This window comes from Aequorivita sinensis (genome assembly GCF_006346335.1).
Taxonomy (GTDB): domain Bacteria; phylum Bacteroidota; class Bacteroidia; order Flavobacteriales; family Flavobacteriaceae; genus Aequorivita; species Aequorivita sinensis.
The window spans coordinates 1-57,671 of sequence record NZ_VDMC01000012.1 but is presented as its reverse complement, the minus strand read 5'-3'; the positions used below and the strand labels follow the sequence as shown (position 1 = coordinate 57,671).

At 34.7% G+C, this 57,671-nt stretch carries 45 protein-coding genes and 1 pseudogene (1 of these 46 running past the window's edge); 17 read left to right on the top strand and 29 right to left on the bottom strand.

The annotated features are described in order from the left end of the window. From FHP04_RS11625 to FHP04_RS11550, 15 genes are all read left to right on the top strand, one after another. A protein-coding gene (locus FHP04_RS11625; RefSeq protein ID WP_139856304.1) for a DUF262 and DUF1524 domain-containing protein crosses the window boundary here: on the top strand, positions 1-914 show its 3' end. Its footprint begins 1,171 nt before the window's first position; 914 of the gene's 2,085 nt are visible here — the last part of the coding sequence; its start codon lies beyond the left edge, outside the window; it ends in the stop codon at positions 912-914. A gap of 88 nt (positions 915-1,002) precedes the next feature. Beyond that, complete coding sequence (locus FHP04_RS11620; protein WP_073217637.1) at positions 1,003-1,713, top strand: hypothetical protein; 711 nt, start codon at positions 1,003-1,005, stop codon at positions 1,711-1,713. Between the two features lie 319 nt (positions 1,714-2,032). Further along, a complete protein-coding gene (locus FHP04_RS11615) occupies positions 2,033-2,404 on the top strand; it encodes a hypothetical protein (protein WP_072765459.1) in 372 nt (123 codons plus the stop codon). Positions 2,405-2,521: 117 nt separating this feature from the next. After that, entirely contained in the window at positions 2,522-6,937 is a 4,416-nt protein-coding gene (locus tag FHP04_RS11610; RefSeq protein WP_139856303.1) for a CusA/CzcA family heavy metal efflux RND transporter, read from the top strand. Positions 6,938-6,953: 16 nt separating this feature from the next. Beyond that, positions 6,954-8,213 (top strand): efflux RND transporter periplasmic adaptor subunit, encoded by a 1,260-nt coding sequence (locus FHP04_RS11605; protein ID WP_073217711.1) that lies wholly within the window; start codon positions 6,954-6,956, stop codon positions 8,211-8,213. 115 nt (positions 8,214-8,328) lie between these two features. Next, positions 8,329-8,667, top strand: coding sequence for a P-II family nitrogen regulator (locus FHP04_RS11600; protein ID WP_045079539.1), 339 nt, complete (start codon positions 8,329-8,331; stop codon positions 8,665-8,667). A gap of 15 nt (positions 8,668-8,682) precedes the next feature. After that, a complete protein-coding gene (locus tag FHP04_RS11595; RefSeq protein WP_073217630.1) occupies positions 8,683-9,105 on the top strand; it encodes a Fur family transcriptional regulator in 423 nt (140 codons plus the stop codon). Positions 9,106-9,149: 44 nt separating this feature from the next. Next, a complete protein-coding gene (locus tag FHP04_RS11590) occupies positions 9,150-9,512 on the top strand; it encodes a SpoIIAA family protein (protein ID WP_073217628.1) in 363 nt (120 codons plus the stop codon). Continuing rightward, a complete protein-coding gene (locus tag FHP04_RS11585) occupies positions 9,509-12,037 on the top strand; it encodes a heavy metal translocating P-type ATPase (RefSeq protein ID WP_139856302.1) in 2,529 nt (842 codons plus the stop codon). Before FHP04_RS11590 ends, FHP04_RS11585 begins: the two co-directional genes overlap by 4 nt. A gap of 50 nt (positions 12,038-12,087) precedes the next feature. Further along, the gene (locus FHP04_RS11580) at positions 12,088-12,525 is read left to right on the top strand and encodes a Fur family transcriptional regulator (protein ID WP_045079535.1); all 438 of its coding nucleotides are present in this window, start codon (positions 12,088-12,090) and stop codon (positions 12,523-12,525) included. A gap of 81 nt (positions 12,526-12,606) precedes the next feature. Continuing rightward, complete coding sequence (locus FHP04_RS11575) at positions 12,607-13,923, top strand: APC family permease (protein WP_073217622.1); 1,317 nt, start codon at positions 12,607-12,609, stop codon at positions 13,921-13,923. A gap of 174 nt (positions 13,924-14,097) precedes the next feature. Beyond that, positions 14,098-14,307 (top strand): GDCCVxC domain-containing (seleno)protein, encoded by a 210-nt coding sequence (locus FHP04_RS14745; protein ID WP_073217619.1) that lies wholly within the window; start codon positions 14,098-14,100, stop codon positions 14,305-14,307. Between the two features lie 59 nt (positions 14,308-14,366). Further along, positions 14,367-16,271, top strand: a complete 1,905-nt coding sequence (locus FHP04_RS11565; RefSeq protein ID WP_139856301.1) for a heavy metal translocating P-type ATPase — start codon at positions 14,367-14,369, stop codon at positions 16,269-16,271. A 2,470-nt stretch (positions 16,272-18,741) separates the two neighbouring features. Next, positions 18,742-19,383 carry a DUF6266 family protein gene (locus tag FHP04_RS11555; protein WP_139856300.1) on the top strand — a complete coding sequence of 214 codons (642 nt, stop codon included), beginning with the start codon at positions 18,742-18,744 and terminating at the stop codon, positions 19,381-19,383. A 254-nt stretch (positions 19,384-19,637) separates the two neighbouring features. After that, positions 19,638-20,855 (top strand): serine hydrolase domain-containing protein, encoded by a 1,218-nt coding sequence (locus FHP04_RS11550; protein ID WP_139856299.1) that lies wholly within the window; start codon positions 19,638-19,640, stop codon positions 20,853-20,855. A 25-nt stretch (positions 20,856-20,880) separates the two neighbouring features. Here the strand turns inward: FHP04_RS11550 and nagB are convergent, their stop codons facing one another. The 3 genes from nagB to FHP04_RS11535 form a co-directional block, all read right to left on the bottom strand. Continuing rightward, positions 20,881-21,663, bottom strand: coding sequence for a glucosamine-6-phosphate deaminase (gene nagB / locus FHP04_RS11545; RefSeq protein WP_139856298.1), 783 nt, complete (start codon positions 21,661-21,663; stop codon positions 20,881-20,883). Positions 21,664-21,822: 159 nt separating this feature from the next. Next, a complete protein-coding gene (locus FHP04_RS11540) occupies positions 21,823-23,031 on the bottom strand; it encodes a M24 family metallopeptidase (protein ID WP_139856297.1) in 1,209 nt (402 codons plus the stop codon). 219 nt (positions 23,032-23,250) lie between these two features. Next, complete coding sequence (locus tag FHP04_RS11535; protein WP_139856296.1) at positions 23,251-23,748, bottom strand: DUF4494 domain-containing protein; 498 nt, start codon at positions 23,746-23,748, stop codon at positions 23,251-23,253. 500 nt (positions 23,749-24,248) lie between these two features. Between FHP04_RS11535 and FHP04_RS11530 the strand changes: the two genes are divergently transcribed. Next, a complete protein-coding gene (locus FHP04_RS11530; RefSeq protein WP_139856295.1) occupies positions 24,249-24,677 on the top strand; it encodes an FKBP-type peptidyl-prolyl cis-trans isomerase in 429 nt (142 codons plus the stop codon). A gap of 290 nt (positions 24,678-24,967) precedes the next feature. Here the strand turns inward: FHP04_RS11530 and FHP04_RS11525 are convergent, their stop codons facing one another. The 26 genes and pseudogenes from FHP04_RS11525 to FHP04_RS11400 form a co-directional block, all read right to left on the bottom strand. Then, a complete protein-coding gene (locus FHP04_RS11525) occupies positions 24,968-26,152 on the bottom strand; it encodes a glycosyltransferase family 4 protein (RefSeq protein WP_246051425.1) in 1,185 nt (394 codons plus the stop codon). After that, positions 26,135-27,085 (bottom strand): annotated as a pseudogene (locus FHP04_RS14740) (aminotransferase class I/II-fold pyridoxal phosphate-dependent enzyme); the annotation flags it as partial. The pseudogene FHP04_RS14740 and the gene FHP04_RS11525, both read right to left, overlap by 18 nt. A gap of 376 nt (positions 27,086-27,461) precedes the next feature. After that, on the bottom strand, positions 27,462-28,088 hold the full coding sequence (locus FHP04_RS11515; protein WP_218937259.1) for a NeuD/PglB/VioB family sugar acetyltransferase: 627 nt from the start codon (positions 28,086-28,088) through the stop codon (positions 27,462-27,464). After that, the gene (locus FHP04_RS11510; RefSeq protein ID WP_262710116.1) at positions 28,085-29,185 is read right to left on the bottom strand and encodes a glycosyltransferase family 4 protein; all 1,101 of its coding nucleotides are present in this window, start codon (positions 29,183-29,185) and stop codon (positions 28,085-28,087) included. The genes FHP04_RS11515 and FHP04_RS11510 overlap by 4 nt, the downstream gene beginning before the upstream one ends. A 119-nt stretch (positions 29,186-29,304) precedes the next feature. Continuing rightward, entirely contained in the window at positions 29,305-30,174 is an 870-nt protein-coding gene (locus FHP04_RS11505; RefSeq protein WP_139856291.1) for a glycosyltransferase family 2 protein, read from the bottom strand. Further along, on the bottom strand, positions 30,171-30,656 hold the full coding sequence (locus tag FHP04_RS11500; RefSeq protein ID WP_139856290.1) for a serine O-acetyltransferase: 486 nt from the start codon (positions 30,654-30,656) through the stop codon (positions 30,171-30,173). The genes FHP04_RS11505 and FHP04_RS11500 overlap by 4 nt, the downstream gene beginning before the upstream one ends. A gap of 12 nt (positions 30,657-30,668) precedes the next feature. Further along, positions 30,669-31,700 (bottom strand): EpsG family protein, encoded by a 1,032-nt coding sequence (locus FHP04_RS11495; RefSeq protein ID WP_139856289.1) that lies wholly within the window; start codon positions 31,698-31,700, stop codon positions 30,669-30,671. Positions 31,701-31,759: 59 nt separating this feature from the next. Further along, a complete protein-coding gene (locus tag FHP04_RS11490; protein WP_139856288.1) occupies positions 31,760-32,863 on the bottom strand; it encodes a glycosyltransferase in 1,104 nt (367 codons plus the stop codon). A gap of 1 nt (position 32,864) precedes the next feature. After that, the gene (locus FHP04_RS11485; RefSeq protein ID WP_139856287.1) at positions 32,865-33,923 is read right to left on the bottom strand and encodes a polysaccharide pyruvyl transferase family protein; all 1,059 of its coding nucleotides are present in this window, start codon (positions 33,921-33,923) and stop codon (positions 32,865-32,867) included. Continuing rightward, positions 33,920-35,623, bottom strand: coding sequence for a hypothetical protein (locus tag FHP04_RS11480; RefSeq protein WP_139856286.1), 1,704 nt, complete (start codon positions 35,621-35,623; stop codon positions 33,920-33,922). The genes FHP04_RS11485 and FHP04_RS11480 overlap by 4 nt, the downstream gene beginning before the upstream one ends. Before the next feature lie 85 nt (positions 35,624-35,708). Continuing rightward, entirely contained in the window at positions 35,709-36,701 is a 993-nt protein-coding gene (locus FHP04_RS11475; protein ID WP_139856285.1) for a glycosyltransferase family 2 protein, read from the bottom strand. Further along, positions 36,701-37,990, bottom strand: coding sequence for a hypothetical protein (locus FHP04_RS11470; RefSeq protein WP_139856284.1), 1,290 nt, complete (start codon positions 37,988-37,990; stop codon positions 36,701-36,703). Before FHP04_RS11470 ends, FHP04_RS11475 begins: the two co-directional genes overlap by 1 nt. After that, positions 37,983-38,705: a hypothetical protein gene (locus FHP04_RS11465; RefSeq protein ID WP_139856283.1), complete on the bottom strand. Its 723-nt coding sequence runs from the start codon at positions 38,703-38,705 to the stop codon at positions 37,983-37,985. Before FHP04_RS11465 ends, FHP04_RS11470 begins: the two co-directional genes overlap by 8 nt. An 11-nt stretch (positions 38,706-38,716) precedes the next feature. After that, positions 38,717-39,667, bottom strand: a complete 951-nt coding sequence (locus tag FHP04_RS11460; protein WP_139856282.1) for a glycosyltransferase family 2 protein — start codon at positions 39,665-39,667, stop codon at positions 38,717-38,719. Between the two features lie 8 nt (positions 39,668-39,675). Continuing rightward, on the bottom strand, positions 39,676-40,806 hold the full coding sequence (locus FHP04_RS11455) for a polysaccharide pyruvyl transferase family protein (RefSeq protein ID WP_139856281.1): 1,131 nt from the start codon (positions 40,804-40,806) through the stop codon (positions 39,676-39,678). Between the two features lie 12 nt (positions 40,807-40,818). Further along, positions 40,819-41,958 (bottom strand): glycoside hydrolase family 88 protein, encoded by a 1,140-nt coding sequence (locus FHP04_RS11450; RefSeq protein WP_139856280.1) that lies wholly within the window; start codon positions 41,956-41,958, stop codon positions 40,819-40,821. A gap of 5 nt (positions 41,959-41,963) precedes the next feature. Beyond that, the gene (locus FHP04_RS11445) at positions 41,964-43,484 is read right to left on the bottom strand and encodes a lipopolysaccharide biosynthesis protein (protein ID WP_139856279.1); all 1,521 of its coding nucleotides are present in this window, start codon (positions 43,482-43,484) and stop codon (positions 41,964-41,966) included. Between the two features lie 336 nt (positions 43,485-43,820). Next, positions 43,821-44,900: a DegT/DnrJ/EryC1/StrS family aminotransferase gene (locus tag FHP04_RS11440; RefSeq protein WP_139856278.1), complete on the bottom strand. Its 1,080-nt coding sequence runs from the start codon at positions 44,898-44,900 to the stop codon at positions 43,821-43,823. Positions 44,901-45,136: 236 nt separating this feature from the next. Further along, a complete protein-coding gene (locus tag FHP04_RS11435; protein ID WP_139856277.1) occupies positions 45,137-46,933 on the bottom strand; it encodes an ABC transporter ATP-binding protein in 1,797 nt (598 codons plus the stop codon). 135 nt (positions 46,934-47,068) lie between these two features. Next, on the bottom strand, positions 47,069-48,445 hold the full coding sequence (gene ispD / locus FHP04_RS11430) for a 2-C-methyl-D-erythritol 4-phosphate cytidylyltransferase (RefSeq protein WP_139856276.1): 1,377 nt from the start codon (positions 48,443-48,445) through the stop codon (positions 47,069-47,071). A gap of 85 nt (positions 48,446-48,530) precedes the next feature. Continuing rightward, positions 48,531-49,595, bottom strand: a complete 1,065-nt coding sequence (locus FHP04_RS11425; protein WP_139856275.1) for a glycosyltransferase family 2 protein — start codon at positions 49,593-49,595, stop codon at positions 48,531-48,533. A 43-nt stretch (positions 49,596-49,638) separates the two neighbouring features. Then, positions 49,639-50,757 carry a CDP-glycerol glycerophosphotransferase family protein gene (locus FHP04_RS11420; RefSeq protein ID WP_139856274.1) on the bottom strand — a complete coding sequence of 373 codons (1,119 nt, stop codon included), beginning with the start codon at positions 50,755-50,757 and terminating at the stop codon, positions 49,639-49,641. Positions 50,758-50,929: 172 nt separating this feature from the next. Beyond that, positions 50,930-51,775 (bottom strand): glycosyltransferase family 2 protein, encoded by an 846-nt coding sequence (locus FHP04_RS11415; protein ID WP_139856273.1) that lies wholly within the window; start codon positions 51,773-51,775, stop codon positions 50,930-50,932. 45 nt (positions 51,776-51,820) lie between these two features. Continuing rightward, on the bottom strand, positions 51,821-53,617 hold the full coding sequence (locus FHP04_RS11410) for an ABC transporter ATP-binding protein (protein ID WP_139856272.1): 1,797 nt from the start codon (positions 53,615-53,617) through the stop codon (positions 51,821-51,823). 214 nt (positions 53,618-53,831) lie between these two features. Beyond that, positions 53,832-54,836 carry a glycosyltransferase gene (locus FHP04_RS11405; protein WP_139856271.1) on the bottom strand — a complete coding sequence of 335 codons (1,005 nt, stop codon included), beginning with the start codon at positions 54,834-54,836 and terminating at the stop codon, positions 53,832-53,834. Positions 54,837-55,308: 472 nt separating this feature from the next. Further along, the gene (locus FHP04_RS11400) at positions 55,309-55,965 is read right to left on the bottom strand and encodes a DapH/DapD/GlmU-related protein (RefSeq protein ID WP_139856270.1); all 657 of its coding nucleotides are present in this window, start codon (positions 55,963-55,965) and stop codon (positions 55,309-55,311) included. 325 nt (positions 55,966-56,290) lie between these two features. Between FHP04_RS11400 and FHP04_RS11395 the strand changes: the two genes are divergently transcribed. Further along, complete coding sequence (locus FHP04_RS11395) at positions 56,291-57,292, top strand: lipoate--protein ligase (RefSeq protein ID WP_139856269.1); 1,002 nt, start codon at positions 56,291-56,293, stop codon at positions 57,290-57,292. The last annotated feature ends 379 nt before the right edge of the window (positions 57,293-57,671 follow it).

The window sequence follows — 57,671 nt, the reverse complement described above, 5'->3', positions numbered from 1 at the left end:
GAGAAACCTATTTAGAATCCGTTCAGGCAGCATTCTTATTAATGGATGGCTATAGACGTTTTCCCACTGATGCGGAATTTACAAAGGATTTACAGGTAAAAGATGTTTATAATTTCAGGTCCAGAAACTATTTATTGGAATCTCTCGAAAACTGGAAACGCAAGGAACTGGTGAACGCCGAAAATTATACCATCGAACATATCTTACCACAGAATCAAAATTTATCCCTACAATGGCAACAAGAGCTCGGAGAAGATTGGGAGAAGGTTAAAAACCAATATCTTCATACCTTAGGTAATCTTACTTTAACAGGATATAATTCTGAATTATCTGATAGGCCTTTTTCAAATAAAAAAACTATCGAAGGAGGCTTTAACACGAGTCCTTTATTTTTAAACGAATCAGTAAGAATAGCGGATATTTGGAATAAACAGGCAATATTGAAACGTGCTTCAACCTTAGCTCAACGTGCTTGTATTGTTTGGAAAGAACCTCATTTGTCACAAGAAAGATTAGACATTTATAAAGAGCCTGGTCTCTCAAAGGAGCAAACCGTTTATAACATTGAAAACTATGAACATTTACAGGGCGATATGTTGGTGTTATTTCAAAACCTCGAAAAACGAGTTCTTAATTTGGATGCTTCTGTAAGAGTTGAATTTAAAAAACTTTACATTGCTTTTAAATCTCAAACAAACTTCGTAGACGTAGTGCCTCAGAAGAAAAGATTAAGACTTTCATTAAATACAGAATTTGACCGGATAAAAGACTCGAAAGGCATTTGTAAAGATGTATCCGGTTTGGGAAGGTGGGGTAATGGTGATGTTGAGGTTGGTTTAGAAAACCTTTCCGAATTAGATTATATAATGGAATTGATTGAACAGGCTTTTGAAATACAGGTCGAATCGGTCTAATTGTTTTTCTATCGAATCCGAGGTTGTAATAATAAGCTTAATTTTAAGCCAATAATGAAAAGGCTTGGTAGCTTTTTTAAAAAATACAATGAGAAATAAAGACACTTGCAAATTATGCGGAAACTTTGAAACATTAACTTTCGAACATATTCCTCCCCAAGGTGCTTTTAATTCCTCACCTGTTCTTTTTCAAGATAAAGAAAACTTATTAGACAAGTCCAGTTATCGTTATGGAGGTCGTAAGCGAAGTAACCGTGGTGCTGGTGGTTATCATTTATGTGGTTCTTGCAACAAGAATACTGGTAGCTGGTATGCAAATGATTATATTGATTTCGCCAAACAAGGTGCATATGTATTGACACATCGCGTCTATGCCAATAATTTCATTTGCGCAGAATATGAAATAAAACCTTTAAATGTCCTGAAGCAGATACTGACGATGTTTGTTGCCCTTGATAACAGCGGCTTCTTCCTAAAAAAACCAAGTATAAGGGAATTTATATTAGACAGGAAAAGTAAATCATTGCCACCAGACATTCGGCTTTTAATGTATATGTCCAGTGCCATAAGTTTAAGAAATCCATTATCTTGGTCAAATATGGATGGATACGCTCGAACATTCGGGGAAATCACTTTTATACCGTTCGGCTTTCATATTAGTATAGAAACGCCTACAATAAACCGCCCCTTTTGCGACATTAGTAATTTTTCTGATTTTGAATTCGGTGAAGAGAGTTTAATTACATTACCATTGCGGCATCTAATTCCTCAAAGCATATTACCTGGTCTGTATTTATAAAAATCCTTCAATCCATATTTATCAAAACACAAACATTAACTGTATTCGTCCGTCTTGAAGTTCACCTGTACAAAGTCCTACCCGCACACCCATTTGCTTCCGGTCGGTTCTTTTCGTTCGTTCGTGCCTCACTCTCTACAATCACCCACTTCCAGCAACGCGCAGCAAGAGTAGCCCACCATTCATTTCCGTTGCACTACAATTCATTCAGGGCCACACTTGCTATTTCAACTCCTGAGTATCATTATAATTGCACAACCTGTGCATCGATTAATTTGTATCTTTGTCAAACTTTATGAAAATATTCTTTTCCATATCAATGTCAATTTTATTCTTTTTTCAGGGAATTAGCATTGATATGGACTTTTGTGGACCAATTAAAGAAATTTCAAGCATTATTACCCATTATCAAGACCATAAAGTTTATGGAGACTCTTTCCTTGAATATGTAGTTGAAGATTACATTGACAATGATGCAAAAAATGAAGGGCATCATAATAACCCAGATAAGGAGAATACACCAGTCCATTCCCATCATCAATGTTGTCACCCTTTAGTATTAATTATTGCGAACAACAATTCGGCTTTAACCAATCGACTAAAGTTTGAAGAGAAAAAACAGTTTAACTTACATAAAGTAAACTTCACTTCCAGATATCTGGAATCGCTTTTCCAACCCCCTAAAGTATAATTCAGTTTTTTTAGGATAGCTATATCCTACCGTGATGCTTTTAAAAGTAAGTATCGCATCATAAACGCATTGCATCTCTTTGCATTGCGATGTTTAAACTGAATTAATACTTTTTCTATGATTAACAAAATCATTTCATTTTCCATTAATAACAAGTTTATTATTGGGCTCTTTATAGTGGCACTTGTAGGTACGGGCATTTGGTCTATGGCCACTATAAACTTGGGTTCTGTACCCGATATTACCAACAACCAAGTACAGGTTATTACCGTTGCACCAAATTTAGGTACTGAGGACATTGAGCAATTTGTAACCTATCCGGTAGAATTGGCAATGGCAAACCTTCCTGATGTTATCGAGCTGCGTTCGATCTCTCGGTTTGGTCTGTCCGTAGTAACCATTGTCTTTAAAGATCAAGCGGGGACCTACCTTCCCCGGCAATTGGTACAAGAAAAATTAGCCGAAGTGAAGGGAGAAATTCCTGAAGGTTTTGGTACGCCATTTATGGCACCCATAACCACAGGTCTGGGCGAAATCTACCAATACACCCTAAAAGTAAAAGAAGGCTATGAAGATAAATACGATGCAACAGAGCTTCGTACCATCCAGGATTGGATCGTTAAACGTCAAATGGCATTAGTCCCAGGAGTTGTGGAAGTAAACGCTTTTGGTGGATATGTAAAACAATATGAGGTTGCTCTAAACCCCGATAAACTTAAAAGCTTTGGCCTTACTATGAGCCAGGTCTTTGAAGCATTAAGCGAAAATAACGCAAACACGGGAGGGGCGTATATTGAAAAAAACCATCAGGCCAATTTTATACGTGGCGAAGGCTTGGCGCGTAGCATTTCAGATTTGGAAAATACAGTGGTCACTACACAAAATGGTAACCCTATTCTAATCCGTGATGTGGCCGAAAAGGTTGGCTATGGGAGCCAGGTGCGTTATGGTGCTTTTACACAGGATGGCCACGAAACTGTAGGGGGACAAATATTGATGTTAAAAGGACAAAGCCCGAGCACCGTTATAGACAATGTTGAAAAGCGTATAACCGAAATTCAAAAATCCTTGCCGGAAGGGGTTTATATAGATACATTTTTAAGCCAAAGCGAGCTTATTGAAAGAACCACAAGTACCGTAAAAACAAATCTAATTGAAGGGGCGCTTATAGTCATTTTTGTTTTGGTACTTCTTTTGGGAAGTTTTCGTGGCGGTTTGATAGCTGCTTCGATCATTCCCTTATGCTTATTATTTGCATTTATTTTAATGAAACAATTTGGCATTTGGGCAAACCTAATGTCTTTGGGGGCAATTGATTTTGGGATTATTGTTGACGGTGCGGTAATTATAGTGGAGGGTACGGTTTTCCACATACATCGACGGATGAAAAAATCCACAACCGCCATTAACCAAGCTGAAATGGATGAAATCGCCTATGACTCTTCAAGTAAAATGATGAATTCTGCCTTCTTCGGTCAACTAATTGTTCTTATAGTTTTTACACCTATTCTGTTTTTGACAGGTATAGAAGGAAAAATGTTCCGACCAATGGCATTTACTTTTGGATTTGCCGTTTTAGGAGCAATTATTCTTTGCCTTACATACGTGCCAATGATGTCGTCCTTATTTTTAAAACCTGCTAAAAATCAAAATAGTTGGTTTGCCAAATTTGAAAACCAGATGGATAGGATCAGTGATAAAATTATGGGTGCTTTGAATCGTGCCTATCTTCCCCTGTTGAATTTTTCACTTCGTTTTAAAGCAGGAGTCATTATTGGAGCGGTTGCGCTATTCTTGATTGCCGGATTTGTTTTCAGTAATATGGGAGCAGAATTTGTCCCTAAATTTGATGAAGGCGATATTGCCTTTCAGGCCTTGATAAAACCAGGGAGCAGTCTAACAGAATCTATTGAGGCTTCAGAAAAACTTCAGAATCTGATTAATGAATTTCCAGAAGTAAAAACGGTAGTTTCAAGGATTGGCGTGGCCGAAATACCAACAGACCCAATGCCTATGGATATTGCGGATAGTTACATTATTCTTGAAAAAGACAAGAGTAAATGGACTTCCGCAGATAGTAAGGAGGAGCTCATAGAAAAAATACAAGAAAAAATTTCAGTAGTGCCTGGTGTAAACTTTGTGTTTACACAACCTGTTGAACTTCGATTTAATGAATTGCTGACTGGCGTTCGTGAGGACGTAGCCATCAAATTATATGGAGAAGATTTAAACGTGTTGGCAGATAAGGTTCAGGAAATTGCTGCGGTCATACGGAAAGTTCCGGGTGCTGCAGACCTTAACGTAGAGGCTACAAGTGGTTTGCCCCAAATGACCGTGGTGTATAACCGCGCAAAAATGGCTCAATACGGAGTAACCGTTGACAAGCTGAATGATTATGTGAGTGCATCGTTTTCAGGAGAAGCCGCAGGTGTGATTTTTGAGGGCGAAAAACGCTTTGATGTAGTCATTCGTTTGGCGGAAGACTTTAGGCAAGACATCAACAGCCTTAAGAATTTGTATATCGATTTGCCAAACGGAGCGCAAGTGCCTTTAAAGGAAGTCGCGGACATCAGTTACAAACCAGGACCAATGCAGATTTCAAGGGACAATACCTCGCGGCGTATTTCAGTTGGTGTCAATGTTCGTGGGCGAGATGTAAAATCGATGGTTGAGGAGATTCAGCAAAAACTGGAAACGGAAGTGAAACTGCCACCGGGATATTATGTTACTTACGGAGGGTCATTTGAAAACCTGCAACGTGCGTCAGACCGATTGATGATCGTAGTCCCAATCGTTTTAATAACAATATTTGTTCTGCTTTACTTTGCTTTGAATTCATTTTCACAAGCCTTGATGATCTATATGGCGGTACCTTTGGCAGCCATAGGTGGCGTTTTCGTTTTGTGGATTCGTGGAATGCCTTTCAGTATTTCGGCGGGAGTCGGGTTTATCGTACTCTTCGGAGTTGCCGTATTAAACGGCTTGATTCTTATAAACAAATTCAATGAACTAAAAGACAGTGGAATGACAGATATAAAAAAACGTATATACGAAGCTACGCACGAACGTTTACGTCCAATTTTATTGACAGCCATTACAACAATTATGGGCTTTATCCCAATGGCGGTTTCCACCTCTGGTGGTGCCGAAGTACAACGACCATTGGCAACAGTAGTGATTGGAGGAATGCTTACGGCAACCTTTCTGACCTTGGTGGTTATTCCTATTCTTTATTACTGGCTCGAATCGAGAAAAGAACGAAACAATAACGATGGAGCTATAAGCTATGTCAACAAATCAACGAACATTGTAACCGTATTATTGATGGTTGGCGGTTTGATGGCTTCTGGAACTGCTTTTGCCCAAGACACCAATCAAAATGGAACAATGCCAAAAACCTTGACTGTAGATGAGGCCATTGCTATGGCAAAACAGAATTATCCATCGCTTAAGGAAAGTCAGGCATTTATTGAACGGGAAAAGGCACTAAAGGGAACGAGTTTTGACCTTGGTAGCACACAAGTTTTCACGGGCAAAGAAGAATATGGCAATAATCTTCCTGGAGTGCAAACAACCGTTGGCGTGCAACAAGGCAACATTGATTTGCTTTCAGGATTTTCAAAATCGAAGTTTTATAAAGAGCGCATTGCCTTGGGAGAAAAGTTTTATGTGGCCAGTGAACAACAGTTGGTGCGCAATGTGATGCAAGCCTATGACCAAATTAATTATTACAAGGCACAGTTGCGTTTTGCAGACCAATTGGACAGTATTTATGCCAATTTTCAGTCCGCTGCCCAACTTCGGTATGACACTGGAGAAACAGGCAAGTTGGAATTTATTTCAGCCTCTTCCGAATTTCAACAGATTCAAGTGTTGAGGCAACAAGCTTTTGATGATATTGAAATTGCCAAACGTGCCTTAAAACAATATTTGGGAACGGATGAAACCATCGAGACGGTAGATGGTTTTTACGAGCCATTGGATTTTATGGCGACATTGGATTCAACTTCGGTTGCCAATAACCCAATGTTGCAATATGCCTTGCAAAATGCCGAAGTAAGTAAAGCAAATGTGGGCGTTGAAAAATCGCAATTCCTACCGAAATTCAGTTTATCATATGGCAGGCAGGTTGTGGATGATGTTTCAGGGTTTAATACCTATCAGGCAGGTATTAGTATTCCGTTATGGTTTTTTCCGCAGAAGTCAAGGGTTAAGGCAGCCAAGGCAGACGCAATGGTAGCAGAGAATCAATATTTGGAGCAAAAAGCGGTTACAGAAAGTCGTGTTTCACAATTGACCAAATCACTCGAAAAAACAAAGAAGATTTTGCAATATTACGAAGAAGGCGCACTATTGTTGGCAGAAGAACAAATTACCACAGCGCAGTTGGCTTCTAAAGAAGGCGAAATAGATTACGTCAATTACATCACGATTCTCAACAGTGCCATCCGCATTAAACAGACCCATTTACAATACATCAATCAGTATAACCAGCAAACCATTGATATGCAACATCAATTGGGCAATTTATAACCTTAAAAAAAGAGAAATGAAAAATATACTATTAGTAAGTACCGTATTATTTACACTTATGTTTATGAGTTGTAACGATGGCCAAAAATCTGAACTTGGGCATAACGAAGCTGAAGGCGTATCAAAAACCGAGGCTGGGGGCGAAGATACACACGGAGAAGAAGGCCACGATGAAGGAGAGGAAGAAGGTGGTCACAGCGAGGAAGAAGGCGTCGTCGAACTTACAAAGCAACAGGCTGAAACCATCGGTTTGGAAACGAAGCCTCTGGAGGAACGGAATTTAGGGAACAACATTAAGGTAACAGGTATGCTGGAACTTTTCCCACAGGATAAGGCGAACATCAGTCCGTTTGTTGGTGGAAATGTGAGTTCCATAAAAGTAATACCTGGAGATAACGTAAGCAAAGGACAGGTGTTGGCATATATAGAACACCCAGATATCATTGCAATGCAACAGGAATATCAGGAAAAAAATGATGAACTGGTCTTTTTGAAACAGGATTTTGAGCGCAAGCAGACCCTTTATGATAAAGGTGTTTCTTCTGGTAAGGAATTTCAGATGGCACAGTCAAAATTTCGTTCCACAACATCCAGCGTCAATGGTCTGCGTTCCCAATTGAGACTGTTGGGCATAAACCCGGACAAGGTGGCTGAAGGCCAAATATATTCCGCAGTTCCCATTACCACGCCCATAAGTGGCTATGTGGATGAAGTAATGATTAGCCTTGGCGATTACGTGGCGCAGCAATCCAAGATGTTCTCAATTAGCGATAACTCGAAGATTTATGTAAACTTTAAAGTATATGAGAAGGACATAAAGCAAATCAAGAAAGGGCAACAGATATATTTTTCAACGGCTTCTCGTCCAGACGAACTGCTTAAAGCAACCGTTAGGTCTGTTGGCAAAACCTTCAATACCGACCCAAAGGCTTTGGAAGTCCTTGCAGACATTGAGAACAAGGATAAAAACCTGTTGCCGGGTATGTACGTGGAAGGACGCATAGTGCAGGGCGAAAAAAAGGGTTTTGCCGTACCGGAAGCTGCCATTATAAAAGAAGGCGAGCAATCCTTTATTTTTATTTTGGATGAAGATGAAGCAATGGAAGCGAACAAAATGAAATTTAAAATGATACCCGTAACGGTTGGTATTACTGATTTGGGCTTTGTTGAAGTCAATTTACCTGCCGAAGTTTCAACGGTTGCCAAAGTGGTCATAAAAGGAGCTTATAACCTGTCTTCGGAAATGGTTAAAGGCGAACTGGAACACGGACATTAATTCAATAATAATCAAAGATTTTGATTCCGAGTTTGTTTATCGTCTTAATTGGTTAGTTAAAAATTAGAAAACAGGCTCGGTTCAAAATCGATTAAAAATTTAAAAAATTCATAATATGAAGGAAATAAAAGCATTTATAAAACCGAACCGAATCCAAAGAGTCATTGAAGCACTATCAGATAATGGATTTGAAAGTATGACCCTTTCACAAGCAGAAGGCACTGGCGCATTCAAATCAAAAGGTGCAAGACCGTCGTTGGATTTTCACGTAACAGATAGTCCAGTGGTTAAGTTGGAACTGGTCTGCCAAAATGAGGAAGCCCAAGCGGCCATTGAAACAATTATAGCCAACGCCAAAACCGACGGGCCTGGAGATGGTATTATATATATAGCAAATATTGAAGATGCCTTTCAGATTAAAACTGGAGATTCCTTAAAACGGTACGACCTATAAAACACTTTATCACAAATGGAAAAAATAGTCCAACTACTTGAAAGCAAAGGGATACGACCTACGGCTATGCGCCTTATGACTTATAAGCGTTTAGCAGAATTAGAGGTGGCCATCAGTCTTGGCGATTTGGAAAAGGATTTTAAGGTCAGTGAAAGAAGCACCCTATTTAGGACTATGAAAGCGTTTGAGGAAAAAGGTATTGTACATCAAATTGAGGATGGGACAGGTGTTATAAAATACGCCCTTTGCGAAGAAAATTGTGAGTGCGAGGTTGGCAACGACCTTCATTTACACTTTCATTGCAACAATTGTAATGAAACTGTCTGTTTAACAGAGCATAAAATCCCTCATATCAACTTACCTGATGGCTACATTACCGAGGACATTAACTTGGTGGTAAAGGGTATTTGCGAAAAATGCAGCGACAATCTGGATTAAACGTTTGGTTTTTAAATTCAATTATCATTTATAAATAGTGAGCAATGATAACAATCTATAAAAAAGAGGCTACTGTATATATGGTGGCAGAGAATAAGCTGGATGCCAAGGATTATGAAAACTTGATACCGGTCTTAATAGAACATATAACTGCATATCAGGAAGTTTCTTGGTACATCGAAATGCATAATTTTGAAGGCTGGACGGCAAACGCATATTGGAAGGGCATTGAATTAAATCTTCCGAATGAAACGCATTTAAAGCGTGTTGCTTTAGTGGGTAGCGTTATATGGCAGGAGCAATTTACCGAGGCATTGCTTCCTTTTTCAGAAGCTCATATAAAATTTTATAAGCCAGAAGAAAAAGACGATGCCAAAGAATGGATAAAAAAAAATAGTAAAAAATGAAAAAAATACAACTAAAAATTCCAGTTATCCTTCCGCAAGTTCCAAACGAAAAAGATACTTGTGTTGAGCGGCTTATAAAAGAATTACAGGCTAAAGAGGGCATCGAAAAAGTACACGTTGCCGATACAAAGGAAGATGACACACCACAGCTCTGTTTTCATTATGACCCCGATATCATTTCTATAGACCGCATTCAATCTCTCGCAGAACAGACGGGTGCCGAGATTACCGAAAAATACGGGCATTTGCTCATAGAGGTTAAAGGAATCAGACATACAAGACAGGCACGTTCCATAGAGAAAAGTCTTTTGGCAATCAATGGGGTTTTGGAGGCTTCCGTTTCGGTCTCTGGAATGGTGCGCCTTGAGTTTGATAAAAAGCAAACAAATTTTGATGAAATAAGTAAACAGATTGAAAAGGAAGACCTTCAGGTTAAGCGGAGTTCTTCAAACGAAAATAATTACACCGAAGCATCCAAAAAAAAACAGGAACGTTCAAAGAAGGAAGATACTAAAGAGCAAACTTCCACAGAGGGCCACGAGCACAAGGAGGGCGAGACCCACGAGGAAGGAGAAGAGCACGCCCACGGTGGGGTTTTCGGTAAAAATACGGAGCTTATTTTTTCCATTATCTGTGGGGCACTTCTCGGGATAGGTTTCGGGCTTTCTTATGTGGAATCCATCCCGGATTGGGTCAGTCTTACTTTGTACATTGGCGCGTACATTTTCGGTGGTTTCTTTACGGCCAAGGAAGCGGTTCAAACTGTGGCCAAGGGTGGTTTTGAAATTGATTTTTTAATGCTGGTCGCTGCCATTGGTGCCGCCATTCTGGGAGAATGGGCAGAAGGTGCACTGTTGTTGTTTTTATTTAGCCTTGGGCACGCCTTGGAACATTACGCAATGAACAAAGCAAGAAAAAGCATTGCTGCGCTTGCAGACCTTGCACCAAAAACAGCATTGCTTAAAAAAGATGGCAAGACCGAAGAAGTTGGAATTGAGCAATTGAGTATTGGCGATATTATAGTGGTCAAGCCCAATAGTAAAATATCCGCAGATGGCGTCGTGGTCAACGGAAAAAGCAGTGTAAACCAGGCCCCTATTACTGGGGAAAGTGTACCCGTGGATAAACTTCCCGTGGAAGATACAGGCAGGGACTATTCGGCAGACGATGATATCAAGGATGAAAATCGGGTATTTGCCGGAACTATCAACGGTAATAACACGCTGGAAATAAAGGTAATGAAAGAAGCCAAAGACTCTACCCTGTCCCGACTGGTCAAATTGGTCAACGAGGCACAGACCCAGAAGTCCCCCACGCAACTGCTGACCGATAAGTTCGAAAAATACTTTGTGCCATCCGTACTGATACTGGTTGGTATCCTACTCTTTGCCTTTCTGGTCATTGACGAACCGTTTAGTGCCAGCTTTTATCGTGCAATGGCGGTATTGGTAGCTGCAAGTCCCTGTGCACTGGCCATTTCAACACCAAGTGCCGTATTGAGCGGTGTGGCAAGGGCAGCACGTGGCGGCGTGCTCATCAAAGGTGGGCGACCACTTGAGGATTTGGGGGTCATAACCGCTTTGGCTTTTGATAAAACAGGCACGCTTACCGAAGGCAAGCCCAAACTTACCGAAGTAGTACCATTGGGGGATATTGAAGAAAATGAACTGTTAAAGATAGCCGTTGCCGTTGAAAACTTGAGCGACCACCCTTTGGCCAAAGCCGTCGTAAGGGATGGGAAAGAGCGTCTGAAAGGTACTGATATTATCGATGCGTCAGATTTGGAAGCAGTTCTCGGAAAAGGTATCAAAGCTTCTTTGGGCAAGGATAAAATCTATATTGGAAACCTTGACTTGTACGAAGACCTCGATGAAGCAAAACCATCCGAAGATATATCGAATAAAGTAAAAGAACTTGAAGGTGGTGGAAATACTACGATGCTCATAAGAAGGAACAAAGAATATATAGGTATCATCGCCCTGATGGACACCCCACGGGAAGCGGCCAAGGAAACACTGAAAAAATTAAAGGAAATCGGTATCAAGCGGATGATAATGCTAACCGGGGATAATCAAAAGGTTGCCGATGCCGTTGCTAAAGAAATTGGGTTGACCGATGCCTGGGGAAGCCTGTTGCCAGAGGAAAAGGTAGATGCCATTAAAAAATTAAAAGAACAGGAATCCAAAGTCGCAATGGTAGGCGACGGTGTGAACGATGCCCCTGCAATGGCAAACAGCACAGTAGGTATCGCAATGGGTGCAGCGGGCAGTGATGTGGCCTTGGAAACTGCAGACATTGCCCTAATGGCCGATAAATTGGAAACCCTGCCCTTTGCCATAGGCTTGAGCAGGAAGGCAAAGGCAATTATCAAGCAAAACCTTTGGGTAAGCCTCGGTATTGTGGCATTGCTTATCCCATCGACCATTATGGGTTGGGCCAATATCGGTATTGCAGTGGTCATCCACGAAGGCTCAACATTACTTGTGGTTTTTAATGCGTTAAGGCTTTTGGCTTATAAGAAATAGCATCAAATATATGTTTTGAAAAAAGGGTTTGCTTTTGAATTAATATTGCAATGACTAAAACGGAAAAGATACTATTAAATCACGGTATTCGACCTACTCAAATGAGGTTGAAGATATACAAGTTCCTGAAAAGGAAGCAAAGTGCCGTGTCCTTTTCCGATTTGAAAAAGGCTTTTGTTCAAAAGAGCGAAACCAATAAAACAGCAAACAGAACGACATTTTATCGAAATCTCAAGATTTTCGAGGATAAAGGGCTGATTCATCAGATTAATGATGGGGTCGGAGTGGCAAAATATGCTATTTCTGATGAAAACGCCAAAGATAAATACGGTATAGATTTACATCTGCATTTTCATTGTACCGATTGCAGAAGAACAATCTGTTTACCGAATAAGATATCGAAAGAAAGCTTGCCAGACGATTATGAAGTGAGAAATGTGAACCTGATATTAAAGGGAATATGTGAAAAATGCAGGCAAAAATATTAGATGGAAGTTTCAGAATTCTGAACCCTTGGGTCCAATGGTCAGGTTCAGGTTTCTTCCACCTTCTCTAACTTAAAAAATATTATGGCAGAATTAAAAAAATCATTGGGAACAATTCGCCTTACCTTTTATGGAGTAGGCACTATCGTGGGTGCAGGAATATATACTGTCATAGGCGCAGCAGCTGGACAAGCAGGTACCGACCTTTGGTTGAGTTTTGTTTTCGCTGCAATTGCTGCCAGCGTTTCGGCATTGTCTTATGCAGAGTTATCCTCTACCTATCCCAATGCAGGTGCCGAATTCATTTTTGTACGCAAAGCGTTTCCGAAAATTGACATTCCTTCCTTTCTCACTGGCTGGACAATTGCCTTTCACAGTTCTGCCACGATAGCCGCTGTATTGCTGGCCTTTTCAGGTTATTTCAACACTTTTTTTAGTGTGCCTTCCCTATTGATAAGTTATGGCGTATTGATAATTCTTTCATTGATAAGCATTACGGGAATCAAGAAATCATCTACTGCCAATATTATAATGGTTAGCATACAACTTTTGGGATTGTTCATTCTTATTGTGGTCGGGCTTGCAGAAACTGGCCCGCCAAAGGCTGAATTTTTTAAAGTTGAATCCTTTTCCGGTACTTTGGCGGCTACCGCAACCTTGTTTTTTGTCTATACAGGTTTTGAGCATATGGCTGCATTGGGTTCTGAAGTAAAAAACCCTGGCAAGACCATTCCTCGTGCCTTTCTACTGACAATGGTTTTTACAACCGTTATCTATCTTCTCATAGCTTTTACGGTACTTAACATTGCCGACCCGTCAGAACTGGCAAAAGTAGATTCGCCACTTTCACTTGCGGCATCAAATCTCAACAGTTGGTTGCCCGTGACATTGGCGGTCGCAGCACTTTTTGCTACTGCCAATGCGGCCTTTAGCGGTATTATCTCTATCAGCAGGCTGCTGTTTGGAATGGCAAGCGTGGGCGAACTTCCGAAATTTATGACCAAAACCAATGCACATAAAGTGCCGTGGGTTACTACCATTGTGGTTATGGCGGCAGTTGCGGGTTTTATGCTATTGGGCGATATTAAAATCGTAGCGGGAATGTCGTCATTGGGTGCGTTGCTCGTCTTTGTCGCCGTGAACATTGCCCTTATCGTATTGCGTTTCAGAGCACCAGATAAAGACAGGCCCTTTAAAGTTCCTTTATCTGTTGGGAAAGTTCCGATACTGCCAATTTTGGCGATAATCATAAGCCTCTCTTTGGTCATACAATTTGATTGGAAAGTTTATGCCGCGTTTGTGGGAGCTATTGCAGTAGGCATTATCTTGGATTATTTTTTGGACAAAAAGTCAAAAGATGAAATAGACCCTGAAAAAGAAAAGGAGCTTTTTAACCATTAATCTAATGTTATGGACTGGATGTTTGAAGATTTTAAAACCGAACTGGATAACCTAAATCCTTACGAAAATGGTAACGCGATCATTGAGTTTGACGATACTAAAACGAATGAAGGTGAAAATTGAGGAAGCAATTAATGCAACAAATTACAAGGTAACAAGAAAAAATAAAAATCAATGGAAGCTATATTAAAATCAGAAATTACCTGTCCAAACTGCGGACACAAAAAAGTAGAAGATATGCCAACAAATTCCTGTCAATTCTTTTATGAATGTGAGAAGTGTAAAACTGTTCTAAAACCAAAAGAAGGTGACTGTTGCGTTTACTGTTCTTATGGTTCTTTGCCCTGTCCTCCTATCCAGTTAACAAGAAAAGATGAATGCTGATGCAAATGCAATTCCTGTGCATAACCTTTTAAAGTATCTTTAAAGAAAATTTTAATAAAATGAAAGCAGCTACATCCCGGCCCTTAAGCCCAAAAGTTAATAAAGAAAAAACAGGCTGGAAAACCCACTGGGACCTTCTGCTTGCCTTGCTGATTTTGGTTATACTGTTAACATTGGAATATGGGTTTAACCTCGACATACCCACTATACCTTTATTGGCAATTAACCTCATTGCTTATCTTCTCGCCGGAAGAAAAGTTTTAGATCTCGCTTGGCGAAAGTCAAAAAGAGGCGATTTCTTCAATGAATTTGTATTGATGAGTGTGGCAACAATCGGCGCATTCATCATTGGAGAATATGAAGAAGGTGTTGCCGTAATGGTATTTTACCAAATAGGCGAATGGTTTCAGGACTCGGCAGTTAAGCGCGCCAAAAGAAGCATTAAAGCCTTGCTTGATATAAGGCCTGATGAAGTTATCGTTCTAAGAAACGGAAAATCACAGGTTATACATCCTTCAGAAGTAGAAATAGGAGAAAAGATACAAGTGAAACCTGGTGAAAAGGTTGCCTTGGATGGTGATCTCATTTCTGAAAAAGCCTCTTTCAACACTGCGGCATTAACAGGGGAGAGCAAACCAGATACCAAATATAAAGGTGAACAGGTACTGGCCGGGATGATCAATCAAAATACACTTGCAGAAGTAAAGGTAACCGCCCTGTTTAGGGATAGTAAACTCAGCAAAATCTTGGAAATGGTACAGGATGCCACCGCACGTAAATCACAGACCCAACTCTTCATATCCCGTTTTGCCAAAGTATATACCCCAATCGTATTTTTCCTTGCACTGGCACTTTGTGTAACCCCAATATTTTTTGTGGATGATTATGTGTTTCGGGAATGGTTTTATCGTGCCTTGGTATTCTTGGTGATCAGTTGTCCCTGTGCATTGGTTGTTTCCATACCTCTGGGCTACTTTGGAGGTATCGGCCTTGCTTCCCGAAATGGAATCCTGTTCAAAGGCGGAAACTATTTGGATGTTATGACCCAAGTAAAAACAGTGGTGATGGACAAAACAGGCACCTTGACCAAAGGGGTCTTTAAAGTTCAGCAAGTAGTATCCGAAGGAATTGAAAAAGAAGAACTGATCAAAGTAGCAGCAGCTTTGGAAAAGAACTCGACCCATCCCATAGCCATAGCTGTAACGGATTATGCCGATAATAAACACCAAGGCCTACAAACTTCAAACATTGAAGAAATAGCAGGACACGGCTTGAAAGGCATCGTTGGTAATAAGGAAGTATTGGCTGGAAACCTTAAACTTTTAAAGAAATATGACATAGCTTATCCTGCCGAAGTCGAACAGATTGTAGATACCATAGTGGTATTGTCCATTGATAATAAGTACGCCGGTTATATCACTATTGCCGATGAAATAAAGGAAGATGCATATCAGGCCATCAAGGAAATGCACCGTCTAAACATAAAAACCGTAATGTTATCTGGTGATAAACAAACAGTGGTAGATCAGGTGGCAAAAGTTTTGGGAATTGATGAAGCTTATGGTGGACTGCTTCCGGACGAAAAAGTGGAGAAAGTGGAGGCTCTTAAAAAAGAAGGAGTAAAATTGGCCTTTGTAGGCGATGGTGTTAACGATGCTCCGGTTATTGCCCTCGCCGATGTTGGTATTGCAATGGGCGGTCTCGGTAGTGATGCCACCATCGAAACAGCAGATGTAGTTATTCAAAACGACCAGCCGTCAAAGATCGTTGCAGCAATAAAGGCGGGTAAAATCACCAAAAACATTGTCTGGCAAAATATCATTCTCGCTATGACAGTCAAAATTATAGTACTTGCATTAGGTGCAGGCGGTGTTGCTACTTTATGGGAAGCCGTTATCGCAGATGTGGGTGTAGCTCTTTTGGCTATATTGAATGCTGTGAGAATACAACGGAAGGATTTATAACATCCGCATACTTATCTTGGCTTCAAAAAGATTGTTTTTCTCGAACGAAAAAAATGTTCCTTGCTCTAGCGGTTGTTGCTATGTTCGCATCAAAAACTTAATAGACAACCCAGATGTCATTTATAAATTGCTCATTCCTCTACTGATATTTTTCATTGTGATATTTATTATTGGTCAAATCCTCAGGCAAATCCCTAAAGTTTAGCTATTCAGACAGGGTAAGCCTGACATTAACTACTACGGCAAGAAATTCACCTATTTCATTAGCCATTGCCGTTTCTGCTTTTTCTTATGAACCATTAATTGCATTATCATTAATTATTGAACCATTGGTTGAACTTCCAGTTTGGTTTTAACATCACTAATCATATTGTATTATTGTGCTTAATATACTGACCCTAATTTCCTCACCACTAAAGCTAACCTTATTCCTTCTATAGCGGAATTAGATGATTCCAATTTAAGGAAAAAAACCCACCGCACAGCCATTTGCTTCCAGTCGGTTCTTTACGTTCGTTCGTGCCTCACTCTCTACAATCACCCACTTCCAGCAACGCGCAGCAAGAGTACTCCTTCAATCGGTTCCGTTACTCTCCACCTCAATCAGTCGCACCCTTGCTTTTCCCCACGCACATCCCAACGCAGGTAAAGCGGTGTTCGTCAGTCGTTCCGCTTTGTTCCGCAAAAACATATCTGCAAGGGTAAAATGAACTCCCTGCGGTCGCCCTTGCATATACCGTTCACTTACCAGGTGCCTTGCGCTCCAGTGGGTGCTCGCCACCTGCCGTTCACTTGTTTTGCTTCACACGCTACTCTCCTTCCTCACCCGTGGCTACTCCATCCCCCCAAACCCCGATAAGGTGTTCGCTCCGCTCACCACTTTTTTAATTGGGGGTCTGCCGCCACTTGTTAATTGTGCGAGCCTGCGGGTCGCTGCGGGCTGATCGGGCTGTCACGTTTTTTGCAATCCGCCATTTGCTTTCAGTAGGTTCTTTTCGTTCGTTCGTGCCTCTCTCTCTACAATCACCCACTTTCAGCAACGCACACAAGAGTGGCTATTTCACTACACTGCGCGAGCCTTCGTACCTCCATTTCGCAATGCCCCAATGTCTACTTCAATTAACTTTTAACTTAATAAACGAAACAAAACACTCATCAAAATTGTAACTCTTTAGGCATTGCTCCATTACGGCTCCGGCACCGCTTCGTTTCGTTCAAACGCCACACTTGCCTTTTCCGCCGCTGAAGCAAAAAATCGCGCCAGCCCTGCCGTAAACGGTAGGCGTCTGCCGCCCTCATTCTTCGGGCTTCTGCAGCCACCACCCTTGCTCCGCTCGCAGGCGGCTCGCATTATAGTTCCAGCAATCCATTCCGTTACTCTCCATTCCTTGCTTCCACTATAGCTACGCTTGTTTACCTGCGTTTTCGCGCGAATACGTATTACAATTTTTAGTGCTTTAGATTATTATGAAAGAGCTATTTGAGGATTTTTACTACCTACCTTTTCCTAAAGACGAAAAAAGTATTTGGAAAACAGACACCGATAGTCCTTTATGGGTGAAAATTTTAATTATATCACTCATTGGCTTTATGTGTTTTATGCTTGCGATTGCATCTTGAATACATCTGATTTACATACTCCACTTCACCATCCCGTTTTAATTTCAGAACAATAAATAACTCAAACATAGAGCAAAGGTACAGGCTTGCGGATGCGAAAGCTGCAAGGGTTCGCTTCGCCTGTTTGGTAAAAAAATCTCCACCCTGCGGGTAGTATTTTTTTTCCACAGCCCTTGCATCAATCACACCGATCCTGTGAAGTGGCACTATGTTTAATTTAATTATTTCATCTATGTATAAGTCACTTTTTTCAGTCCGTTGTGGCAGCCGGTGGTTGTTGGCGGGCGTTCGGTTGTCAGGTCGTCCATTCTTTGTGGGCGTTGTTCGTTGTGGTGTTGTAGATTATACCATCCGCCTCTTTTGGTTAGAGGTTACGTTGTCAGAGCTCCCTTTTTAGGGGGCTCTTTTTTTTAATCCTTTTGAATTAAAATTGAAATATTAAATAAAAGAGAAAAGCGAATATAGGCGGGTACGCACCAGCCCTCCGCATCAACGGATTGTAAAGGTCAAGCCCTTCGGGTTTTGATGAAAATCTCCACCCTCCGGGTAGTATTTTCACCAAAAACCTTGACAACCCTTCCCAACCCGCCTAAATAAAAGCTTTCTCTTTTATTTTTTTCTCTTTTTTCTTTTCTCTTTTAAAAATAATTAAAGGGAATAGGAAGTAATTAAAAAGCCGAATCCGAAATATGAGAAGAATTATAAAAGCAAATAAGAGCAAAGTAAAGCAACGCTTTCCGAAGTTAAAAAAGAGCCTAATTGTTGAATTAACTTTGAATGAACGGGACAAAGCCGAATCAAGTCCGTGCCAAGTCCGAATGATTGTTTAACTAAATAAAATTTAAAAAAGATGGCTATTATTAATCAAGGTATTCTCGGCGGTGTATCCGGTCAAATCGGGAATGTAATCGGTGGAACCTGGAAGGGTATCGATTACCTACGAATCAAACCTTCCAGCGTAGCGAACCCCAAAACTGAAGGGCAATTAGACCAAAGGTCCAAATTTGCAACCGTGCTTCGTTTTCTTCAACCAATGTCTGATTTCCTGCGAATAGGTTTTAAACTGTACGCTATAAAAATGACAGAATTCAACGCTGCAATGTCGTACAATTTATTTAATGGAGTGGTTGGTGCTTATCCCAACTACAACATTGACTACCCGAACGCATTGGTAAGCCGCGGTAATTTAAAAGGAGTGGCCAACGGAACGGCTACCTCCACAACTCCGGCAGAGATTGATATTTCTTGGGATAATAACTCAAGTAGCGGAAATGCCCTTGCCACTGATAAATCTTTAATCTTAGTCCTTAATCCGGACAAGAAAGAAAGTATTTATACCACAGGTGGACCTGTTAGAACAGCAGGATCTGAAACCTTGAACTTACCAGCTGAGTATACTGGAGACGTGGTTGAGGTATATCTTGGATTTGTTTCTGCAGATGGCACCAAAGTTTCCAATAGTACGCATTTAGGTTCTGTAACAGTTGCGTAAAAGCGATTGACGTTTTCCCCGAAAACCGTCCTATTATTAGGGCGGTTTTTTTGTTTAAAAACTTCCCATCTTTCCTATCTTTAGCCCTTAATTAGCTAAAAATCAACCTTTTTTGTTGCTAATCGGTTTCTATTTAGATGTAAATCGCTGATTATCAATAGGACTTCACATATTGCATCGGAAAGTAAATGACAGCCATCTTCTCAAGATGTTAATCAAAGTCTTATAGTAAACTTTACAAACTCACTTTAATAATGATTCATTACAAAAACTTCATATTATCTACTTGTTTAGCGATGGCTTCGCTAACAGTAGCTGCTCAAGACTGTACAACTCTAACGACAGAGCAAGCTAAGGCTGAAATCGCAAACATTCCCGGAGAAACCATGGGGCAGAAACTAGAGAGTTTGCTCTTTTGGTCGCAAGAAGAAAAAGAGAGACGCTTTCCTATAATGCACGAACTTTATCCTAGCATACTTGTTTCAGGCACTACTAAAAGTTCTTCATTAGAAAAAACTGAAAATATTACACCAATTTGGGATGATAAAACAACTTTAACTTCATATATGAGCGACAATCACGTTCAGGGAGTAATTGTAATTCAAAACAATAAAATTAAACTCGAAGCGTATTCAAACGGAATTGATAAAGAAACCTTATGGACTTCATTTTCTGTGGCTAAATCAGTTTCCTCAATGTTAGTAGGTGTTGCATTAAAAGAAGGGGATATTGAAAGTTTAGACGATCCTTTAAAAAAATATATCACTGAACTTGAAGGATACGATTATGGAGAAGTAAGTGTACGACAATTACTAACAATGACTTCTGGTATTGCTTGGAACGAAGATTATGAGGATCACAATTCAGATGTGGCTCAAATGTATCTACAACCCTGTGATGGTAACGAGTCGCATATATTGACATATATGAAGCAATTAGAATTTTCAAATAAACCTGGCACTACTTGGAATTACAGTACTGGTGAAACCGATTTAGTCGGGATATTGGTTCAGAAAGCTACCGGAAAAAGTTTGGCTGAATACCTTTCAGAAAGAATTTGGAAGCCTTGGGGAATGGAGCATTGCGCGTACTGGCTTGCCGACGAATGCAGCAATGAAAATATTGGTGGAAGCGGTCTTTCTGCTAGCCTTAGCGATTTTGCACGCTTAGGAACACTTATGCTGCGTGAAAGCAAATTAAACAACAATATTATTTTAGCTGAAGAGTGGGTAAAAGACGCTACTTCTGTTTTATATAAAACAAACGAGGAAGGCGACGGATACGGATATTTGTGGTGGCGTTCAAATAGCGGAAGCTATGCTGCTGTAGGCATATTTGGACAAATGATTTATATCGACCCTAGTAAAGACCTCGTAATCGCGCAAATTGCAGCTTGGCCAAAAGCTAGTTCAAAAGAACTAGTTAAAGGCCGTAAAGAATTTGTAAATGCAGTAATAAAAGCTTTGGAATAATTCTTATAATAGAGAATAAAGCAAGCTATTTCTGTATCAATGCTGCTGCTTCTCGGTCGAGTATGTATTCCACTTGTGGTAGTGTTTGGAGTATAGACGATGGCACTTCCGTAGCGATGGTACCGTTAAGCGCTTTCTTAATAATTTCAGATTTTCTTTCCCCTAAGGCTAACAATAATATTTTTTTAGCTTGAACAATGGTATTGATGCCCATCGTAATAGCCTGGTGAGGAACATTATCTAAATCTCCAAAATTCTCGATAGCATCTTCCCTTGTTAGGGGATGTAAATCGATTAATCTCGTAATGGAATCAAATTTAGAACCTGGCTCATTAAAACCAATATGGCCGTTTCTACCAATGCCTAACAACTGCAAATCTAAGCCACCATAGCTCTTGATTTTATTTTCGTAATCTAAGCAGTATTTACTTATTTGGTTTGAAGTACAATCGGTATGTGGAATGTGAATGTTTTCTTTTTTTATATCAACGTGATTAAACAGGTTGTTATTCATAAAGTAAGTATAGCTCTGCTCGTCATTTACACTAATTGGATAGTATTCATCTAGGTTAAAACTTACAACATTGCTAAAGCTCAAACCTTCGTGTTTATGCATACGAATCAATTCCTCATAAACCATTTTAGGCGTATTCCCCGTAGCAAGACCTAAAATTGCGCGGTTACCTTCTTTTTGTTTCTGAAGAATAAGTTCTGCTATTTTCTTTGCAGTGTATTTAGAAGCAAGAACAGCACTATCATAGACTGTCAACTTATCAAAATCAGGCTGTATATTAGAGCTTTTAATCATCACAATTCAATCAGATTTAACTGATTATATTTATTCAAGTTCAATTTAAAAAAGTGCGCAAAAATAACAACTTTAAAGGATTAGGCCCTAATTAAATACTTAAAAGAATGCTAAACTAAAAATTTGAAACCAACTATTTAAAAGTTCTTTGCTATTTCGCTAAACTCCAAATGGATTATCAATACTATGTGCTGGCTCTGTAAACCATTTTGGTCCTTCACTGGTCATGTAAATATGATCTTCTAGACGGATTCCAAATTCGTTGGGTACAACTATCATAGGTTCTATACTAAAGGTCATTCCCGCTTGCAGCTCAATATCGTTCCCTCTAAGAATAAAGGGATGTTCGTGAATATCTAGTCCGATTCCGTGTCCTGTTCTATGCGGCAGACCGGGAAGATCGTAATCAGGGCCTAAACCATCTTTTACAAGCTGTACGCGTACTTGGTCATCAATATGTCCACAAGGTTTCCCTAGTTGTGCAGCGTTAAAGGCAGCTAGCTGTGCGTCTTTCTCATTTGTCCAGATTTCTTTTTGCCTTGCAGTTGCTTCCCCGTAAATATAAGTTCTAGTGATATCGGAAAGATATCCATTGAATCGCGCTCCGGTATCTACTAACACTATATCATTTTCTTCAAGTGGTTTTGGCGATTTCACCCCGTGAGGAAAACTAGAATCCTTTCCAAATAGAACAATGCAAAAGTACGATCCACTTGCAATTCCGAGTTTTTTATGTGCTTTATTTATGAAATCTTCTACTTCAGCGGTTGTAATCCCTGGTCTTAATATTTTGGCTGTTGCCTTATGCACTTGCATTGTCAAGTCCATTGCATATTGAAGTTGTGCAATTTCCGCATCACTCTTAAGCATTCTAATATCTCGGATCAGGGTTTCGGCACTGCTTATTTGAAACACCTTGTGGTTTTGAAAACGAGAAACTAAGGTAAATGGCGTAACATCGTCTAAAGCAAGGCCTATCCCCTGTTCAACATTATCAGCAATTTTTTGAATAGGACACTCGTGTTCAGCCCAAGCAATTATTTCGCCATCGATTCCTTTGTAATCGTTAAAAGTGCCTATTTCAAACTCAGGAACCACGTATTTTAAACTCCCATCAGCAAACAGAATCGCCCCCACTAAGCGTTCGGAAGGATTCCATTTGGTATTTGTAAAATAATATAAGTTAGTACCAGCATTGAGGTATAATGCGTCTAATCCGTTATTTTTTAAGGCTGCACAAGCTTTATCAATTCTATTTTGAAACTCCTCTTTACTAATTGGAGACGGTTTTACCGTAGGTTCGGTTAATTTGGATAATTCCACTTCCGCAGTACTCCCACCGATTCCGTATTTTCTATTACTATTCATAATTCATTTAGTTTAAAATAAAGATACGACACACATTTTTAATATGCTATTATACAGCTAAGACCTCTTGAGTTTAGATGCTGGAATCTAGATGCTAGATGACAGACGCTAGATGCTAGATGCTAGATGCTAAAAACTAGACTCCATTTCCAATTATCGTTATCCAAGTCTCTCTTCTCTCTGTTCTTTTTTCTCTTCTCTTAATATTCACCTCTAACCCTAATCTTCTTGTTCAACCAATTCTGGAGAATCAAGTACTTTAAATTTTTCTAACTGTTCTTCTTCTCCTGTAAAATAAGGAAAAACATCTACAATTGGTGATTCGGTGATAGAAGGAATATTATAATCCCCCATGGTTTGCTCCATAGCTTTTGTAGTGTTTTCAAAAGCTTCCTTTACATCGTTTGCCTGAACTAGCAAGTAGATATTTGTCTTTTTCTCTTTCCCACTTTCTTCGTCAAGTGCTATTAAAGAAACCTTAGACTTAAACCAGCGGTCAGAATTTTCAAAGGGATGAACTTCTGAAAAGTTGGCTACTTTAATATTCATAATCCTAAAATCTTCCTCAGTAAAAGTTTTCATCTCTTCGGTAATTCTAGCTTCTGCTTCCGTATAAGAAACTGCATCAAGCAGATAAGTATCCGTTGTTACTTTTTGCTCTCCTGTTTCGTGTGTTTTTTTGGATTTCACCTTACATTCATACCAAGTTACGCTCATAATATTTTTTTAAAAGCCCAAAAATATCAATTATAACACCACTGACTTTATAAAAATAAAATAGATATTCACAATTGTCAATTCGGAATTCAGAATTATGAATTATGAATTCAGAATTATGAATTAACGACTTTAAAAATTATATAAAAAAAACTATACAGTTATGGTGTAAAGTTATGAGTTATGAGTTGTGAGTTCAGAGTTAAGAGTTATGAGTTAAGAGTTAAGAGTTAAGAGTTATGAGTTTAGTATAGAATTTGGGATATATGGTGAAAGGAGATTGATATTAGGAAGCAATTGACAATTATAAATTTCTAAAAAAGCAGTATAAATACTTGAAACAAAATCTTGGTTCCTAAATCTTGCCTCTTTTTTTCTCTTCTCTTTATCTTTTTCCTAAAATTTACCTAAAACTTTGAATTATAGGCAATTTTCTGTGGAATTGGCAATTCAAACCTATAGTTTTGTTCACTTATTGAAATAATTGTAAAAACAAATTTATGAGTCAAGTACAAGGAAATGAAACCGTAAAACTTCATTACACAGGAAAATTAAACAACGGACAGGTGTTCGATAGTTCGCTACAGCGTGAGCCTTTAGAGGTTAAGCTTGGGGAAGGCCGTTTAATCCCTGGTTTTGAAAAGGGGTTGGTGGATATGAAAGTGAATGAGAAGAAAACCATCACCATCCCAAAAGAGGAAGCTTACGGGGATGTTCAAAAAGAGCTTTTCCAAAAAATACCTAACGAAAATCTACCGCAAGAAATAAAGCCAGAAGTTGGTATGGGGTTAGTATCTAAAAACCCTGATGGATCTGAGCGTCAACTTCGCGTTGCCGATGTAAAAGACGATTTTATTATCGTTGATGCAAACCACCCACTTGCAGGACAAGATCTAACTTTCGAACTAGAATTACTTGAGATAAAGTAATCATTTAGATACTTATATTTTAAAAAAGACTGCCGTGATGGTGGTCTTTTTTTAGTTTATAACAATTCGCAACTTGAGGAAGCAAGGAAACAGAAAGATTATTAAAAAATCCAACACTTAAGAGAAAAGTTAAGCAATTTGACTCAGGAGGTTATCTAGGAGTTAGGCAAAAGAAGCAGTAGCGTCTGTTAAGATTTGAAAGTATTTCTATTGCATGCCATTTCTTTGAATTGAGAAACAACAACTTTTTTGTAAATTCTGAAACCAAATTTTTGAAGAGTGTATTCGGATTAACTCTTACTTTTCTTTAACAAAGTCTTATATTCTTCCAACAAAGCTTCCCAAACCTCTCGTCTTTCGTAGCGACTTGCAATTAATTCTCTAGCATTATTTTTTAAATGTTGAAATAAAACGGTATCATTTTGCATTAATACCATTGCCTCCTTAAGTGCTTTTGTATTTTTAGGAGGAATAATTATTCCGTTAACATTTGGAATTATGATTTCATTGCAGCCATTTATATCACTGACAATTGAAGGCAATCCCATTGCTCCAGCTTGCATCACTACATTTGGAAAACCTTCACGGTAACTTGGGAAGGTTAATACATCTGCAGCCGCTAAATAAGGGCGGACATCGTTCTGGAAACCTACAGAAATTATGTTTGGATTATTTTCAATAGCTTTTAGTGTCTCTTCTTTTAAAGGATCTATTTCAGCCTCTAATGGACCGACAAGCAATAATCGAGATGTAGGAATGGTATATGACGCGTTTAAACTTTGAAATGCGGTTATCAATTCGTTGATACCTTTATCACCTACTAATCTTCCTACAAAAATATACACCATAGAATCTGGCGGAATATTTAAATTTTCGCGTAGTGTATTTCTTGTAGATTCAAAAAGGGATGGGTCGAAATGCTGGGTGTTAATTCCATTGCTGCTTCCCTGTCCTATTATTTTTAGTTTCCCACGTTTAGTAAGATTTTGAGCTACTATAAAGTCAAAAAGTCCTTTCGAGTTTGGATAAACTTTAGTGGCAAATTTATAGGTTAGTTTTTCAACGAAATCTAACAAGGTTCTTTTATTTCCTGAGGCTTCCATCAATGGAAGTCCAGCCACTGTGTGCAACCTATTGGGCAGCCCTGCTAACCAAGAGGCGAACATACCTACAATCCCAGCTTTAGGCGTATGAGTATGAACAATTGCTGGTTTTTCTTTTTTTAGATACTTATATAATTTATAAACCGCTTTTAAGTCGGATAATGGAGTTATTTTACGTGTCATTTCAATATGATACGTAGCGTAGGTATTTTTAGCACCCAAGGCTTTCAGCTTCTCTTTATCCGCAGATATTGCAATCACTGAAAAATAGTTCTGCATATATTCCAATTGTCCCTCTAAAAGTTTTTCTAAAGAAAGTGGAACTGTGGCTGACACATCTGAATCCGTGATGTAGATATCCTCTTTAAACATCTCTAACTGGTTCATTGGCATCCAGAATGGTCTGGATTGTACGCCGTTGTCGTTTAGATAGGCTAATAACTCTCTCATTCGTGAGGTGCTAAAGGTAAATAGCCATCCGTTGGGATGGGTTCCTTCTGGGATTTCTTGAAACTTGATATCGCCTACGCCTTGTAACTGCTCTCGATAGAAGGCATCCATTTTTCTTTTATCTTTTAAGATGTCTGGGAACTGTTCCATTTGCGCAACACCAATAGCGGCTAAGACATTCACTAAACGGTAATTAAAGCCAATTTCATCATGAATATAATCCATAGCAGAAACTTTAGCTTGCGTAGTTAAATGTTTTGCTTTTTTAGCCAAGGCTTTATCATCGGTAACAATCACACCACCACCTCCCGTAGAGATGATTTTATTCCCATTAAAACTAAATACCCCAATCTTACCAAAGGTTCCAGCGTGTTTGTCTTTATAAGTTGACCCTAAAGCCTCGGTGGTATCTTCAATAACCTCTAAATGATAAGTTTTAGCAATAGCCATTAAACGATCCATATCTCCCATATTTCCTAAAACATGTACTGGCATAATCGCACGTACTCGTTTTTTGGTGGTCTTATCAAAAGAAAAAGTACCCTTATCCGTAGTTTTTATTTCGGTGTTTTCTTGAAGATACTATTCTAATAGATTTAAATCCATTTGCCAGTTATGAGCATCAACATCTATGAGGATTGGTTGTGCTCCTGTATATTTAATGGCATTTAATGTGGCGATAAATGTAATATTAGGCGCGATGACATGATCATTTTCATTGATACCCAATAAAATTTGTGCAATATGTAAACCCACCGTTCCATTCATACAGGCGACGCCGTATTTAGCACCCGCATAGTCCGCTACCATTTCTTCAAATTGGTTAACATAAGATCCGGCTGAAGAAATCCAACCTGTGTTTAGGCAATCTTAAACGTATTTCCATTCGTTGCCTTCTAATTTTGGAATTGATAATGGTATCATTTTTTATTTATTTAATGATTCAATGATTATTTTTATTTATGGATTCAAAGAATTCAATTATTCAAGGATTTAAAGATTACTTTATTTGTACAATAGTACTTTAGATTCTATGTTTAAAATGACATTAAACAAACATTTTTTTTAGTTCCATAGCATCCTTTAACTCTATGTCATTCTATTCAATTTTTGAATATAAATATCTGATGTTTATTTGAATTCTTAAATCTTTGAATCTTCTGAAACAATATTTTCCAATCACCCGAACCGCCACATCCATACGCCGAACATCCTCTCTACCTACACCCCTTCATTTCCTAAGCTGTTTCGCAGGGTTTCCAACGACCACTTGATTATCTGGAATATCTTTAACCACCACGGCTCCTGCTCCTACAATAACATCCTTACCTATAGTAATCCCTTGTTTCACTACAGCACCTACCCCAATGAAACTTCGTTTTCTGACCGTAACATTACCCGCTAAAACGGCTCTCGGTGCAATATGTACAAAAGCTTTTATATGACATTCATGTTCAATAATAGCACCTGTATTAATAATACAACCAGTTTCGATAACACTCAGAGCATTGACGATGGCGGCAGCTGAAACTAATGTATTGTCTTCTATCACTACCGTATTTGAGATAATAGCTGTAGGATGTATTAGACTCGTGAATACGCCCTTTTTTATTTTTGATATTTTATCATAGATGTGTTGACGAATCTTATTATCCCCAATACTGCCAAACAGAAAGCCTTCATTGTTTTCAAAGCCCTCTTCATTTCCTAAAAAGCTTAAATCGTATGGGTTTTCTTCAACCTTTTTTACGTCATAGTAACCAATAATCTCATAGCCCATTTGCTGTGCCGTTTCAATGCATACGTAAGCATGGCCGGAGTAGCCTATAAAAGCAATTTTATTTGGTTCTGACATCATCCTGTTACTAATTCTTGATATCTATTAAAGGTCTTCAACCACAATGCTTTTCGATCATAAAGTTCAACCACCCTATTCCTACCATTAACCCCATGAGTTTTACGCACCTCAGGGTTATGTATGTATTCAATAATAGACTTTTCTAATCGTTTTATGTCTCCATAAGGAACTAATTTACCAGAAACGCCATTTTCAACAGCGTCTTTAATTCCTGGAATATCATAAGCTACTACAGGCACCTCCATAGCATTAGCCTCTGCAGCACTTAAACCGAAGCCTTCTCGTTTTGTTGGAAACAACAAGACATCAAAGGCACTTAGTATGTTTTCAGGATCATGAATCTCTTCTATTCGTTTAAAGTTATTGTCATTGAGATTCTCATTACTCTTGAGTATCCTATTTAATTTTTCTCCCATCTCATTAGGACCTACAAGTACGGCCAAAATTGAATATTTTTTTGATACAGCAGCTACAACATCAATAAAATCTACAACACCTTTTTCTTCGGATAATCTCCCAATAAAGCCTATTACAAATTTATCCTTAATTTCTGTTTTAGTTAAATATTTAGATGGATTAATCACTTCTTTTGGATTAAATCGCTCTTGCCAATCAATTCCATTGATTGTTCCATTACCAATTACTTCAATTTTTGAACTCTTACAATACTTATTTTTAATGGCGTAATTCTTCAAACTTAGGCTCACTGCAAATACGCGATCGACCAAACTACACGTGACTTTCTCAAGATAATAAATCACATTCTTTTTAACATGAACCCCTTCAGTGGACACCAATCCATGCATTTGATATATAATCATTTTTTGAAAAGTAACTCTAGCCGCAAGCGCACCAAGAAAAGATGCTTTAGGCGTATGAAGGTGAATAACATCAGCCTTAATCCTAAATAGAAGTTTAATAATTTGAAACAAACTAATTAAATCCCAAAATGGAGAAATTTCTCTTTTAAGGGATACATCATGAAAATTCACATTAGCATCTCTCACTTTTAGTTGAGGCATATACAACTCATCTTTGGGCACTATCACATGAATGTCACAATCTTTTTCTATCATGAATTGCATTTGCTTGTCCATGAAATAGAATACGGACATAGGAGAAGAAAACAAATGGACAATACGTAGTTTTTTTTCTTTCATGGATGTACTAATCGTTACTTTTATTAATAGTTAACTTGACTGAATTATAAACTTAATTATTTATTTATCGGTAACTTAACTGAATTTATTATACGTATTGCGTTGTCTAACGTTAATAGATCTTTCTCTTTAACTACCGTATTCGCCCTTCTTTTTTGAAGAATTTCCACTTTACCTAAAACCATTAAAAGTTTCACAAATAAAGTTTTCATATTTGATTTCAAAAGTAATTTAATCTTCAATCCTTTTGTACAATATTTAGAAATCATATGCCTCTCATTGTGATACGCCCTTAATAACTTATCTCCCGTAACATTATCCTCTTCCCTGTAGATATATAAGGGATCCTCTATAGATATGACTTTAAAGTCGTTTTTTGCTGAGGCTCTGATCCACAATTCCAAATCTTGAGCAATTTTTAGATTTTCGTTGTATAGGTTCCGTTCATACCAAGATTTTCTAGCAATTAATGCAGCGTGGGTCACCCCTTTTTTTCTGCTAACTATGTCTTCAAATGATGGATATTGAAATTCTTGACCTCTAATTCCCTTTAAACTTAAATCATTTAAAACTGAAAAAACACCAGAAGTTACAATATCCGCTTCAGGATACATCTTAAAATATTTAAGTTGCTCTGCAATCCTATTTGGTAGCATTAAATCATCTGCATCCATCCTAGCAATAAAATCATATTTAGCCAATTTGGTAACTTCATTTAAGCGCGCAGCTAGCCTCTTATTATTACCGTCGGATAAAACCCACACTCTTGGATCATTAATAGACTTAGCTATTTCTAAAGAAGCATCCGTCGAGCCATCATCGATTAAAATTAGCTCCCAATCTTCATACGTTTGTGCGAAAACTGAACGAATAGCATCTAGTAAATAGTGCTCTGCGTTGTAAAATGGAATCGCTATTGTTATCATTTATTTATTATTCTAGATTTATTGAGAACCACGGTAGCATTTTGTGGGATATCTTCTACAACTACAGCATTCATACCTATTTTAGCTCCAGTCCCTATGTTTTTACCAGGTAACACTTTACTACCTGCGCCAAATAATACATTATCCCCAATTTTGCCTCCACCATGAGCTATCGTTACTTGATGATAAATAATTACATTTTCTCCAAATTCTAAATCATGTCCAATAATAATTCCATTGGGGCCATGAGGCAAATATGGAGGAGTCTTAAATATAGAACCTGAATTTAAATTAGTACCAAATGAACAGTTATTTTTAGCATCTGAACGCTTTATGTATAATAAAAAATATAATTTTATTAGTAAATGTTTTTTATTAGTGGGATCTATTACAATCTCTCTTCGTTTCCAATATTTTCGATGATTATAATCTCTAAAAAAATTCATTAATAGAGATGAAAATTGGTTATTTAATAAATTCATTAAAATAATAAATTAAGTTAATATTACATTCATTAAAAATGTAAAAGAAAAATAGCCTAGCAAGATTATACCAATTTTTTTATGTTGTTGATAAACCATTCTTTGCTTTAATAGAGGATAAATAATAACAAGACCCATAATAAACCAAGAAAGATAAGCAAACCTATTTGAAAAGTTCGCACGTATCACTAGTATCCAAAAAGCATTTGCAAACAAATAAGTATTTAAAATTATTAAGTACATATTGTCAACAAACTTTTTTTTATATACATAAAAATAACCGAACAACACTGGTAAAGCACTAAAAATCAGAAAATCCCATCTAAACCCAGTACTAGCGAATCGCCCTTCCACAATCTCATCTGTTAAATATCCTAATCGTTCATCATCGAAGCCTAAACTAGCAAACAGTTGTTCCCATAAACCACCCCCTACCAATGAAAGCGGAATAGAAGCTAACCATAAATAAAAGAAGTATTTAATTTTTATGTTAAGATTAGTAGTCAGTAGGTAACCAATCAAAGGGAGCATCATACTCTTATGAAATCCAATACTTAGAATAAAAAAAATAATCTTACTTCTTAAAGACTCTCTCGATAGAGCAAAAACAAATAATGATGTGGCGATTCCATTTCTTATTCCATTTATGCCATAAGCCCAAAATGTAAATGTCGTAATTAAGATTACAAAACCATAAAACGAGTATTCTTTAAACCATTTCTTACAAACTATATATAGAGGAACGACATACAGAAAAGCACAGATTAAGAAAAATGTTTTTACAGATATAAACAGTGTGCATAAATATAAGAAAACAGCATACAACGGATCATTTAGCGATTCAAAACTTAAACCTTCATTTTGAATTCTTCTAAATTGCCTTGCATAGGTTGTCATATCAATAAAAACACCATCTATTGGTCTCAACCCCAAATAGGCTAACACAAATAAAAATACACAAACACCAAAAACATTGTTAAAACGTATAGTCTTAATACTGATTAAAGGTAGCGAATAACTATGTAGCAATATACTTACAACCATAAAAAATAGGATATAAAAGTAAATTGGCGTTTAGCTATCTATTGGAATAAAGTCAAACATTACACGCCATTATATAGATTCACTAATATTTTAACACTTTGACTTATATCAAACCCTTGTACTGACAACGCCTCTATTCTCACCTGCTTGTTTTTGACAGTTGTATTTTTAATTGCTAATAGCTTTTCAACCCAAGTCTCAATCGAGGACTCCAATGATTCGAAATCGACTAGATCAACATCGAGGTCTACTTCTGGAGAAACAGAATCTGAGACTACAGCAGGCAGGCCGACTGATTGAGATTCTACTAAAACAACTGGAAATCCTTCATGAAGAGAAGGCATAATCATCACATCTGCTCCAGCCATTATCTCTGGAATATCCGTCCGCAAGCCTAATAGCATAACTTCATTTGATAAATTAAGTCTAATTATTTCTTGATAGATTTCCTCATACAATTCCCCTTGTCCTATAAAAAACATTTTAAATAACACCCCTTTATCCTTTAAGGCTTTAGCGATTTTTATTGAGAACTTATGATTTTTCACCTTTTGCAATCTTCCAATTTGCACAATTTTAAGCACCTCATCATTTAAGTTAAATTCGTTGTTTATATATTCCTTGTAGTTATCACCAATTTCCGCAAATCTTTTGGTATCTATTGAGTTTGGTAGTATCAGTACATTTTTCTTAGTAGGAAACAAGAAAGTGGACGCCTCTATTCCACAAGCATTGTAATAATTAGCATATTTACTAATCATTAAAAGGGATACTTTTTTATACAATCTACCTAAAAAACTTAGATGAGACACATCATTTGTACTGTGCGCATGTGCTATCCTCATAGGAACTTTTGCAAGATATGCGGCCCATAAATTCAAACCACTACTCAATAAAGTATGACTATGAACGATTTTATATTCTGGATGTTTTTTAAGTAATTTTATTAATGCAAATACCCGACTTATTGTATTTTTTTTAGCAATTCTATAAATTTTACCACCCATAATATTAATTTCTTCTTCGTAATCTCCTACACGATTTCCGAAGAAAACAAAATCAAATTGTATTTGAGTCTTATCAATCTCTCTATAAAGATTCATTATCATAGTTTCTGCCCCTGCCCTATCCATGGTTCCTGTAATATGTAGTATACGTTGCATATTATTGTAACACTTCTATTAAGGATTGATAATTTAAAGAGTTATCTATAGAAGAGCCGCTATCAAAATTATTCTGACTTAGAAACTTTTTAATATCCTTCTCTGAAAAACTCTTAAGTAGATTAATATTTTTATTTTCATTAATCCAACTATAAGTCTCTCTTACTTTATGATTGTTATTTTGAAAAACTAAACAAGGAGTGTTTGTAATATAGCAAAAAATCATGCCGTGTAAGCGGTCTGTCACTACTAATTCGGCCGACTTAAATGTATTCCAAATTTTTTCTAATTCCTCTTCCCTTTCTTCAATATTCATATTATCCCTATTAATATGCGTATCATACATTGTAACAGATTTGAACCGATTATTAATCTCGTTTTGAATAAAAGCAGTTTGTTTTTGTGTAAGATTTTTCTCTTTGTCTTGCCGCATACAAATAACAGCTCCATTTCTCTCTAACTTAGGATATTCTTTATTAAGACTTAACACTATATCTGGAGTAAGTAATATATGTGCTTTATCGAAATGTTGGTTCATCAAGGCGTAAGATGTCTTTTCGCGCGCCACCATATATAAATTAGGGTGTGCATTGTAAACTTTTTTAGCAATCGCTAAGGCTTTCTTTCCTTCATTAGTCTCAGAAAAATCAAAAGTTTGGGGAAAGGAAATAAATTTATTTTTAGGAAAAGACCGTACCGCCAATTGACGAATAAACTCTATTTGGTCGTACAAATCCCCTAAATTCCCACCGCCAACAGAGGTAATAATATCCCCGTGTTCAATATTTTTCTTTACAAAATAAAGTCCTTCTAAACTATGACTTATAGGAATTTCAATTACTTCAAAATTATTTCCTAGTATATCCTTTAAGAATTTAGTTTGCGCATAGGTAATAGCTACGTCCCCTAAGTTTCCATAATCAGCTGCTAAAAATATATAGACTTGCTTTTTGTTTTTATCAATTTTGGTGTTTTTAAAATAACCAAAAGATTTAAATTGTTGCAAAAACAGTTTAAATCGAAACTTCTTCCGAAAACTTAATGCGTTTGAAAAAATCATAGTGTTGCTTGATTAAATATTTTGTAGAGCTTATCTACCATTACCATTCTGTAAGCAAGGGTTAAGCTACTAATATTATTAGTGTACTTTGCCTTAATATACATTTTAAGCTTAGGTGGCAAGTTTTCCTTTATAAAATTGATAAATTTGTATTTAAAAGATTTATTATATAAAGGAGAATAGCTCAATTGCTTGTTAACACTCTCAATCATTTCCTTTGAAAATATATTATTATCCATTCGTGTTAAATACTTTTTTAAATAATTAATATGTTTTTCTGTGTTAAGCAATTCCCCCATACCTAAAATCGACGAAGAGGCATTAAACCCCACTTTCGATTTATCCATTTGTTTAGAAAGATTAACTATATGTGCCTTATCACCTCTTTGATTTGGTTTTAGTTCACAGTATAAAAGATAATGAGAATAAGACATCATTGGAGCTAAAGTAACTATAAAGGAATTAATCAAATCATCAAAAGAAGAAATAACTATTGGTATTCTAAAATCGATATATAGCCTATCCCTCCATTCTATTAAGGACTCATTTTTCTTCCTAGTTATTGGCACAACATCTTCTTCTTGTATCTGAATATAATCATCTAAAATATAGGAATTGCAATTTCCATAGTCCTTAAATTTTTGAATTCCTATATGTGCTCTAGACATTTTATCATTTAAGTCTAATCCCTCTGTAAAAGGAATGTCTCCCCTAATAATATATTTATAGTTCTCATCCTGGAGTTGTTCAAATATCTTAAAGCTATCTGTGTAAGCGTTAAAATGGTCTATCCTACAATCCCCATTTTTAATAAAAACATCAAAAAAAGAATCTAAGTTTCTAATCTCTCTAGGTAAATAAAAATCTTTTAAAGTTTTATTATAAGCTTTTGCAATTTTATTTGCAGCTTTTTTATCATCAAATGTATCCTCACTATTTTTTATCCCCCAATTTGCTAAAGTTAAATTTTTATATTCTCTTAATTTATTAGAAATATAAAATAATAGCCTACTATCATTTCCTCCTGAAAGTGGTAAAACCATTTTATCGACAGAGGTTGTTTTAGCCTGTTTTTTAAAAACTTGTTCAGTAAAACAAGCGTATTTTTGTAAAAATTCTCTTTTGTTTGAAAATTTTATGTTTTCTACAGCATATTTTGTAGGTGTTTTAGAAACAAGCCAATCTTTTAAGGAAAATGAATATTGGTTACTGTGAAGAACTTTTTTAGTTTCAATATCCCATGCATTTTGGAAACCTGTAGATCCCGAGGATAAAAACCAACTTATCGTTTTTTTGTTAATATTAAAAGACTTTTTTAAGGCTGTAATTAATAGTTGTGAATTCGTAAGAATAAATTTCTCTTCATCATGATAATACCATAAAGATTTAGATTCAAATCTATCTACATTAAAGGAAATACTATCTGACTTTATTTGTATTTTGAAATATGCTCCATCTTCTAATACATTAGTAGCACCCTTAATATCCCTTGTAAATCCAGAAACTATATGTTCTGTTTTCGAATTAACCTCGAATTCTGGATTTAAAACTCCTATATAGGTATTAGATAATGTAGTTGATTGATAAACAACTATATTAGAGTCAATATTTTGGGGCGCGATATAAGAAAAAGCCTTTTTAATTTCAGATTTTGCATCGACTTTGTTATTCTTATAGGTAATAACCAATATTTTACTCATTCCAATTTTATTTAAAAACTTAACTATATAAGGCTATAACGCTTCATTAATTTTAATTATTTGTTTTTGAAAATTTACAAGTAATTTACTTAATAAATTCTGCTATGAAACTAGTTGTAAGAGACATTTTATGTTTCACTAAAAACTTAAACACCCTATCCTTCAGTGATTTAGGTTGAAAATAATTAATGTTTTTAGTGATTTCAACTTCATTAAATAAAGTTTTTACCATTTTGTGTTTATCCAAAAAAGATAATTCGTTTTTTGAAGTAAAGATATTATCAATAGAATATCGTATTCCTCCCATTATTGATGTACTTAAAATGTCTTGTTTGTAAAAAACCTTCCACGTGTCAAGCCAAGATTTTAAAACCTCAAATTTCATTTTATAAAGTCTCAAAAAATCCGGACGATACCTCTTCATTTGGGATTCAGCTATTCTATCTATGTAATGATAATAGGCTTTTTGATTAAAGTAAATAGCTTCTGAAGCTTTATAAATAGGAGCATTAAAAAGGATGTCTTCTACTAAAGAAACACCTTTAATAAATTCAAAATTATTATTTTTTAAAAATGATTTTCGATATATTTTATTCCAGGCATACCCCAATAATCCTACATGATAATTATCTATTTTAGGTTCTTCTTTATCTTTGTAATATGCTTTAACTTTTGGAATATATTCCATAGTAGAAATCAAATTTTCAGAATATCCTAAACTATCTTGAAAATAACCAAAAACCACAAAATCTAATTGTTTTTGTTCAATTATTTTAAGGTTATCTTCCAATAAATTGGGTTCTATCCAGTCGTCGGGATCCATAAAATAGATAAACTCTCCTTTTGCTCTTTCTAAACCATAATTTCTAGCATCGGATAGGCCGCCATTAGGTTTATCAAAAATAATTATTCTTTTATCGGTAAATGACTGAGCGATAGCTAAAGTGTTGTCAGGTGAACCGTCAATAACAACCAAGATCTCAAAGTTAGAATAGGTTTGATCTAAAATTGATTGTATGCTTTTGGCAATGTACTTTTCTACATTGTAACAAGGAAGAATGATTGATACTTTAGGCATTATAATTTTCTTTTTATTAAAGCAATTCTAAATTTTAAATACATTTTAAATAACCCAGGAAACATTGATATAAATTTTCTTTTTGCTAGTACAAGCGAATTATCTTTAGGGATTGGCTCGGTAACTTTAATTTTCAGTAAGGATTGTATTTCATTTAACTTATTACCTTCTATATTTATATCGTCAAATATATAATATGCCTTAGATGTGTTTTTAAGTTTATCGTATATTTCCTTCCAAAAATATTGTACTCCTTCTGATTTGAAACCCTTATTAAGATCATAAATCAATTCATCATAAAATTCTGGACCAACTTTAAAACCATAGTTATTAGGATTAGCACCACTTAAAACTAAACCGAATATGGTTCTTCTACACTTTTCACATTTTGAACAATTTGTGTATTTATTTATAGGAGAATAGCATACTCTTAAAACCACTCCTTTATTTAAATCCTTAGTGAAGTTTGATATTAGGTCAATTTTTTCTTGTCTTTTCAATTCATAACCATCATGAATTACATGAGTTCCTGACCATGAAATTTTATTATCAATTTCCGGTGTTGATCCCCAAGCAATCTTAATGTTATCTGTGTATGAAGAGGCTATATAAATTGTACCTACTTCATATTTAAATGCTAAAGGCGCAAGTAATGTAGTTAAAGCATATCCGTGTTGCACATCACTCCACCATCCACCATTTTGCGGAAGCTTGTTTAGTTTATCTGAATAGAAAGTTCTTAAATTAGAAACAATATACTTCTTTTCATTTTTATCTAATAACTCTTCAGAATTATATTGTTTCTCTTCATCTATAGCTTTTTCAAAACTTTTATTATCCATTTTATCTCCAAAAACCCTTACCAAAATAGGACTTTCATCATAATGTCTAAATAAAGTAGCAAATGCATCTACTCCGCCACTAAACAATGTCAAAGACTTTGAGACATTGGATATTTTTAGTGGTATCAATTTATTGTATGTAATAACGTTCCTATCTGTAATTTGAGGATGCATTATTTTCATTTCCTTTTGAATCTCCAACAATGAATTATATAACTCAACATCCATTTCATCAATAAAAAAATCACAATCTAAAAACCAACATATAACAACTAAGTTGGTAATTGCAGGTATATTAATTATAGAGTTAGGAACATTATAAATATTTTCTTTAAAATCAACATATAAGCTTTCCGAAAAATATTTCTGATATTTTTTGGATACTACATATTGATAGGTTACTTTTTCTTTTGATGGAGAAAGGATAAAAGATTTTAATTCAATCATAATATGCTCGATCTAATTTATTCAGTTTAAAGTTCTTAATATTTATTCCCGAAGCATAATAATATCCTTTAAATAACTTTTGAAAAACCAATACACAAGCAAAATTTCTGAAGGTATGAGTTTGCACAAAGAGCATTTTAAAAACCTCATTTAAATTGGTATTTACCCAAACAAATCCTAATTTATTTTGAGAAGCAAAGTCAATTATTTTCAATTTCATGGCCTCAAATAATCCTAAAGCTTTCTTACCTCCATATTGTCCAAATGCCCCTGCATTAAACAGGGTTAAATAATTTATTTTATTTATAGATTCTCTTCCTTTTATGTAGGAAAAAAAAGAATCTACTCCAAAAGACATAGCTGTTCCAATAGCAGATGCTTCTGGGTATTTGGTTTCGTCCTCTAGCTTAAGGTCAAACATTTCTTTAGTTGTCTTAAAACCCATTTCTTGAAAAATTGGCAACAAGATCTCTAAAAGACCAAATTTCAGACGTTTAGATATTGGGACATTCGATTTAAATTCTAAATTTTCAAAAACACAATAAATAAATATGAATAATATAAAAGCATCAGCATTAGAAGTAGATATAAACTTCTCATTTTCTTTTGAAGTAGAATACCATAAAATTTTCTGAACTCCATTTATTATGCAGTCTGATTTTAAAATAGTCAATTCGTTTGACTCTTCGATATAAATGTTATTCAATTCAACCATATATGCTTTTTTTAACGAAATAAATATTTCAATTTTAAAAATATTACAACAATAAAAATGTTAATATTAGCCATACGAATAAATAAGGCTTTTAAATATGGTTTATTTATAGTATAAAATTGTTTAAAGTTTTTCTTTAGCTTCAGCTTTTCTTTAGAGTTTTTAAAATTATAATTCGATATATCAACAAAAAAATTCTTTAAACCACTCTCAATGTCTTTTATAATAAATTTAACTAATCCCCTTTCTTTAAAGTAGCTAATCAATAATTGCAAGTATAAAAGTTTGTTGTTTATTCGATTGATTGATATTGGCTTGGAAGTGGCCGAATTATTGCGGACAATCATATTATAGAATGCATTATTATAAAACAACAACCCATTACAATTAGCTAAAACTTGAAAAACAAATAATGAATCTTCATTATGTTTAAGAGTTTCATTAAATTTTATATTATTCTTATCTATAACAGACTTCCTTATTATAACCAAACAAGCGGAAAGAGGTTTCATTATTATATTCTCAAAAATCTCTTTTTTGTTAAAAACTTTTAAATATTTAGGTGGATGTTTTCTTCCTATTACTTTTTCGTTTTTGATTGCAGATAAACCAAATTGAATGACATCCAGATCAGGTGCAAACTCTTTAGATAAAAGCTGAAATGTATTTAATTCTAAAAAATCATCCGCATCAATGAAATAAACCCATTCACCTGTTGCTTTATTTAAGCCCAAGTTACGCGCTGCACTTACCCCTTGATTGGTTTGAGTAAAAAATTTTACACGACTATCTAATGTCTCAAATTTTTTACAAATATTTGGAGAATTATCCGTAGATCCATCATTAATTAAAATAATCTCTAAATTTTCATAGGTCTGTTTAACAATGCTAGTTATACATTTTTCAATGTATTTTTCAACATTATAGACTGGGATTATAACTGAAATTAAAGGTGAAGTCATTTTGATTTCTAAAAATAATTATTAAGAAAGTCTTTAGAAGCTTTTCTCAAGACATTTAATTTTGAATTAACAGAAATGTAATCAATCTTGTATTCAAGTTTCGAATTATCAAAATTTTTCACATCATAAACCAATCTATCTTCAAGACCTAGCTGTGTAAGAATTGATTCAAATCGGGCAGCACCACGACCTTTATTAACTATTGTAATGAAAGGCTTCTGATTAAGAATTGAAAATACTGTTCCATGAAATGAATCAGTAATTACAAATTCAGCATCTCTAAAACCTTGCAGCCATCCTTCAATTGGGGGAATTATATAATCCTCTAATTTTTTTCCTTTAGAGGATGTTATTTTAAATTTTGCTTGGTTAGTATGATGTTTAAGATTTAAATTGATTGAACAATTTTTAATAAAATTGTTTTTCTCATCAGAGTCATCTAAAACGTATGTAAACAATTCTATTTGCTTTTTTCGCTGACCTATTAGTTCACTATAATCATCAGCACTTAAGAGCATAGTTGGATCTAAAACTGCAATTACACCCCCTATATTTAAATTATCATGACATAATTTTATACCTGACATTTCTCTTACCGAAACACCTTGAAATTGTTGAATTAACTTACTACAAACATTTGTTTGCTCTTCATTATATTCCCATTCCTCAGTTCCAAATGAAGCAGCATAAGCTACTTTTTTAATACTTTTATCATTTTGTAGAAAATCTAGAAAAAAATTATAAATATTAGGAGAATATATCGGTCTCCATACTTGATCGCTACCTACAACAACACCGTTAAAATTTTCTTTATTAATAAAGTCGGCTAAACCGTCTGTTGATTCTATTAGAGGAGACCAATTAATATATTTTTTTATAAATCTTAGGTTGTTTTCTGCAATTTTATCATAATCTAAATATGTCGGCGTTTTTTGCTGCAACACATATTTTTTAAAAAACGCTTTAAACTTACTAGCAAGAATTATGGGTTTAGAGCGAGTGTCTCCCTTTCTTCTATTAATAGTTACCGTATTGTAACCTCTATCCACAAGAAGCTTCTGCATAGCATAATTTTGAATTATGCCACCGTAATTATTTTTTAAAGGCTGTGTAAGAATTGCAATTTTTCGCTTTTGCATGTTTAAATATTTTTATAGTATTAAAAGTAGAAAACCCTGTGACAATTCACTTGTTCCAAATGATTTTGAATAATCATTAATTCCATAAGTATCACCTGAAGTATGTAAAATAAAACCATCGTGAGAGATATAAGAAAATAAACTATTTATTAACTCTTTTTTATTACTTAATTCACCCTTTATATCCATAGCATATATAAACATAGTGGTACTGGAAGCATCAAATAAACTTGAACTTCCCGGAAATTGCGACCACAAGTCATTTTCCATACGCAATTCAGCTAAGGTTTTTGACAATCCTTTAAATTCTTGTGAAAATTCTCCAGTTGCTTTATAATAATGAGACAATCCTAAAAAATACCATCCAATACCACGACCCCAATTTGTTGGGCCTACTTTAGTGTTAGAACGTAAATCTATTCCATGAGTTGGCAAATAAGTTTCTTTATCCACCCCGTATTCCACATAAAATTCCAGTTGTTTTTTTGCTATTAATAAAGCTTCTGGTCGATTGACATATTCACTGTAATCAACTAAAAATGGCACAATCATTCCTAGAACATCATTAAGTTGCACTAAACCATTCTCTCTATATAATATTAAACCATCATCGTTTTGTAAAGACTTTATTTTATTAAACAGTACTTCACAAAATTTAAGATACTTTTCATCACCATAGACCTTGTGAAGATTTATTGCAGTTAAACCAAATGGTACTTGATCAACTTTATCGAAATTAAAGGTTGGTTCACCTCTGCTGTTTAAAAGTTTATCAAAGGATAGTTTTACTTTAGATAGATTAATTGAATCTTTATTCTTTAACAAATAAGATGAAAGGCCATAATATAAATAAGCTTTAGGGTAATTATAGGTCTTAAATTCTTTTTGTGGTTTTCGAACGTATAGGCTATAAAGAGTTTCAGTAAATCCTTTAGGGTCACTCCAAACATTATTGTTATGGGTATCAATCATTTCGATGGATTGATTTAATATTACTTTAATTGAATTGTCGTTAATCTGAAGTGTTTTCTCAGGCAAAAAATTCCTTTCTATTTTTGGCCAAATAAATGGTACTGTATCTAAACAGACAACCAATATATTCGCAGTAATGGATATTATAAGGATTACCCAAAAGATTTTTTTCTTAAACATTTTGATTAAATTTTGACTTTAGATTTAACAAAGGTTAATACAAACTTTCTTTCGGATAAGGTTAATCCAACCGTTGATATAATTAAAATATTTAACATAGTAATTAAAGAGATTTTAACAAAGAAGTTTATTACATCATTATTAAAATTAATTAATAGATTCACTAAAAAGCTAGCGCAAACAGCTAATAATACTACGAATAAAATTTTGAAAATTACATCTTTAATAAAAGTATAAATATTTAAATTCATCATTTTTATCAAAAAGCCAATCCTAATAATTAATGCAATAATTGAGTTTCCTATCAATACGTAATACATATTTAAAGGATCGTTTGTTAATTTAAAAACTAACCAAACAGTAGGAAGCGTTAGGAATATAAAAGAACCCACAACGATTTGATAGATTTTTATTTTTCCTGTAGCTTGAGCTCCAGTTACCATAGGATTTGAAATTGTTTCAATAAGAGAGTAAATTAGAGCTAACTTTATAAATGAAATGGCATATATAGGAATTTCCTTCAGCCAAAAATTCATGACAAAATCTATATTAAAAAGAAAAGGTAATGTCAAAATAAACATGGCGAAAAAGGAAAATTTAGCACTCTTATACATTAGATTAAGTGATGCTTCATAATTGCCTTTAGAATAATTTTTTATGATTTGTGGTTTAACTGCAACTTGAAAGTTACTTACGAATGTACTTATAATACCTTGTACCATTACTGTTAAGGTGTAAGATGCATTCGCTACTGGCCCGAAAAATAAATTTAATAAAATATTACTCCCCTGACTTCTTGCAACTACAGCAATATTACCAAAAAGGTTCCATCCAGAATAACTCATTAATTCTTTGTAATAATTCTTATCGAAATAAAATTTATAAACCGATTCTTTGAACTTCTTTTTACAATAAACTTTATAAACCATTCTTATTATAAACGAAATCGAAAAAATAAGGATGGCGTAAAGGATTAATCGGTCATTATTTGCTTGAACAAGGTAAAGTGCAATAAAAAGCTTTAATAAGGTTTCTAAAATACTAACATAAGCATAGATATTCATATGCTCGCGTGCAATCAATAAAGCATTATAGGGTACCTGTATTACATTGAGAATAAAAGTAAATATAGAAAATTGATATACCCAGTTAGCTGCATTCATTCTATCAGGTGGTATGTCTAATTTATAATTAACAAACCATAACCCAATGGTTTCGGATAGTATCAATATAATAATCGCAACTAGGAAATGAATATTAAGCGTGGCATTAAAAGTTTTTTGCAATCGCTCCATGTCATTTTTACCGATGTCAAAGGAAAGATATCTTTGCGTAGCGGAGGACATCGCAGAATTTAAAAAGGCAAACATAGTAACAATGCCACCTACCAAGCCATAAATTCCATAGTCTACAACACCCAGAGCATCCAATATCAAGCGCGATGTATATAATCCGACACCCATGGTTAAGAACATCCTAAAATATAGGAACATGGTGTTTTTAGCTATTGTTGTATTATTGGACAATTATTTATAATTTAAATAATTAATAAAAATGTTAAAAGGCTTATTTTTTTTTGCGAGTGCAAAGATATAGAAGCTATAAGGAATAAATCGGTTTTATTAGTAAAATGTATATGTTGAAAGGGCAGAGAAATTAATTCAATGTTTATAACCATTCGATTATAAGTAGTAGAATGGGACAGTTTTAATAAGGATTATAAGCAGTCTCACTTGAATCTGTAAATATTAATATAAATTTTATTGTGAATATAAGACTTGATAACATTTAATGTGTTTTTTAAGATTTTTTATAACAGATGGTGCTTGAAATATACTTATATAAATCGAACATCATTAGTATTAAATACATTCTAATATTAATTCACTTATTTTTTTTGCGTCACTTAATGGGAGATCGAAATAGATTGGTAAACACAGGCATCTTGTTGAAATACTTTCTGTATTTGGTAAAAAAACAGCAGGCATATAAGGTAGTGAAGATGCTAAGGAAGGATAGAAATATCGTCTGGTAAAAATATTATTTTGTTCTAAATATTCTTTAACGCGTAATAATTCTTGTTCCGTCTTAAATATAACTGGAAAATAACAATAATTTTTACTGGCATCATTATTCCATGTTTGAAACTTCACTTTGTCTTGAAGTTGTAACTCATAAATTTCAGCTAACTGTTTCCGTTTTTGTAAAATTTGACCAACATAATTAATATTGACAAGACCTAAAGCTGCGTGAAATTCAGAGTTTTTGGCATTAGTACCTATAGATGCAAAGCCTTCTTTTTCGTGTAGTCCGTGATTACGAATATAACCTAGTTTCTTAAGTACTTCTTTATGTTTAGCTATTACTAATCCACCTTCTCCGGTATGATAGAACTTTGTGGCATGTAAACTACAAGTTGATATATCGCCAAATTCAAAAATAGATTTGTCTTTAAAATTAATTTCAAAGGCATGAGCGGCATCATAAATAACCTTCAGATTATGCTTATCTGCAATTTTTTGAATGGCTTCAACATCACAAGGATTCCCGAAAATATGTGTTGCCAATATAGCTGATGTATTTTCGGTAATTGCTTCTTCAATTTTCTTTGGATCTATATTTAAACTACCTATTTGTATATCGACAAATACAGGCGTACAACCTTCCCATACAATACTATGTGTAGTAGCAACGAAGGAAAAGGGTGTGGTAATAATTTCGCCTTTTAAACCCAATGCTTTAATTGCCATTTGTAGCGCGATTGTGCCATTAGAGACAAAGAGTAAATTTTTCACGCCGATATGTGCCATTAATTTCTCCTCTAGTTCAACTGCTAAAGGCCCCATATTTGTTAACCATTGATTGTCCCATATTTTATTAAAATATGTTTCATATTCTTCACGAGGTGCTAAAAATGGTTTTGTAACGAGAATTTTATTCATGTAAATATTAATCAATATTTATTAACCATTGGGGAGAGCAAGTTTATCTTACAAAAGGTCAATATAAAGTTGCGAAGATAGATAAATTTAAAATTATGTTAAATAAATAAAAATGCTATAAAGTATAGTAAACAAAGTTCGATTAAAATAAAATTAGTCCGAATAGAAGTGAAAGTTTAAAGTATATTTATCCAATTTAGGCTAAGTTTTAACCTCTTTCTATTTTTTTAAATTATTTAAAGCTCTTGTAACTCAACCATTTTTTTAAATCTTTCTTGTTTAAGAATCATATTTTCAAAAGAATCGATATCTAAAATTCTCCCTTTATCCATAAATACTATCTTATTGACATTGCGAATAGTAGATAAACGATGGGCTACCATCACTATAGTGTATTTTCCTTTCAATGCATCTATACTCTCTTGTATGGCTTTTTCAGTCTCTGAATCTAAAGCAGAAGTCGCTTCGTCTAGAATTAGAATATCTATTTCTTTGTAAAGTTCACGTGCTATCGAAATTCTTTGTTTTTGTCCTCCACTTAAATTTATTCCGTTATTTCCGAGTTGTGTCTCTTCCCCTCTAGGCAATTCATTTAGAAAAGCTTCTAAAGCAGCTTGTTTTATACTGAGTTTATACCTTTGTAGGTTTTCAGGAGTCTTTTGAGCCCATAAGGTTACATTGTTATAGACAGTATCGTTAAATATTACAGGGTCCTGGCTTACATAACCTATTCGTTTTTGGTAAGATTCCTTATTTAGATCTTTCAATAACATATCATCTATATAAATACTTCCATCACTCTCTGCTAAGAGTCCTGCAATTAGATTGGCTAAGGTCGATTTTCCACTTCCACTCTCTCCTACCAAAGCTATAGATTGATATTTAGTAATTTTTAAATTTATACCCTTTAAGATAAGTTCATTACCAAAAGAAAAATCCACATCTTTTAAAACAATAGAATTTTTAAAATTATTAATTTTAACATTTCCTTGCTTTTCTTTTCCCGACTCCAAATCTCTTTGAAAGTCTTTCATATTTTCTAAGGAACCAGAAACCTCCATATAGCTATTCCAAAACCACTGTAAACTCATTAATGCTGTAAGTGCTCTATAGAAAAATAACAAACTAATTAGAATTACTCCAATATTCCCTTCAAAATAGTTTACTTGAATTAGAATCACAACGGCAATAATAAATACCATAATCGGTTCACGAACAGCTGTTGCAATACTGTTTAAAGCACCAATCCGCTTTAGGGAGTCTTCAATTTTGAGAATAGTATCTTTTAATTTTACTCCATAAGAGATTGCACTGCCTGTGGCTTTTAAATATTTAAAATGGCCTACGTATTGAATTACTTGTCCTTGAAAAACTGAGTTATACTGTGTCAATTTTCCAGACGCTCCTTTTGTTCGCTTATAAATGTATTTGTAAAGAATATTTGTTAAAGCCCCTCCTACACTAACTAAAAGTGCAAATTGGGCGTTAGCCATAAACGCAAAGCTCATATAAACCATTACCATTACCAATTGTTGGAAGGTATTGAAGTATGCGGAAAATGAAAGCGACACCTTACTTACTTCCCCAGTCATGGTATTTTGAATACGCCCAACATCAGAAAGGATAAAGCGTTTAAAATCTATTTGGCTAAGTAGATCTAATAAATTGAGCCTAATTTTTTTAATAAAACTCTGTTGTAAAATCACTAGATAAATATTGCGTATATAAAAAGCTACTCCTTTTAATACAAAAAAAACAATCATTAAAATTAATGTACTCTTTAGAGTCATAGATATTCCAACTGCTTCTAATGCGTTGATAAATATCCCTAAATACCCCATTTTATCGGGATTAGCCATATTGTTTTCACTCACAACCTGAAGCAATGGTATAAACATTGTTAAGCCTAATCCGTCTAAAAAGCTTACAGCAACACTCAAAAAAAAGGCTATAAAAACTTTTCCCCTTAGGTATCGAAAGAAAAAAGTAAAGTCTGTGAAGTACTTTTTAATAAAGTTTTTTAATTTTAACATGGAGCTGAAGATATTCTTTAAAGTTATTACCCATAACAACAGGCTGTATTAATTCAAAACAGAACTCTATATATCAAGATGGGGATTATAGCATTATACATTTTAAGGGCTATACACGGTTGAAAATATCATTATTTACTTTACTCCATATTTTTTCACATCAATTACTTGCCCATTTAATTGGCTAAGTAAAACACCAAGTGATATTTTTGCAACTTCACTAGCGCACAACAAACTATCCACAGGTTCGTGACCGAAATTTGATACACGCATTGGCGTATTTGTACGTTCAGGGTTTATACAATTTACTTGAATATTATCAGGACTCCATTCCTCTGCCAAGGCTTGAGTGAAATTAACAACTGCAGCTTTAGTTGCTGAATACACACTATAAAATGATCTTCCGCGTGTATAAGAACTTGATGTGAAATTTAATAAATGGCCATTAGAGTTTCTAAGAAAAGAATAGCTTTCACGAGCTATACATATAACTCCTTTTAAATTTGTATTTAGTGCTTCATCAATTTTCTCAGTCTCCATGTGTACTAATGCATCCTTAGTTAATACTGCAGCAGTATTAATTACAAAATCTATTTTACTTTCTCTTGATGCCACTGTTTGTAAAGCCGTTGCAACATGGATTGGATTTGAAATTTCGGTATTGTTTAAACTACGAGAGAAAGGATAAACCTTAGCTCCTAATTCTTTAGCTATATTTACTATTTCTTTCCCAATTCCGGATCCTCCACCAAAAACAACTATCACTTTGTCTTTTAGTTTTGATAAATCTGGGTTTGTATAAAAATTGATTGTCTTTAATTGAAATAATTTATCTAATAGAAAACTATCTTCCTTATAGGTTAGCTTAAAATTATTCTCTTCTCCAGGTACAACATAAATCTCAACTTCTGGTAAGTATTTTAATACGACGCCACAATCGTCTGTTGTTTTAAAATATGGATCTTGAAGGGCTAAATCATAAGCTTTTTTTATAACCTCGTATTTAAAAGCCTGAGGGGTCTGCCCCCTTCTCAAATACTTTCTTTCTGGAATACTTTTAATAATATTATTTTCCGAATTGAGCTGAATAATGGTATCGGCAGAAGGAATTGCTGTGTTTACAGCTGAATATTTTTTTAATGCTTGAATTACATTATCAATAATATCATCACTAACTAAAGGTCGGACAGAGTCGTGAAAAATTAAATTAATATCTGAATCAGCAGGATAAGCATTAATAGCACTCAAACTTGATTCATATCGTTCTTCTCCACCTTGAAGAATTTTTTTAACTTTAGTCCATTTGTTGATAAGCACAAAGTTTTCAACCTGAGTTTTATATAAGGAATGACAAACAATAACAATTTCATCTATCCCTTTATGATTTTGAAAGCTCTGTACAGTATGCTCTAAAACTGTTTTCCCCGCTACTTTGAAAAACTGTTTTGGTAGCTCCATATTCATTCTAGAGCCTATACCGCCTGCAAGAATGACTGCTATATTTTTTGACATTGTTTATATTTTAATAATAGTTGGCTAGTTAACTAATCGAATAAATAATATTAATTGTTTTACGAAAGTAATAATTCAATGTCTCTTATGTTGTTTTTTTATATTTACCTTTTAATTTAGATATTAAATGATTTCCAAATAAAAATCTTAACCAACGACTAAAATTCCCTTTATATCGGAAGTTTAAAAAAAAATCTAAATTATTAAATAGTAATTTTCTCCTTTCAGTCCTATTTGCATATCCATATGCTTCAGGTAAACAATTTTGTTTCCACCACTTATTGATGGATTTAATTTCTTTGTTGTATTTATATTCTGAAAAACTATTGAAAAGATTGTAAGTGCAAATCCTACTTTCCATATGATTTAATTGCCATTCAAACGTTTTAGAAAATTCACTCCAAGATCCAATCGTTCTTCTTCTATAAACTGCCATTGTACCTGGTATATATCCAATTTCACCATTGTAAGCATAATACAACTTTAAAGCTAAATCGGTAAGCGGTGCCTTAAAAATCCAATTTGGTAAAATTTTTAAAGATTCTGATTTCGCAACTATTGAAACGGTCCAAATTCCTAAACCCTCTCCCAATATGTAATCTTTTATATTAAATAACTGTAATTTTTCGGGGTTTGGAGGATGTTTAATATGATTGTAAAATGGATCTTTTTCATCAACACACTCAGTAGGGTGATAGCACAGTACGCAATTTGGATTTGCTTCCAAAAAATCAACTTGTTTTTGAAGCTTTTGAGGATCAGTCCAAAAATCATCTCCCTCGCATATAGCTACATAATTCCCCCTACTGGAAAATGTACTGTAGAATAAATTAAAAAGTGGTGAGGGTCTGTTGTTTATTTTAATATTATTTTCCCTGTTATGTAGCAATAATCGAATTTTATCCGGATTTTTTTCTGCATATTCTTTACATATTTTTCTAGTTCCATCTGAGGAATCATCCTCACCAATTATAATTTCAATATTAAAGTTTGTTTTTTGCATTAGAACTCCATCGAGGCATTCTTTAATATATGGAGCTTGCTGATAGGTTAACACCAAAACTGTTAACTTAGGGTTTTGATCTACCTGATTTGGAACTTCTATTACAGGCTGTAATTCATATTTACTTTTGAATACTTCAAAATTCATTTTAATACCTTTTAATAACCTTATAATAGAAAATTAGATTTTTTTAGTTTTTCTTAGAATTAAAAATAAAGTTCGCCAAGCGTTCTGCACTTTTATCATCCCTATATTTAAAATACAAATTACGCATTTTCACTCTCTTTTCTACATTAGGGTCGTGATCAGTTGTTAAGAGTTCATTTAGAAATTCAAAAAAATCTCCTTGATTTTGATATAGTTTTGAAGGCAACCAATTTTCAATATCCTCAAAGTACAATTCTTCATTATTTTTAACCTTATCCAAGTCTGTACAAAAACATATAATTGGTTTGTCTAATAAGGAAAAATCTGTCATTACCGATGAAAAATCGGTAATTAGCATATCCGTACATCCAATTAAATGATAAAGGGTTATTTTTTTATTAAGTATCCATTGGTCGTTTATCATCAGGATATTACTTAAACTATCTATATTCTTTTTACTTAAAGTGTCGTAATAGTAATGAGGCTTTAAAATGCATATAGCATTGTGTTTTTTTAGAATATTATTAAATGTCGACACATCAAATCCTTCACTATTAAATATATTATCTAGTTTTATTCCGTTTTCCCCCATTTCAACATCTATCCCCGGAGGCATTCTCCTATAGGTAGGCATCCATAAGATAATTTTACTATAGCTGTTTAAATCGGGATCTATTTGATTAATAATGTATTTTTTCTCTCTTTTCGCCTTCAGCATTATATCATTTCTAGGGTAACCAGAAATAAACACACTGTCAATTGGCACTTCAAAAAAATTAGAAAACATGTTCTGAGTTAATTCTGAGGTAGCTACGGTAATGTCTGCTTGAACTCCTCCATAACCTCTAGCTGCTTTAATTTTTTTATGGCCTACACCATGCCATAGATTAACATGAATTTGACTTTTAGGGGTTTTTAAAAATCCATGAGTACTAAGAATATACTTGCTCGTTAAATAAGTTAAATTAAATTTTAAGCTTCCTATTATAATCAATTCAACATTGTGCTTAAGTAAAGGAGCAATCGAATTTTTATTTGACTTTTTTACAACAAATGACACAGGTAAATTATAATTCTCAGAAATATAATTCGCCATCGCGATAGCATTTGTTTCTGCATTAAAACTATCAATAAGCATCACCCTGCTAACTTTAGGCAGCATTAGACTCAAGTTTTGTCTTAAAAATCTTTTAACTTTAGACTTGATTGATAATTGATGTGGAGTTGATTTTCTCAATTTTGTATTAAATATTATCGATTGAATATTATTTAAATTCTAGTTGTATTTTTTCTACTTGGCAAAGTTGGTTTTAATATAACCAATATGACAACCACTAAGGTTTTTTCAAAAAATTTAAAGGGTTTTGACAAAATTTGAAAAATATTGATTTGGAATAAATAGCCGCTAAAGCTTTTTTATATAAACGGTTAATATATGGTTTTTTGTAATCCTGAATAGATTGTCTGTTTACGAAATGAAATTTTAACATAGAAGTTAAGTTAATAAGATATTCTATAGGCGTAAAGGAAGTAGAATTGGAAATTCCTGGTCCCGTATGCCGTATCCATTTAAACAAAGCCTTATTTACGTATGAAAAGTCATCTATAATTAAAAATATTTTGAGGTAAAAATCTATGTCTTGTGCTTTCTTTATCTTAGGATTCCATTTTAAAAACCCAGGTTTAAAAAAACTTATATCTATTACTCCTATAGATGTAGATAAAAAGCGATGTTGAGTTATAATTTGTTCAATATTTCTATCATTGGAAGCAAATAATGTATTTTCTCCATATTCATTGGTATGAAAATAATCACATATGCAAATTCCTGTTTTTTCTATTTGCATTTTTTGTATTTGTAACTCTAGTTTTTCAGGCATTAAATAATCATCAGAATCTAAAAATTGTAAGTATCTACCTGATGCATTCTTAATTCCATTATTTCGAGCGCTTGGTGCTCCGGAATTTTTTTGATAAATATATACAACCTTAAAGGCCATATCTGTGTGTTGTATGACCCAATCGTTAATAATTTGCTTTGTATTATCTGTTGAACCATCATCTACTATCACAACTTCTATGGGCCTATAAGTTTGAGCCCAAACACTATCTAAAGTACTACAGATAAGTTCGCACCTATTAAAAGTAGGAATGATAACGGAAGCAAGATTGGTTTTCATAAAAGAAACTCGGATTAATCTATGAGAGTTAGTTCAAATTTTGATTTATAACTCCTGTAAGTTTACCATTCTGGCAAACCGTTCTTGTTTTTTAATTAAATTATTAAAATTATCTATATCTATAATTTCCCCCTTTTCCATCAAGACGATCTTATCAACGTTTTTTATTGTTGATAATCTATGCGCTACAATAAGAATAGTATATTTTCCTTGAAGTGCTTCTATGCTTTTTTGAATTGCCTTTTCAGTTTCAGAGTCTAAGGCTGAAGTGGCTTCGTCTAAAATTAATAGATCAATATCTTTGTAAAGTTCTCTCGCAATTGAAACTCTTTGCTTTTGACCTCCGCTCAAATTGATTCCGTTATTTCCTAATATAGTATTCTCTCTTTCATCCAATTCAGTCATAAAATCTTCTAAAGATGCTTTTTGTACACTGTTCTTAAACCTAAGAAGGTTTTCCGGTGTTTTAGGTGCCCATAAAGTGACGTTATTATAAAGGTTATCATCAAAAATTACTGGATCTTGACTTACATAACCTATACGTTTTTGATAGGAATTGGATTGAAAATTAATTAATGGAGTTCCATCGATGGTAAGACTACCATTACTTGGGTGTAGCAGCCCAGTAAGTATGCTAATAAGGGTTGTTTTTCCACTACCACTTTCGCCGACAAATGCAACACTTTCATTTTTTGAGATATGAAGATTTATATTTTTTAAAATTGGTTTTGAACCGTATGAAAAATTTAGATTCTCAATAGAAATTCCACTTTCAAAAGAGTTAAAAGGAATTTCACCGTCTTCGAATTGATGCTGCTTAAGAGATTCGGAAAAAGAATCTATATTTTCTAAGGAACCTGAAACCTTTAAAAAAGAATTCCATTGTGCTTGAAGCGAGATTAGTGAAATTAAAGCACGAAGGAAGAAAAGCAAGCTCACTACGGCATTGCTGATAGTTCCTTCAAAGAAATAAAATTGCACCCACATAACAGATGCCAAAATTATAATCACAATTGGCTCCCCTATTGCCTCTCCAATACTTGAGAGCATCCCCAATCGCTTTCTATGCGATTCTATGGAAGTAATTGTCTCTTCGAGTTTTTTTGAGAATCTGTCAACCATTCCTGTAGAACGCAAATACTTAAAATGGGCAACATGCTGAATAATCTGTCCTTGAAAGATATGGTTTTGTGAAGTTAAACCTCTCGACGCTTTACGCGTTCGACTGTAAATCAGTCTAAACAAAAAGTGTGAGAGAAAACCGAATATAATGACCAATAACGCAAAGCCGGGGTTTATAAGAAAAGCGAAGCAGAGATAGACAAATGCCATAAGTGCATTTCTAAGCGTACCGAAATAAGTACTGAAAGCACTCGAGACTCGATCTACTTCGCCACTTAGTGTGTTTTGAATGCGTCCTGAATCTGCAATCATAAACTGCTTAAAACTAATCCGGTTTAACCCTTGCAATAAGTGAACTCGTAACTTTTTAATGAAGGATTGCTGTAAAATAATCAGGTATACATTACCAACGTATTTAGCGATGCCTTTCAGGATAAAAAACACCAACATAACCAGCACAATCTTCATTAAACTAAGGGTAATCCCCGTGTTCTGAATGGCTTCTACTATAAAACCCAGTTTACCCATCGCCGAGGGATCGATACTACCTTCTGGATTGAGTACTTGCAGCAAAGGCAAAAACATCGTAAGTCCGATGGCGTCTAAAAGACTGATCAGGATACTTAACAATAAAATCAAAAAGACCTTATTTCCAAGATGGCTATAGAAGAAGGTAAATCCGAATGTGTATTCCTTTAGAATTCCTTTAGATTTACTCATATCCTTAAAAGTGATTTGATGTTGTTACCAGCGTGCGCATAGTTACTTGTAATTTAACAGGTTTTTATCTAAGCATAAAGCAACGCCAAACATAATTATAAAAACACCTGCATTTTATAGTTTTCCTTTAAAGTTCACAAATATTTATCAGCGAAATCTTAACATTAAAGTATTGATATGATATTAACCTGGTTATCGCGTGTAGGTAATTTTTCTAATTCTTAGTAAAAACATGTTTAATCCTTTGCTTTAATACTTTAGCTTGTACTGGAATGAGATTTTTGTAAAATTCCTGTTTTTCTGCTTTGGTTTGCAACACAGGTTTGATGTCTTTGACAATCTCAAAAACACTAGGGTTGCGATTTTGCAAAAATTTTTGTTTTATATTTTTATTCCGCAACATTAATCCTGATATTTTTAAATTGAGAACTGACAACGCTAATTTCAAGTATTGCTTTCTAAGAAACTCTCCACCATCTTTCTTATACAAATCCTTAAGAATCAGATATTGCGCTAACAAAACTTCCAGCTGATGACTTCCACTATAAACCCCAGCTTGATGTCTGTTATAACCCGCCAAGACTTCCTTTATGTAATATCCTTTTCCGGCTCTTAAAAGCAGATAAAATATGTGCATATCTAAACAGAATTCATATTTTTTTAACTGATCAAATAACGTTGGTTGATTGCGAACTAATGCCGTAGATGTTTTTATAAAAAATGTATTTTTCAAATCTTCTAATTCAAAAACTCTTCCTTGTTCATCCTCGGGATGATTGGTGAACCATTTATTTTGACGCACTACTTTTTCTTTCCCATCATCTATCAGTACATACGCTCCACACGTCATCGAACATTCAGGGTGTTTTTCTAAAATGGCAACTTGCTTTTGAAGCTTATCTTGTCCGATCCAAAAGTCATCGCCTTCGCAAAAAGCTAGATAATTACCCTTTGCCTGCGGATTATTATATAAAATATCGATAACACCTGGGTTTTTAGACCACTGATTTTCTTCGCGTAAAATAACGCGAATGAGCTCAGGATATTTTTCTTGAAATTCCAAAATAATGTCACGAGTACCATCGGTGGAGGCATCGTCATAAATAATTATTTCAAAAGGAAAATCGCATTGTTGACTTACAATACTCTCGAGACAAGCTCTGATAAAACGGTTGTGATTGTAGGTTATACAAAGCACTGTTACTAATGGTTTTGACATCACTTTTTAACTTTATAATAGTTTCTACTTAATTCGCCTTTCACAATTCATTAAATAATGTCTTCAGCAAGATTCGAAAAGGGACAAATACAGTTTACAAAGCTATATCCCTTTCTTTTAGCATCTTGAAAGAGTTCTTCTCTTGCTCGATTCATATTTTGAGATCCAATAGCGATAAACATTTTATATTTATCTGGAGAACGCGATTGTTCCAAATTCTCATAAGGAAAAACGGGATAACCATTTAGCTCCGATTTATTTAAAAAACTCCTTTTTAACAGTAAACGCCACTACTTGGTGAAGCTTGTATTTTCTCATTAAATGAGCTGTTACTTCCGCATGACGCCCAGTGCCATAAATCAAAATTTTTTCCATGGTACGCTGTAAGTCTATCTGTGCATTTTGTTTTTAAGAAATTTAATATTATGTATAGGTGGATTATGAAAACTATACTTTTCTTCAAATTTCGTATTTATAAAAGTTTTAATCTCGAAGAATCAAAACTTTGCTTTTCCGTTGCCCTGTTTAAGTAAACCGAAGCGGGATCGGTACTCTTAGAAATTACACACCCCATTCCTACAACGGTATGTTTTCCAAGTGTGATATTAGGACCTATAGCAGAACCCAAACCAATAAAAACATTCTCTTCTACATTAACGTTACCAGCTAATATACTGCAAGAAATAAAGCCATTATGGCCAATTTTGCAATGATGTCCAATCTTCGATGAAATTATCGTTACATTATCACCAATCTCTACAAAATTCGAAATAGTACACTCTTGACCAATATATACATTTTCCCCAATGATAAGATCTTCTGAAAATTCAGGATTTGGCCATATACAGTTTACAAATTGATACCCCTTTTCCTTGGCATCTCGGAAAATTTCTTCCCTTGCACGATTTATTTGTTGCGGCCCAATAGCAATAAACATTTTAAATTCACTAGGTGGGTGAATCCGTGAAATATCCTCGTATGAAACTATTGGAAGTCCATTTAACTCTGTTTTATTTAAGTACTTATTCCTAACAGTGAACGCAACAACTTCGTGAAGATTATTTCGTTTCATCTCATAGGCGGTCAATTCTGCATGTCGGCCAGCACCATATATTACAACTTTATCCATAGGGGTGTTTGCTTATTAATAAATTAACAAGAATTATTGGGGAGAAAGTCGGTTTTGCTACCGGCAAATATAAGATAAATACATCTAATATAAGGTTTTAATTAAACTTATAATAATACATTTCTATTGTTTATTCCGAAACAAATTTTCAAAGTCAAAATTACAAAATTAAAATTCACTTGAATTGAAAGTAGTTAAACACCTAAAATACTTTACCTCTTAGCACCCATTGTCTTTAAGTAGAATATTGATTTTTCAAACCTCTTAAGATAATAAACCACCGATAAATCTTATCTTTACAAATCTAAAACACAAACAAAGAACTATGATTTTTATAGAAAATGAGGATGTAACCAATCCACATCTAAACTTAGCTTTAGAAGAGTATATTTTACGAAATTTTAGTGTAGAGAACGATTATTTATTGTTTTATATAAACGAGCCTTCTATTATAATAGGTAGAAATCAAAATACTCTAGAAGAGATTAATCACGAATATGTTGAGCAAAATAATATTCATGTTGTGAGAAGAGTTTCTGGTGGTGGCGCAGTTTATCACGACCTTGGAAATCTTAACTTTAGTTTTATCACCAATCACGACGTAAAGAGTTTAAACAACTTTAAAAAGTTTACTGCACCTGTAATTAAGGTTTTAAATAACTTAGGGCTTAATGCTGAATTGAAAGGGCGTAATGATATATTAATAGACGAGAAAAAGATATCTGGCACTGCCCAGTTTTCTACAGGGAAAAGAATGGTGAGCCACGGTACGCTACTTTTTGATACAGATTTAGGAGAAGTTGTAAATGCCCTTAATGTAAAAATGAGCAAAATTCAATCTAAAGGTCATAAGTCTGTTAGAAGTCGAGTTGCTAACATCTCAGAGTTTTTAAATAAACCACTCACTATAGAAGCATTTAGAACATTACTTCTTGAAGGTCTTTATGAAGAAAGTGAGCCTTTTGAAACCTACCGCCTCACAGCAGACGAATGGAAAGCTGTACACCAATTGAAAGAAGAAAAGTACGACAGTTGGGACTGGAATTATGGTAAATCTCCAAAATTCAACATTCAACGCAGCAAACGCTTTGCCGTTGGAGAAATAGATTTGCGAATTTTTGTCGATAAAGGACTTATCAAGGAATTTAAAGTATATGGCGATTTTTTTGGAAAAGAACCTGTAGAAACCCTAGAAAACCTATTACAAGAAACTCGGTACGAAAAAGAAGACATCACAGAAATCCTTAAAGATGTGAACCTAAAAGAATATTTTGGTGATATTGATGAGGAAGAGTTTATAAACTTGATTTATGGGGATGATGAGTAATTTATTAGTTATGAGTTATGAGTTAGGAGTTAGGAGTTTAAAATTCAGAATGCGGAATTCAGAATTATGAGGTTTCCTTGCGAGTTAGGAGTTATGAATTAAGAGTTATGAGTTATGAGTTATGAGTTAAGAGTGCAGCGTTAAAAATTATGAATTATGAATTTGGGATTTACTAGTTATGAATTCAGAGTTATGAGTTAGGAGTTAGGTTTTAAAAGTTATAAATTGAGAGTTTAGAGTTATATTAATTGCTAATTGAAGGATCATGGGTGTTTATCGTAATTATTTGAGAGAAGTCTAAATTCTAAATTCTTGACTCTTACGTCCTAAGTCTTACGTCCTATGTCCTACTGTCCTACGTCCTAAGTCCTACGTCCCA

Coding starts and splice junctions, on each gene's coding strand:
- FHP04_RS11565 (WP_139856301.1), top strand. CDS start 14,367: ATGAAAGCAGCTACATCCCGGCCCTTAAGCCCAAAAGTTAATAAAGAA.
- FHP04_RS11405 (WP_139856271.1), bottom strand. CDS start 54,836: ATGTCAAAACCATTAGTAACAGTGCTTTGTATAACCTACAATCACAAC.
- FHP04_RS11575 (WP_073217622.1), top strand. CDS start 12,607: ATGGCAGAATTAAAAAAATCATTGGGAACAATTCGCCTTACCTTTTAT.
- FHP04_RS11410 (WP_139856272.1), bottom strand. CDS start 53,617: ATGAGTAAATCTAAAGGAATTCTAAAGGAATACACATTCGGATTTACC.
- FHP04_RS11525 (WP_246051425.1), bottom strand. CDS start 26,152: ATGTTTAAAGAGGATATCTACATCACGGATTCAGATGTGTCAGCCACA.
- FHP04_RS11580 (WP_045079535.1), top strand. CDS start 12,088: ATGACTAAAACGGAAAAGATACTATTAAATCACGGTATTCGACCTACT.
- FHP04_RS11435 (WP_139856277.1), bottom strand. CDS start 46,933: ATGTTAAAATTAAAAAACTTTATTAAAAAGTACTTCACAGACTTTACT.
- FHP04_RS11540 (WP_139856297.1), bottom strand. CDS start 23,031: ATGAATAGTAATAGAAAATACGGAATCGGTGGGAGTACTGCGGAAGTG.
- FHP04_RS11505 (WP_139856291.1), bottom strand. CDS start 30,174: ATGATAACAATAGCGATTCCATTTTACAACGCAGAGCACTATTTACTA.
- FHP04_RS11475 (WP_139856285.1), bottom strand. CDS start 36,701: ATGCCTAAAGTATCAATCATTCTTCCTTGTTACAATGTAGAAAAGTAC.
- nagB (WP_139856298.1), bottom strand. CDS start 21,663: ATGATTAAAAGCTCTAATATACAGCCTGATTTTGATAAGTTGACAGTC.
- FHP04_RS11455 (WP_139856281.1), bottom strand. CDS start 40,806: ATGCAAAAGCGAAAAATTGCAATTCTTACACAGCCTTTAAAAAATAAT.
- FHP04_RS11425 (WP_139856275.1), bottom strand. CDS start 49,595: ATGAATTTTGAAGTATTCAAAAGTAAATATGAATTACAGCCTGTAATA.
- FHP04_RS11500 (WP_139856290.1), bottom strand. CDS start 30,656: ATGAATTTATTAAATAACCAATTTTCATCTCTATTAATGAATTTTTTT.
- FHP04_RS11495 (WP_139856289.1), bottom strand. CDS start 31,700: ATGGTTGTAAGTATATTGCTACATAGTTATTCGCTACCTTTAATCAGT.
- FHP04_RS11490 (WP_139856288.1), bottom strand. CDS start 32,863: ATGCAACGTATACTACATATTACAGGAACCATGGATAGGGCAGGGGCA.
- FHP04_RS11440 (WP_139856278.1), bottom strand. CDS start 44,900: ATGAATAAAATTCTCGTTACAAAACCATTTTTAGCACCTCGTGAAGAA.
- FHP04_RS11460 (WP_139856282.1), bottom strand. CDS start 39,667: ATGACTTCACCTTTAATTTCAGTTATAATCCCAGTCTATAATGTTGAA.
- FHP04_RS11420 (WP_139856274.1), bottom strand. CDS start 50,757: ATGCTGCCTAAAGTTAGCAGGGTGATGCTTATTGATAGTTTTAATGCA.
- FHP04_RS11615 (WP_072765459.1), top strand. CDS start 2,033: ATGTCAATTTTATTCTTTTTTCAGGGAATTAGCATTGATATGGACTTT.
- FHP04_RS11485 (WP_139856287.1), bottom strand. CDS start 33,923: ATGATTTTTTCAAACGCATTAAGTTTTCGGAAGAAGTTTCGATTTAAA.
- FHP04_RS11535 (WP_139856296.1), bottom strand. CDS start 23,748: ATGAGCGTAACTTGGTATGAATGTAAGGTGAAATCCAAAAAAACACAC.
- FHP04_RS11595 (WP_073217630.1), top strand. CDS start 8,683: ATGGAAAAAATAGTCCAACTACTTGAAAGCAAAGGGATACGACCTACG.
- FHP04_RS11585 (WP_139856302.1), top strand. CDS start 9,509: ATGAAAAAAATACAACTAAAAATTCCAGTTATCCTTCCGCAAGTTCCA.
- FHP04_RS11395 (WP_139856269.1), top strand. CDS start 56,291: ATGATTTTTATAGAAAATGAGGATGTAACCAATCCACATCTAAACTTA.
- FHP04_RS11530 (WP_139856295.1), top strand. CDS start 24,249: ATGAGTCAAGTACAAGGAAATGAAACCGTAAAACTTCATTACACAGGA.
- FHP04_RS11400 (WP_139856270.1), bottom strand. CDS start 55,965: ATGGATAAAGTTGTAATATATGGTGCTGGCCGACATGCAGAATTGACC.
- FHP04_RS11610 (WP_139856303.1), top strand. CDS start 2,522: ATGATTAACAAAATCATTTCATTTTCCATTAATAACAAGTTTATTATT.
- ispD (WP_139856276.1), bottom strand. CDS start 48,445: ATGTCAAAAAATATAGCAGTCATTCTTGCAGGCGGTATAGGCTCTAGA.
- FHP04_RS11480 (WP_139856286.1), bottom strand. CDS start 35,623: ATGAGTAAAATATTGGTTATTACCTATAAGAATAACAAAGTCGATGCA.
- FHP04_RS11515 (WP_218937259.1), bottom strand. CDS start 28,088: ATGATGTCAGAACCAAATAAAATTGCTTTTATAGGCTACTCCGGCCAT.
- FHP04_RS11510 (WP_262710116.1), bottom strand. CDS start 29,185: ATGGACAAGCAAATGCAATTCATGATAGAAAAAGATTGTGACATTCAT.
- FHP04_RS11470 (WP_139856284.1), bottom strand. CDS start 37,990: ATGATTGAATTAAAATCTTTTATCCTTTCTCCATCAAAAGAAAAAGTA.
- FHP04_RS11620 (WP_073217637.1), top strand. CDS start 1,003: ATGAGAAATAAAGACACTTGCAAATTATGCGGAAACTTTGAAACATTA.
- FHP04_RS11605 (WP_073217711.1), top strand. CDS start 6,954: ATGAAAAATATACTATTAGTAAGTACCGTATTATTTACACTTATGTTT.
- FHP04_RS11555 (WP_139856300.1), top strand. CDS start 18,742: ATGGCTATTATTAATCAAGGTATTCTCGGCGGTGTATCCGGTCAAATC.
- FHP04_RS11415 (WP_139856273.1), bottom strand. CDS start 51,775: ATGAAAACCAATCTTGCTTCCGTTATCATTCCTACTTTTAATAGGTGC.
- FHP04_RS11600 (WP_045079539.1), top strand. CDS start 8,329: ATGAAGGAAATAAAAGCATTTATAAAACCGAACCGAATCCAAAGAGTC.
- FHP04_RS11450 (WP_139856280.1), bottom strand. CDS start 41,958: ATGTTTAAGAAAAAAATCTTTTGGGTAATCCTTATAATATCCATTACT.
- FHP04_RS14745 (WP_073217619.1), top strand. CDS start 14,098: ATGGAAGCTATATTAAAATCAGAAATTACCTGTCCAAACTGCGGACAC.
- FHP04_RS11465 (WP_139856283.1), bottom strand. CDS start 38,705: ATGGTTGAATTGAATAACATTTATATCGAAGAGTCAAACGAATTGACT.
- FHP04_RS11550 (WP_139856299.1), top strand. CDS start 19,638: ATGATTCATTACAAAAACTTCATATTATCTACTTGTTTAGCGATGGCT.
- FHP04_RS11590 (WP_073217628.1), top strand. CDS start 9,150: ATGATAACAATCTATAAAAAAGAGGCTACTGTATATATGGTGGCAGAG.